Consider the following 57,671-nt stretch of genomic DNA (forward strand, 5'->3'; position numbering starts at 1 on the left):
AACTGCTTTTTAGCTGAAGCTTTGCATTAGCAAATTCTGTTGTTTCTTTAAGGCGTGTTCTTGCTATTGCTCCAACTACTGCAATAATTGCTCCGATCCAAAAAGCAGTGCGCCAATTAAAGTTATTGGTAGTAGAAAAATTGGCAATCGCTAAGGCGGCAAATCCTCCTAAACTAGAAAAGATGGTAATTAATGCTACAGCTGGATATTGCAGAGGTGGCTTTGTTATTTCGGTAACGTAGAGTTCTGCTCCTATCACTTCTCCCATAGAAGACATGCCCTGAATAATACGACAGATAGTCATTATCCAAGCAGCTGTTATACCAATTTGCTGGTAAGTTGGAAGAGTAGCCATCACAATGCAAGAAATAGACATCATGGAAGTGGTAACAACTACTGTAGTCTTTCGTCCTATATTATCACCCATCCAGCCAAAAATTAAAGCACCAAATGGTCGGAGTAAGTAAGTTGAACAAAAAGCAGCAGCTGAATAAAGAGCGGTAACATGCGCATCAGCTTTTGGAAAAAATAGTTCATTTAATAGTACAGCCATGTGTACATAGAGCATGAGATCAAAATACTCTAAAAAAGTACCTATGGATAATAGTCCAATGGCTTCTTTCTGCTCTTTTTTTAATGATGTAAATGATTTTTGATCATTTTTTTGGTATCCTAGCATTAACTATCTTAATTGATTATTAGATTAGAAAGTAAATTAAAATTATTTGGTTTTTTAAAGGAAAATATTAAAGTCTCTATTGCCTAAAACATAAGCTAACATCTAATTAATATTATTATATTAAGGGTAATACACAAAGTAGTTTTAGTAAAGAGTTATATGATAATTGTCCTACTTTTAGTAGAATATTTAAAAGTATAGAGAGAAATATTGCGATAAAAATTAATAATTATGATAACATCAATTTTGTGCAATTGATAAAAGCTACTAGATGACAGATCCTCAAAGTAAATCAGATAAGATTAGTATCTTAAAAAAAGTTACTATTGGTATCCTCATTTTATTAACTATTATTACGTTAACCAATATAATGATTCGACATTACATTTGGCGTGAATATTATTATCAAAATTCACTAAAATTAGAAGAACATCACTATTTAGTAAAATCATTAATTATAGATAAATTGAATATTAATCATATATTAAATGACCAGCTCGTATCTGATAAAATATCACTACTCAAGAAACATATTAAAAATCATGTTTTTGTATCTAAAGACCATTTACCTGACAGTGATGGCCTGCCTTATATCACCATACAGGAATTGTTAGAGATATTATTAGGGCAAACATTTAAATATGTTATTACCATTAATAACCAACATGTTATTAGCAACGGATTAATTAATTCTAATAATAGTTTAATTAAAAAATATCCTATCACTAATGATTTATCTTATATTATTTTGATAAAAATTGACCCTAACTCAAATTATGAACAACAAGCAATAGTTAGAATTAATCATCAAATTTTATTAATAAATAGGGGTTCAGTATTTATATTTTTAGTCTTTAGTATAATAATATTTTACTTACTTAATAGAGATAGAAAAATCAAAATACATACTGAACAATTACAATTTAATCTAACTAATAGTATTTTACTTAGTGAAAATATTTCTTTATTTCACAAAATAAATGAAGAATTTATTCTAAAATGTTACCAATATTTCAAGAATTGTGCTCATAAGAATTTACTTGATACTACTAATATTGAAGAGCATGGATATAACAATGAATATTTTCCCCTGCCAATAATGACATCCGCAACAATGGACAATGTGAGCGACCATGAAATAGTATTAGATTCAATAATTCTAGATTTAAAAAATTATTTTAAAGGTTATACAGCTTATTATGGTTCCAATATTACGTTAGATATAACAAGTACTATAGATAAAATTACAGTTCCCTTTGAGTATGAAGTATTTAATCAAATTATTATTAGCTTATTGTCTAACATTTTATACTTTAATAAAAATACCGATAAGCAAAGATGTATCAAGTTAGTTTTTCAAAATAATCTAATTATTTGTTCAAGTGAAGGTTTTAGCTTAGACCAAAATTTAGCAATAAGATATTCTGAAAAAATATTTAATGATACTGCTAATTTATACATATTAAATTTAGGCCAAATATTTATTTTGTTGAAAAATTCTCAAATCAATTATTCAGTAATTAGGAATGGTCATTCTACAGCAATAGAAATAAAATTGGATAATATGAAATTAGAATCGAATAGTAAATCTGCTCAAACAGCTAAGGTAATTAAGTTAAACAAGTATAGAAAGGATATAAAATGAAAAAGCTTATAACCTTATTATTTATTATAGTAATGCATACTTTAGAAGCCTATGCAATTCTACTTATTAACAAAGAGGAACCAGTATACTATTTCGTGAATCATGAGGAGCAAATCCTAATTTCTACAATTTAATATATTACAGTAGAAAAATTTTTATGACAATGAACAAGTATTTAACATTAATACTATTACTCCTTATGCCGTATACTTTATTTGCTCAAGCACAAGTGTCTAACCTTATTACTCCAGTTAGTTATTTTGTTAACCATGTTAAACAACTGAAAGAACTTAAAGAGAATCTAAAAAAATATCGACAAGCTAGTATGGCGGGGTGTTAGGGAGCAAGCGATAAAATGCCACTTAGGTAAAAGATGGTAAAGAATACTGCAATTTATAAAGTGCCGAATATAATTTAGTGATAGAATAGTATAAGAAAGTGAATCAAGTATATTTTTTATTTAACTTTACTATAAGGCTTGCATAATTATAGTTATACTATATTTTGATTATTAAGTACCTACATGAACTGTTATAGGAACTTAATATAAATTAATAAAATATCACATATGACAGTAAAAATCTCTAATATTTATCAATTTAAAATTACCTTAAAATATACAAAACCCAAAATTTGGCGACGTATACAAGTGCCAGAAAAATACAATTTTGAAGATCTGCACTTTGCAATTCAAAATGCCATGGGTTGGGAGAATTATCATTTACATCAGTTTGAGATAATAAATCCTAAGACTGGAACAAAAGATTTGATTAGTAGCCCAGATGATGAAGGGTTTTGCGATGTAATCCCTGAAGATAAAGCAAAAATAGTGAAATATTTTCTATCCCCTAAAGATAAAGCGATTTATGAGTATGATTTTGGTGATGGATGGAAACATGAAGTTGTTTTAGAAAAGATCTTACCTACAGTTGCTGGTGCTACCTACCCTCAATACCTTGCTGGTGAGAGAGCATGCCCACCAGAAGATTGTGGAGGAGTAGGTGGTTACGAATATCTTTTAGAAATTATAGCAGATCCTGATCATGAAGAATACAAGGAACGTATTGAATGGCTAAGTGATGATTTTAATCCAAAAGATTTTGATCCTAAATTAGTTAAGTTTTAGTAATGATACAGATTAAAATATAGAGAATGCAAAACAATTTATGCCAATATAATAATATTCTTGATAATGAAGCTATTTTTACGTTAGATAGCGAAGAAATTACTTTGGTGCAAGGTAAAAATACTCAAGAAAATAAACTAGCTTTTGCTGTGATGCTTAAGTTTTTTCAACTGGAAAAACGATACCCTAGGGGGATTGATATAATACCACAACCTATGTTTAATAGTCTTGCTATCCAACTAGATTGCCAAGATGTCAGCCTTGATAATTATAATTGGGATAGCAGAAGTTCAAAGCGATTTCGTCAAGAAATTAGGTTATTATTAGGGTATAGAAAAGCTAGTGTAAATGATAGCAAGAAGTTAATTGCTTGGTTAATAGCAGATGTCTTACCACAAGCGCCAACATTATCTCAAATCACAGAACAAACCTATCAATTTTGTACTAAACATCAGTTTGAGTCATTTAAACCTGCACAATTAGATCGTTATATCGCATCAGCTTGTCATAGATTTGAGAGACAATTTTTCTTTAGTATTTCACAGCAATTATCTATTGATACTATGAGTTCTATAGATGCTTTATTAAAAATAGAGGATGATAATGAAATGCTAGAGAAAGAGTCAAATGATGCAACTAGCTGTAAAGTCAGTGATAAAGAAGAAGATATTATTAAAAGATTAAAGCAAATTCAATTAAGACACCTTAAAAAAGATATAGCAGGAGCTAAATTAAAAAATGTTAGTGATGAAATAGATAAGCTAAAGCGACTAAGAATGCTGGATTTGCCTAGTATGCTAAGCTTAGTTCCAAGAAAATTAAAGCAAAAATACTATACAAGAATTTGCGCTGAGTTACCAAGTGAGATAGAAGACCTTAAGACTGATACTCATTATGCAACTATGGCAATATTTTGTCATTTTCGCCAGGAATTAATAACAGATAATTTAGTAACAACATTAATTCAGTTAATTCATAAAATAAGAACATCTGCTGAAATATCAGTTAATAAAGATATATTATCTGAAGTTAAATGTGTTAATGGTAAATTTGATATTTTGTATACTCTAGCCGACACATCTATAGCAAAACCACATGGTATAATTCATGATACAATTTATCCAAAAGTCAGTAAAGAGACCCTTAGTGATTTAGCTAAAGAACTAATATCTAATAAAAATACCTGGTATCAATCTGAAGTGCAGAAGAAAATGCATTCAAGTTACTCACATGCCCATCGCCACATATTACTAATGTTATTAGAAATATTTACTTTTCGGTCAAATAATCAAGATTGTAAAGCAATATTGCAAGCTATTGAATTTATTAAGGCTAACAAGAATACTAAGGATAAATATTATCCTAACTCCAAGCTTGTACCAGCTAAAGAGGAGCTTCCAAGTAAGTGGAAATCTACGGTAATAGAGGAACAAGAAGTAGTGGTAGATAGTCAAAAAAATAATAAAACTAAAATTATAAATGTTAAAATCAACCGAATTAGCTATGAAGTAGCGATTTTAGAAACATTGCATAATTTATTAGATACTAAGCAAATATGGATTGAAGGGGCATATCGTTACCGTAATCCAGAAGAGGATTTACCAAAGGATTTTGATTCCAATGCGCAATATTATTATCAAAAATTAGGATTACCAATGAATGGCAATGAATTCATTCAATCATTGCAAGATAGCTTAGATCAGCATTTACAGGAATTTAATAAAAACATCTGTGATAATAAAAAGGTAAAAATTGCTATTGCTAAGAATAGTACTAATGGACATATTAAATTAACTCCATATGATGCTCAAATTGAACCAACTAATTTGTTAGCATTTCAACAATCAATTAACAAACGTTGGGGAACCATAAATTTAATAGATGTATTAAAAGAAGCAGACTTACGGATTGGTTTTACTAGACATTTTCATACAGTAGCAAGTAGGAAGAATATTAAGGAATCTAAACTTCTTAAACGTATACTACTATCATTATATGCTATCGGCAGTAATACAGGATTAAAACGTATTAGTGCTGCTAATGATGAAATAAATTACTCAGATTTGCGTTATATTAAGAGACGATATCTCAATACCGCTAATGTACGAGAGGCGACAGCTAAAGTTATAAATGCTATTTTAGAAACGAGGGATCCTAAGATTTGGGGTACTGCGACTACCGGATGCGCTTGCGATTCAACTAAGGTAAGTAGCTGGGATCAAAATCTAATGACAGAGTGGCATACACGTTACAAAGGACGTGGAGTAATGATTTATTGGCATGTAGATAAAAAGGCTGCATGTATATACTCTCAACTTAAAACATGTTCTTCCTCAGAAGTTGGGTCTATGATCAAAGGAGTACTTGACCATTCCACTAAAATGGATATGAAGAAAACCTATGTAGATACTCACGGACAAAGTATTATTGGTTTTTCTTTCAGTTACTTATTAACTTTTGATTTATTACCACGTCTTAAAAATATAAAGAAACAAAAACTTTTTTACTCGCATGCAAAAGATCGAGGAAATTATAAAAATTTAACTAGTATTTTAGAATCATCGATAAATTGGAGCTTGATTAAGAAATACTACCATGAGGTAGTAAGATACATAGCAGCATTAAGGATTGGTCATGTCGAACCAGAGGTTATGTTTAAAATTCTAAGTAGCAGCAATAATGATCACCCTGTTTATAAAGCGTTAATTGAGATTGGTAGAGCGGTAAAAACTATATTTCTATGCCGTTATCTAATGTCCGAGGAATTACGTATAGAGATCCATGAAGCATTAAATGTTGTTGAGAGATTAAATAGTATAATGGGTTTCATATTTTATGGTAAGTTGGGCGAAATCTCTACCAATAACCGAGATGATCAAGAATTAGCCATAGTTTGCCTGCATTTATTACAAGTATGTATGGTATATATTAATACATTGATTATCCAGGAAGTTTTATCAGATCCAATTTGGCAAAATAAGTTAACTATTGAGGACAAAAGAGCTTTAAGCCCATTAATTCATAGTCATATTAATCCATATGGCTTATTTCCTTTAGACATGAATAAACGTCTAATCATAGAGCAACCAAAACAAAAGGTTGCAGCATGATTAATGACATTGAATTGACCCGTACCCCTGTTCGTCAAAAGGCTAAGATACTTGCTAAATCATTAAGACCAGAATATCCAAATTATGATTATTTGCGTGAACTTTTTCGGCATTTGCGGAAAGAATTAAACGTAGAAGTCAATCATAAAGCTAAGAAACTACCTTATGTACCAACAGAAGAAGAAATCCATAAATATTATGCAGTAGTTTGGCAATCTCGTAATATGAAACATGTAGTAATAATTAAGACCTTATTATATACTGGGGTTAGAGTAAGTGAATTAGTAAAAATTAAACTATCTGATGTTGATTCCGACAGATGCCAAATTCGAATCATTGAAGGAAAAGGTAAAAAAGACAGAATAGTTCCGTTTCCTAATAACTTTAAGGAAATATTAGCATTGCATATAGAGACTATGAAAAAAATAGGAGCAAGATATCTATTTGAATCATCTTGGAAAAAACCATATACCGATCGTGGGGTCAGAAAAATTCTTGCTCATTATACTAAAGAAGCTGGGATAGAAGAATCAATTTCCCCACATAAATTAAGACATTTTTTATTTACTTGGCTAAAGAAGCAAGGAGTTGAAGATGCTTTAATTCAGCCATATTCAGGGCATGAGTCTAGACAATCTTTAGAGATATATTCAAAATTATCTATAGGGGATGCCCAGAAAGAGTATGATGATGTAATTAAGAAATTTCCTGTCTAAAATAGAAGTGGCACTTTATCGCTTGTTCCCTAACACCCCGGCTAGAAAGGCTACAAGCTATCCTGAACTATTTAGCAAAGAAAAAATAGATGAATCTTTAATATGTGAACAATGGGATGACATAGTAAGATTGGTATGTTCGTTAAAGAAGGGATTAATTAAACCACATATAATTATAAAAAAACTACACGCACAAGAAACTTTTACAAAATTAGCCAAAGCATTGGTACATCTTGGTAGAATAGTTAAGAGTACATACATACTCAGGTATCTGCATGATGAAAAATTACGCTATGCGGTAAGACGCCAATTAAACCGTGGTGAGTCACGACATACACTTGCAAGATACGTATTTTTTGCAGATCAAGGATCGTTTAAAACAAATGACTATGAAGAAATGATGAATAAAGCCAGTTGCCTTAGTTTTGTATCAAATGCAATGGTATTATGGAATACAGAGCAGATGCAAAAAGTATATGAAACGTTAAATCAGAAAGGTTTAAAAGTAGAGGAAGAAGATATGGCAAGGGTTTTACCCTTATCAACAAAAAATATATTAGTTCATGGTCAATATTCTTTTTAGAAACGGTGGTCCTTTCTAAACTTCAATAGGTAACCTGTATAGCAGGTTACCTCAAAAAGAAGAAAATGTCAAAAACATTAACAGGCTATTGTTCGTATAATATGCTAATAGGAATTTTAGCAGCTATGTTGTCGATAGGCCTATATTGACCTTGATCAATTAGAAGGCTCTACTGATCTTATGGGTCTTGCCGAAATCATCTTTCCAACTGACTTAGTTACAGGTGTCGAAAGACATTTTAATAATGCTGCTCAAAGTTTGTTTATAGCGCTCAGCAAAACACTTTGGATTAGCCTGAAAGCTAATACTATGTTTCTCAAAGAAAATAGTATCAACAGTATCTTTTCTATTGGCAATATCTTTACTTTGTATAGTACTGTACTCTTGCAAGATATATCAGAAATGCTACAAGAAAATTTACAGCTAGGCAAAGTAACTGGAGTGCAAAAAGAACTTACTGAAGATGCACTAGCTAAAATACAAAGCTTTATCTTGATGGGTGATGAAAGTAAAGCTAGTGTGATGAGTACTTTTGAAAAACAACTAAAACTCTTTGCACTACCAGTAATAAAAAATGCTACAGATAATAATAGCTTTGACTTTAGAAATATGCGACGCAAAAAAATGACCGTGTACCTGTCTATCCAACCCAAAGATATTAAAATAGCATCTCTGATCCTAAATCTATTTTTTAACTGTGCTATCAAGATTAATCTAAGTGAAAATCCTGACTTTAATCCTCAATTAAAACATAATCTTTTAATCATTCTCGATGAGTTCCCATCTATCGGCAATATTTCATATGTCAAAGAATCAGCAGGATATATCGCTGGTTACAAAATACAGCTGCTTACTATCTTCCAAAATATATCACAGCTTAATGAAATTTACGGAAATCAAGGAAGAAAAACACTACTTGCCAACCACTCATGCAAAATTATCTTTGCCCCTAATGAACAAGATGATGCTGAATACTTCTCTCGAGAAATTGCTTTTACTACCACACTATCCACTTCAAAAAGTAAAAATAATAACAAACTATCCGTTTCAAATAGCATGTCTCAAAGCGAAACTAAACGTCCTTTAATGCTACCACAAGAATTAAAACAAATGCCTTTCAAAAAAGAAATTATACTTCTGAATGGCGAAAATCCTATTAAATGTGAAAAGGCTTTGTACTTTAACGATCCTTACTTTATGAAGAAGTTGATCGCTTTGTCTCCTACTCTTCAACTATATACACAGGGTAATAAGCTCCCAACTAAAGAAGAACTCGGTATCGCATTGAGTAAAAATGAACTTGCTATTAATATTACACATTAAATTACTCTACCACCTCTCATGTACATTATAATACTATTCGCTCCCACAGATCCATCTTAATAAAAAGAAAATCAGGATTTTAACAACTCATTGATCTGATCAATAGAAAGACCTGTAACTTTAGAAATATCAGCAATAGGATAACCATTCGCAAACATATTTCTTGCTATCTCTATATTTCTTTCAGCTTTACCTCTAGCTTCAGCATCTTCAATTTTTTGTTGTTCTACAGCTAAGTTGTCGAGCTCAGTTTTTACTAGTTTCTCATAAGTGCGTAATTCTTCTTCTGACCAACTAGCTTGATCTATTGCTTGAAATGCTTTCTTGATAATGACATCATCACCAATTAAATGATCCATCTCCTCTAATGTACTTTGATGCGCATGTTTGAAAAAGTACATCCATTTGTGTTCAAGATTTTCTAGCTCATCTATGTTTTTATTAAACTTGTCTAATTCCATAAAGATAAAATAAAAGTCTTTTAAATCATTTTCATAGGTTTTAGTATCTAATACTCTATGAGTTGATTTCCATCCTGGTTTATCAGGAAACATAGTAAAGTCAGCAATAGCAAGGAATATTACTTCTCTGAGCTTAGCATAAACTGCCATCTTTTTATGGTTTTCATCTTCCTTAATTACTTGTTGTGAATATGCTTTTGCTGCGTAAAACTGCGCTCTTTTTTCAAATCCTCTGTGTTTACTTACTTGCATCTCTACTATAAATTGTACCCCGTGTTTATCTTTACAAAGCACATCAACAATAGATTGCTTATAAGCTGCAATATCAGGATCTTGTATAGTTTTTAAAAAAGTAACTTCGGTAATTTCCTCTTCTCCTGTGTAGCCCAAAATATCATTGAGAAAATGAATAAGTATACTTTTATTCTTTTCAGTACCAAATATTTGCAAAAACGCAAAGTTGTTTTTTGGATCTAGAAAACGTGAAACTGGCATAATAAATAATCTAAATATATCTGGTTTATTATAACATAAAAGTATATTTTATGCCAACATATGTTATGTAAAAATCTCAATATCGGATTTGGCCTCTTCTGGTCATATCACCCATAAATATACGAAAAAAATTCTAAAATTTCTTGTTTGTTTTAAAAATGCGATATAAATAGTTTTTTAAGGGCAATTAATCATTTACATATACTCTTAAGTTAACACATGAATCTAGTGTGTAAAAATTGTACTAGTCACGACTTAATCTGACAGAGTTAAGAAATCAGGCAGCTTGATAAGTTATCATCAAGTTGTCTGATATTTTCTCTATATTATCAATATTTTTATTAATTGCAATATAGAGAGAATCTTTAAAAGTCTGCATTGGGGTTTTGGGGTTAATTGCCCATCCCCGCTAGAAGGTACATTAAGGATTTCTAACACCTAAGATTTTGAGTTTTCGATGTAACGATAAAAAGTTTTTCTACTAATTTTGAATTGCTCACATATTTCAATAATTGGTGCTGATCGAGCATTATAAATTTCTAACATCATTTGAATTTGCTTATTGTTTAAAGATGCTTTCCTTCCGCCTGTTCTGCCTCTGGTTCTAGCGGCATCAAGTCCTGCTTTTGTTCTCTCTTTAATAAGGTTTCGTTCTAATTCTCCAAATGCTCCTGTAATATGAAAAAAAAATTGTCCAATTGAGTTTGATGTATCAATGCCATCTTGGATACTACGGAACATAATATCTTTTTCCTGTAACTCATTGATTAGTTCAATAAGATTACGGAGGGATCTGCCTAATCTATCCAGTTTCCAAACTACAAGTGTGTCACCTCTTCTAAGATCTCCTAATGCTTTGCTTAAACCAGGACGATTTAATGTTGAGCCAGTAATCTTATCCTCAAATAATTTTTCACAACCTACCTTTTTTAAAGCATCAAGCTGTAAATCTAAATTTTGATCTACTGTTGAAACACGAGCATAACCTATTAACATTTTTAACCCATTTGTTTAATAATGGACTATTTAGCATAAAAGTGTATCATAACTCAACTAAATAAAACTATTGGTATATTTTGATATTGACTATATTTTATGATACATTAGTACTCGAGTTCAAGTCATGAAAAATATATTTTTAATTATCTAGACATAAACGGCCGTTTTTGACACAATACAGTGATTAAAATTTCTCCTATTTTAATATGTCATTGCTACAGAAAAAGCAAAAATTATTCTAGAACATTTAAAATGTATAAATGTATTTAAAATTTAAATGTGTGTTTCTGTTTAATGCTTAACTTTTGTTCTTCTTCAAATCTTTGCTTATATTCCCAATTAATCAACATATTTTTCTCGTGATTAAACTCTTCGCGTGATTTCATATGCATTTGTTGTCTTTCCGTGCCATCTAGCCTAATTGCATCAAACTTATTTTCGTCAGTTTCTGGCCTTATCGCTATGTCATGGCTTAAATTCTTAATTTCCCAAATATTCCGCTTTGCATTTTTCCAGGAAACAATCTCACCACCATCTTTAGAATATACAGGTACTTTAATATCCCTCGCGCCTACCTTCTTTAATTTTATCTTATCACCTACTCTTACATCATTTTTCTTGATCTCTTCAATTATCTCTTTGCCCCATACGGTAACTTCTTTACCGTTATGCGTCTTATAGACAAGATAGTTATTTCTATCCTTTGTTTTATCAAGCTGGTAGCTGCTGCTTCCAAATTCTACTACTTCATATTCGTTTCTATTGGTTTTAGATGTTAGCTCCTTCCATTCTTGGCTTATCTCGCGCGGCTTAATAGTTGCCTTAACATCATACCCGTAAACTATTAAATTCTCGGCAAATTTAATACGCATTTCTTTAAAATCTCTGCCCTTAATTTGTAACCGCTTTCCATCATTGGAATCCATATTCATCACAACATGTACATGATCGTTCTTTGTATTCTTATGATATGCTAATACAAAATAGTTGTTTGGATACATAGATGTTAATGTTTTACCTACCGACTCTATTGCATATTCTTGTGAAATACCTGCAATCCTAGGAGGCGAAAATACTAAACTCTTTGTAAGTTCAATGCCATATTCTTCTGGTAAATCAGCGTTCAATTGCATACGCAATATAGTATCCTCTATATCCTCCTTACTCCTATGATAAATACCATCTGAATCGTATAATTCTAGTGCATACTTACCGCTAATATATTTTATAGCCTCTCTAATCCCAGCTCGTGATTTAGCCCCTTCTGTGAATTTTATTATTACCTCTCTACTACCCTTTTTTCCACTGCTTGTGTTACCTTTCCTTTTCTGATTTATCTTATGTACAAAAGCAGATTTTCTAGATTTAAATGATTTTTTTTGGACGATACTATCTCTCCTTTTATATCGCCATTCTTCCTCTACATATACTCCCATACTATTAACCTATTAAGTATCTTATTTCACTTTTTTTAATGAAAATCTTGCTTTACTTTTCTCGTAAATTTGCATTATTAAACTTCTTACTTTTACAATATTATTCGATAATATTGTGCATGCTTCAACGCCTATTTGATCCATTACTCTATCTTCTCTAATAATACGGTTAATATTATTTCCAACCGCATTGATTGATACTTTTATACCTCTAAGTAGCACTAATTCTTCTGGACTTATTTTGCCTGTATCTTGCATTGTACCAATCACTCTATAACGTATTTCTTTTGGCACGCTCCAGCTGTTCTCTTGTGCATACTGCTTTATTCTATCTCCCTCTGATTCTGTAAATCTTATTCTGTATTCTACTACTTTTTTCTCTTTACTGTGGTTACCATATTCTTCTTTAATTTCATGTTCCTCTTGTAATTTTGTAGATAATTTCTCTGTTACTAAATCTATAATATACCTATTTACTGATTTATTTCCTTGTTGTGCAGCATGTTTAATTAACTCGTATATTTCCCTATTTACCTGCATTTCTATTCGTTGTCTTTTTCTTCTCTTCTCGCTCATACACTATTTTCTTATGCCATGTTATTTAGTTTTTTACTATTATAATTCTTTATGAGAGCTTGCTGCAGGCGGTTTCTTTTTTATCATTCCATGAAAAAAATTGGACTATATATCCTAAAAGTGCCGGCACTTTTAGGATATTTGTCGTATCCTGCTACTCTCTCTTCTTTGCTTGTTTTTTAATATACTCTAATGCTGTCTCAAATGCAATAAGTTTTGGTCTTTAAGTCACTGGAAAAGTGGAATGTAGCACACAGACCTAAAAAACCCCGTACGGGTATTGCGTATCTTCTGAGAAAAACTATTTCCTTGCTGCCGCAAACTCTCATTCATGATTATAGTTTATAAGATGCCCTTTAAATGTTTTTCAAATCCTTCGTACTAAACATTATTAATTTATATTGGAATCTCTTGAAAAGATTTGATACAATTACTGCTATGTAGTGATATAGCTATAATATTATTTCTATAATTATCTAATATCTTCTAGAGAGTTTCTTTAGATTATATCTATTTTCCTAAATTATTTTATAACGATAATTATAGTATACATATTATACTTAATATCATTATGCATTTCTTGTTTTAGAATTTTAAAAACTTCTCAGTAAACGCTCCACAGGGCAAACCATGTGGTTTTTATGTGCGTATAAACCTTGCCTATTACCCATAATTTTGACATTCTAAAGTTTAGTATATGAGGGGGATTGATCCCCCCCCTCAAACTCCCCCACAATATCTGTAAAAACAGTATAACTTATTTGATGCTTTTATTATAAATAATTAACGTGTATTACTCTTTTTGCTAGAGTTGTTTTTTAATTTTGATATACTATATATATTAATAATACAAAACTATTTAATATGGCTACAAAACCACTCGCAACTAGTACTAAGATTGCTAACTTAGCAAAAGCTAAACAACAACGTATTCAAAAGATTGAAGCAGAGTTAAATGTACAATTAACCTCCCTTCTTACTAAAAGAAAAGAAGAGCTATTTGATATCTTTAATAGATTTTCTGCAGTAGACATTGACGACAAACTACTAATAGGATTTCTAAAGTTTATTACAAATAAAAATAATAAAGATCATCCTATTATTAAGAAGTTTTTAACTATTGCTAATAAAACTAGATCACCTAAGAAAAAAAACAATTATTAAGATAATGTTATATTAATGCAAGAGGTATATCATGAGTAATGTTATTCATTTTCCAAATGGGAAAGAACGTGTTGCATTTAAGAGAAATATTGCAGAAGCAAAATGCTATAATATCTTTAAATCAATACTGAAATTGGTTGGCAAAGCTATCTCTCGCATCTTCTTCACTATTAGACTCACCATAGCAACAACTTTGCATTATTCCTTTTGTTTCTCTCTGAGTATTTTAAATAGCATGAATGTTTTTCTTTTCTTCTTTCTAGGACTTTGTTATATCATTAATTACTTCCATCTAGATAGGCATTTCACCTCTCCTACTAACTATGCTACACCCGTCTTCGTTGGATTCTGGATACTCTCATGTGCTGCTCAATATATAGTTAGCTTGATACAAGAACATATGCCATTTTATAGAATCATGAAGGTCATTAGAAATACTATGACTATGCACAATGAATACAACTTTCAATCTATTGATACTTAAAATATGACTACTATCAAAGACGATAATACATTCTCCAATGAATCTCATGAAAGACCAAGACATGACGCACTCATTCGCAAAGCTTTCGAAAATCCTATTGTTGCTAAAGAGTTCTTTGACATGCATCTGCCAACAGAAATCAAAGCTTTATTCTCACCTCATACTCTTAAAATGGAAAAAGAAAGCTTTGTTGAAGCAGATCTTAAACACTCCATATCTGATATTCTATTCTCCGCAAAATTTAATGATGATACTTGCCTATTTATGGATTCTTTTAGAGCATCAAAGTACTCCTGATCACTTCATGGCTTTCAGGCTCTTTAAATACATGATAGATATTGTACAACGACATCTTACTCTAAACCCCAATGCTAAACACTTGCCTTTTGTCTATCCACTCGTATTTTACAATGGTATCAAAAAGTACAATTCTCCGAGAAACTTCTGGGATCTATTTAAAAACAAACAGTTAGTTCAAGATATATGGACTAATGATTATCAGTTTATTAATGTTCATGACCTTCCAGACGAAGAACTCAAGAAAAAAACTTGGGCTGGAGTTTTGCAATTCTTCATGAAGCATATTCATGAGAGAGACTTACTAAAAAGATGGTATGAAATAGCTGATTTATTGCCTCAAATTGCACAAATGAATATCGGCATTGATTATCTAGAACTTATCCTATCCTATACATTGATTAAAATAGAAAAATCTGATAAAATAGAACTTGAGAAAATGCTCAAAAGCCGCTTAAATACTGAACTTGGAGAAAAACTTATGACTAGTCTTGCTCACCACTGGGAACAACAAGGAATAGAAAAAGGTATGCAGCTCGGTAAAGCTGAGGGTAAATATGAAGCTATAACATTAGTAGCGCAAAACTTATTAGCACAAAATATAAATATTAATACTATATCTGTTGCGACTGGACTTACTATTGATGAAATAAATAAACTAAAAAACAGCTAGTCAAAATATTATGCAAACTGTTAAATCCACATTAAAGCTTAAAATGCCTGTACATTCTGTTCTACCGGTACTACCACAAAAACAAGTAGTAATCATAGATAAAAATGCACTGCCTCAACAAAACAATAATTCAAAGCATATTAAAGCTGTTAAACCTAATTCTCAAAATACAAAACATCCGAAAGCACCAACTTTCACCCCTGAACAACAAGAAACTTTAAAAGCTAAACTTGCTAAATGGAAAGCAGAATCGAAACAAATTTTAAAATTACTACAAACAAAATATCCTCTATGTTTCTCTATTCCAGCTAAACCTCTTGCTATAGGTATTTACCAAGAAGTTAAAGCCAATATAAACACAGAAAAAGATCATTTCTCCAACCAACAAATCCGTAGATTCTTTAAAAGATATTGCTCTGATAAAAGATACAAAAAACTTCTCGTTGAAGGTAAACAACGCTTTAACCTTGATGGATCACCTGCTACTTTAGTTACTAAACAAGAAGTACCTCCAAAATCTAACAAATTCTTTAAACCTAATAAATCTTAATTATCTCATATTTTACAAAGATTCTTATAAAAAGAAGAATACTCGTTTTATCTATATTTTATAATAACTATTAGGAACTAAAACATGCAATACAACCGTTTATACAACACCACTGACATAAAAAAACAAAATACAGATATAAAAACGACTAACTATATTACCAGTAATTATAAAATAAGACGTGAAGAGTTAAATCAGATTGTCAAACGACACGTAGCAAAACAAAAGCAAAAAACAATACACAATAACAATGCCATATTAAACAATTAGATTTTCCATAAAGAATTATTTGTTAAATCCAAACTTGATTAATATATTTTTAGTAATTTGCTTAAAGCTTCTTTTAAGTGTATAATTTACAAATGGAAATATTATTATAATCAATATTAAAGCTATGCAAGATAATCAATTCCCTAAAATGAGAACTGGTACTGATGACTTTAAGACTTTACTCTTAAATAGTGATGTATTTGTCGATAAAAGTCTGATGATCAAAGAGTTACTAGAAGATAGTGGAGATGTTATTCTTATTACCAGACCAAGACATTGGGGTAAAAGCTTAAATATGAATATGCTCCAAAAGTTCTTTGAAATAGAAACTGATCATAATGGTACTTCCTTACCAAAAGAACAAAAAGTAAATCATAAGCTCTTCATTGGTGGAGAAATAGATCTAGGACTAGCAACTGGTAGGAAAAAGTTACTACAAAAACTTAAAATAGCTGAATATCAAAACATTATATCCGAGTATCAAGGCCAATTCCCTGTCATTTTATTGAATCTAAAAGATGTTAAAGGTACTAGCTATCAAGAAATTGAAAATGGAATAGTTCAACAGATCATAATGCTATTTACAAATCATCGTTATTTAGAGCGCTATACAGCACATGAGATAAAACTCTTAAATGATGCTCAAAAAAAACAGTTAGAGAGGTATTTTACTGGAAAAATAAATATCAATGATTTAAAAAATAGCTTGCGTTTTTTAAGTGAGTTACTATTCAAACATTTTAATCAGAAAGTATATATTCTCATTGATGAATATGATACTCCCATTAATAGTGCTTATTTAAAATTTGGTGGTGGATCCAAAGAGTTTGAGCAAGTATTAGAATTATTTCGTGGAATGTTCGGCAGTAGCTTAAAAAGTAATTCTTACTTAGAGAAAGGAGTAATAACCGGCATACTTAGAGTTGCTAAAGCTAATTTATTTTCAGATTTGAATAATGTTCGTGAGTATACCTTACTCGATGAAGGATTCTCTAAATTTTATGGCTTTACTCAGGAAGAAGTAGATGAATTACTAACTAAAGTACCTACTAAAGCTGATCCAGAAAAAATCAAAGATTGGTATAATGGTTATAACTTTGGTGGAGAAATTATCTATAATCCTTGGTCTATAATGCTATGCCTAGCAAGTGAAGGACAGCTGGATCACTATTGGCTTGATAGTGGGGGAACAGGACTTATTGATAAAGTATTATTGTCAGATGAAATACAACAAGATTTACAGAAACTATTAGAGGGTAAGGGACTTATTAAAGAACTATATAAACAAGTTGCTTTAGAGGAAATAGAAGATAATAAAACTATATTTTATAGTTTATTAGTGTTTGCTGGTTATTTAAATCCAATACTTGCAAATAATGATGAAGAAACACCGGTATATCATTTGACCATTCCTAATAAAGAGATAAGACATATTTATATTGCAAGGGTCATAAAGTGGGTTGCTAGAAAGCTTAGCATTGATGCTAGTGATTATAATAGTTTTATCAATTTGTTAGTAGAAGGTAAAATAGAGAATTTTAAAATCAAACTTCAGCAATATTTCTTAAATTCAACTAGTTATCATGATCTAATCAGTGAAAAAGATTACCACAATCTAATTGGTGGTATTATATCCCCTCTTGCTTCTAGATATATGATTGAGTCAAATAAAGAATCAGGTTATGGTAGATGTGATCATCTATTGGTATCATTACCTAATAAAGGCAACAATGCAATTATTATAGAATATAAGATAGCAAAAAAAGAAGAAGACTTAGCCCATATAGCTAAGGCAGGTTTAGAGCAAATCAATAACCAACAATATGATGCTAAAATCAAAGAATATAAGCATGTTAAAAATATCATCAAACTCTCTTTAGCATTCTGTGGTAAACAACTAGCTATAGACTATCAGCTCAACGATAGGCATCGTCAAGTTAAGTAAATGAGTGTCAAAAAGAGCTATATTGTTAGATTTTAGGCAGTAAGAAGTCTTTGAGTAGCTTCATCCCAAATGGATTTAGCGGATGCAAATGCAATTCTTTGCTCAGGCGCTGTTTTAGTATATCTTCCAACATTTACGGCAAATATATTTCTGACTTTTCCCATCAGTGATAATGTACATTGTGCTGAATTAGGATGCTTAAATTTAATCGATATTTTTTCTTTCCGTCGAGTTGGCTGATGGGCATTCTCAACGCGATTATTTAATCTCTTATGAGTTCGATGTTTAGTCTTAGGACACATAAGCTTAACAGGTTTAATGTAACTCCTGAGCTTATCAGTAACAATTACTCTTGGAGCCAGATAATTGCCCAATAATCTTGATAAAAAGCGAATAGCTGATTTCTTGTTGCGACGCTTCTGTAATAATACTTCTAATTCATGTCCTTCAGAATCAACAGCTCTCCATAATATAAATACTTCACCTTTAATCTTAATATTCATCTTGAACTGCGCCCCTATGTTTAGACCAAAAAAGCTTTAAATAGAGAGACTATTATTTTCATAAACTATCTACAAAAATATTATTTTTATAATTTTGTAGCTGTTGTGGTAATAGTGGAATTGTGGGTAAGTCGCAAGACTTATCCATAAATCCACTATATATCTCAAACGGCGTTTTGTACTCCAAAGCCTGATGGGGCCTTTGATTGTTATACCAATTCAACCATTTCGGGATATTATTTTTCAACTCTAAAACTGAAGTACACCGGTATAAATACGACCCCTCATACTTAAACGATCGCCATAAACGCTCAATATGGGCATTATCGTTACACCTGCCTTTGCCCGTCATGCTGATGCTTATGACGCATCTCCTCAATTCATTAATCCAATCCTCGCTGGTAAACTGGCTACCTTGATCACTATTAATTATCGACGGCTTCCCATATTTAGCTATAGCATCTTCTAACGCTAGCAAACAGCTCTCTGTATTTAAACTATTTGATAAACGATATCCTACTACTAATCTAGTATAAACATCGATTAATGCAACCAAATACATAAAACCACTTTGTACCCTTAAATAAGTGATATCCACCTGCCATACCTGATTTGGCTTTATAACCTCTAACCCTGATAGCAAATATGGATAAATAGCTTCTTTTAGGTTTCTTTTACTTGTATTAATCGAAGGGTAAATTGCTTGCAAATTCATTAGTTTCATCAACCTCCTGACTTTTTTGCTGTTAACAATTACCACTTCTCTCCTAAGTATCGCCGTTATTCGCCGGTAACCATATATCGGATAATTACTATAGATCTCAACTATTCTATTACTTAAATAATTATCTTGATCCTTCTCCGAATCCTTGTAATATAGGCTGGAGCGGTTCAGATTCAATAGCTGACTTTGCCGACGAACACTTAAATCTTTATAATCCTTATCTACCATCACTTTCCTCTTTATAGTTTCAACTTGGCAGATACGAGCTGCAAAAAATCGTTTTCTACCTTCAATTTGCCAATAGTTGCATGCAGTTTCTCTATTTCGCTTGTAGAACTAGAGGAATTACCGTTTTCATAGCTAAACTTAAAAATATCAGCACCATTTTCCAAAAATTGTTTCTTCCACCTTGTCATTACCGACCTTGGAACTTGATATTTTGAGATTATTTCAGCAATACTCAAATCTCCTCGGATCATCTCTAGCGATACTTTAAACTTAAATTCTTTACTGTAACTTTTTGGCTTACTCATTTTCGACTGCTCCTATTTTATATTTATTTTAACATAAAATAGTCTCTCTATCACTGCTCTAGTTTTCGGGGCGCATTACGAACATTGTCATTATCAAAAAATCTGTAAGCGGCCTTTACTTCCGGCCAGCCCTTAAAACTACTATTAATGCTAGCACTATGCTTACCAAAAAATGCTCCCAGTATCTCCTTAGAACGCTCATTTAACCTCGCATCTCCTAAATCAATAGAATCTAATCCCTCTTCTACCCACCGCTCCATTTGGTTAAACCTCTCTACTTATTATGAACCTCTTGTTAGCAGATTCTTTACCTCTTTGCAATCTTCTCCTTACTTGTGGGTAAAGATATGACAACTAAGTACGTGAGCAGCCTCGATTTTTAGGGCACGACGACCCAATTCTTGAAGTTCAGCGAGTATACTAGTTACTAGCCTCTTCTGCTATTTCTATCGCGCCTAATAGATTCATAAAATCGTGACGCTGTGGGGTATCATAAGCTGCAGTTGTTTCCGCTGCTTCCTGTTGCTGTGGGGAACATTTTGTTCTATCAGCATTATTGGATAATATATTCGCATCCGTAATTAATTTTACAAAATTTTTAGCTTGTGTATCGCCAATCGCAGGATTTTGTTTCCGTATTTCTTTAACTAATTTCTTTTCTTGTAAGTTATCTTTATTATACCCTGAGAAAGTAATAAGATTGTTATGAGTGACGAACTCATCGCCATTTTTCAAAAAATTTTCTTGTTGCTGACGGCTTTGAGTAGAAATTTTTTTAATAAAATATGTTACTAGGTCAGTATAATATTCTATTTCCTCCGGGGGTTCCTGCATCACCACAGCTTTTACTCTTTTGTGGCACAATATATTCTCTACCTCCTGCGGTAAGACTTTTTTTAGAAAATCTTTTTCCAAATCTGTTAGGGTTACGTCAGGGGCTAGATATTCCCATTTAGTGTAGACAAAATCAGTTATTTTTTCATTATTAACTAATTGTTTAAATGCATCAGAATTTTGTTTAAAAAAATTATCAATAAGATATTGATCTTTATGAAATAAGTCATACCAAAAGCCGCCAGAAGAATGCAGATGTATCAAGTGAACAAAAAAATTTAATTTGCTGATATTTGTTTCCTGTAAAATAGTAAAGAGTTTTTCTACATCATTAATTTCTATTGATGGAACGCTAAAGGTTAAATTAGTAACCATCTCCCATGTTCTAGTAATAAGAGGCTTCATTATTATGAAATTAACTTTTAAGCTATGCTTATTGCTGGCAATATAATTTTTAATACTCACTTTAGCTCTGCTAGCAAAAGGGTATTCCCTTACCATATCATCATGTTGTTTTGACATTTTGCCCTCGAATATGATCGGTGTTGAATAAAATTTTGAATATTCTCTATTTTTAATATAGCAGTATTTTGTTAATTAAGCAACTTTAAGTTTATTTTTATCTGTAAAATTCTATTTTAACAGTTCATTAGATATACTATTTTGTATTAAAGAATTCTGTGGAACAAAAGAGTAGGCTAGGGCTTATTCTTGCGACTATTTAAATTACTCCGATAACTTTCCACATGTTTATTGTGCTGGCTAATATTGCTAGAAAAGTTATGCCCCCCCTCACTATTCACCACGAAATATAAAAAATCTACGTTAGCGGGGTTGACAACAGAGTCAATTGATTTTGCTCCTGGGCAAGAAATAGCCCCTGGAGGTAAATTAAAACATAATATGTATTGTACGGGGAAGGTAAAGTTAAGTCTCTCTTAGTCAGTGGCCTGCCCAGCTTCCCTTGCCCCAGAGTTAGCGCGTAAATAGTAGTTGGGTCTGCTTGTAATTTCATTTGTTTCTTGAGGCGATTTAAAAATACCGCAGCTACTAAAGGCTTTTCTGAGTCTAAACTGGTTTCCTTTTCTACAATTGAGGCTAAAATCAATACATCAAGTCGTGTTTTTAAGGGAGAATCAGGGGATAATTGCTGAATCGCTTTATCGATTGTTAAAGACATGAATCTGCGCATTTTGTTAATAATTTGTTCTTTTTGATCCCCATAGGAGTAATAATAGGTAGAAGGCATTAAAAATCCTTCAGGTATCACTCCTGAAATCTCGCCTATTTAAACGTCCTTCAGCGTTAATTTTTTTTATTATCTCACTTACGATTATTCCTTCAGGTATAATTAACTTGTGAATTACTGATTTCCCACTCGCTAATATTCTTAATGTCTGGATAGGAGAAATATTTTGAGTAAAAGTATATTCTCCGCTTTTTAATACGTGTTTTACAGAATATAGCTTGGCAAGTAGAGTAAATAAAGTAGGATATTTTATAATTTTATTTTCCTGTAATATACTGGTAATTTGCTCAACTGAGAGCTTAGATTTGATTATCACAGTTTTATCTTCTTTTAACCCTCCTGGCACAAATAAATAAAGTATAGTAAAATTAATTCCGCTGATTAATAAAACTAATATGGTAATTATCAAAGCAAATTTTATCCTTAATATCTTTTTAAACAATTTAATACCTGAAATATAAATGAAAATTATGAGTGATTCTATAACTATACTGTTCATAAATGAAGGGGTAGTAAAGGCCAATTTCAAAGAAGACGCTAGGGAAGATAACAAGGGCCCTGGGAACTGAGCATATGTGGCTTGTGGGAAGTGTTTGCTTAGTATATACTCTTCGCCTTTCAAGAGTTGTTTTTTCATTAGACCTCCTGCATAAGCAGATCTAGTTGGTGATTTTGTCGTCAAAACTTGCTTCCGCTCTGTAACAATCGTCTATGTGCGCAGCTCGGCTCAGCTTCGTTTTTTCTAAAAATCCCTTAACTATTTTCGGCTTATGCAGGAAGTCTAGTATAGTATAGTACCAGGCAAGATATTCTCTCCCGCAGAAACTCATCAACATATAATATTTTTCTTCCTTGCTGTTGTAATTTAGTGATTTTCAATATCCCTTCACCACACGCCACAAACAACTTATCATTTAATACCGTACCAGGCACCGCCTGACTTTCTATGTTATCGTACTCCGCCTCCAAAATTTTTATGATTTTACCATTATATTCAAAATACACTCCAGGCCAGGGATTCATCCCGCGAATTTTACAATCTATCTTATAGGCACTATCGCACCAATCAATTTTTCCTTCTTCTTTCTTAAGTTTAGGCGCATAAGTAACGTTTTCTGTGCTTTGAACTATTCTCGGTAAAGCAGCAACATTATCTAGAACATTTAGTAATAAATGCGCTCCTATTGTTGCACATTTAGCTTGTAAAAGCGGCAAGGTTACACGAGTAGGTAACATAAAAGAATGCTGTAATATAATATCGCCTGTATCAAAACCTTCATCCATCTGTATTATACAAACTGCTGTAGTCTGATCGCCGGCTATAATAGTATGTTGTAGTGGGGCTGCCCCTCGATGCCTTGGTAAGCTTGAGGGATGGATATTAAGGCATCCATATTTCTTGGATTCAAGGATTACTTTGGGAATTAAAAAGCCATAAGCTACTACTATGATTACTTCAGCCTCAATTGAGGTAATTAACTCTACTACTTCCTTACTTCTTAAGGTGACAGGGTTGTAAACTGGAATATCATATTGTAATGCTATCTTATGCACAGGAGAGGCTGCCTCTTTTAATCCTCTTCCTTGGGATTTAGGCGGTTGAGTAAATACCGCAACCACTTTATGCTGGGGGGCCTCGATTAATTGTTGTAGGGTAGGTACCGCAAATTCTGGGGTACCCATAAAGATTACTTTCACACAATATTATTTTTAAGTTTTTTTAATTTACGTAAGGCTACATCTTTTTTTAGTACACTTAAATAATCAACTAATAACCTACCATCCAAATGCTCCATTTCATGCTGTATCACTCTAGCTAGCCAACCACTAGCATTTAATACTTGCCTATTATTATTATAATCTAAGTACTGGATACTGATCGACTCCGCTCTAGCCACCTCCACCAGTTGGCCTGGTAAAGAGAGACACCCTTCAGCAGCTACAACTAATTCTTTTGACTTAGCAATTATTTCTGGATCTGCAATAAATAATGGATAAAAGCCCAGTTCTCTGATCAGATCATCATTATCCTGTAAGTCAATTGTTAAGACACATTTATGGACACCAACTTGTACCGCAGCTAGCCCTACCCCTCGATCATGATACATAGTCTCTAGCATATCATCCATTAATTTTCTTATATTATCCGTTACTTCTCCTACTAAAATGGATTTGTGTTTCAACCTTGGATCGGGAGCAGTAACAATAGGTAATACAGCCATAACTTTCCTACATCATCAACTTGATTATAATAATAAACCTCTTTCGCAACCCTATTCCTGCTGGTAATTTACGCTCCGATTCGGGTGATTTATCCAATGACGACTATAGGCATAGAAAGAAGGGTTTTTGTAATCGTCTTTTTTATAAGTTAGTTCCTTACCATCTAAATCTACAATATTACCGCCATTTGCTCTAATTAGAGCATGTCCAGCAGCAATATCCCACTCCATAGTTGGGCCAAATTTAGGATAAATATCACATTCTCCTGCAGCTACTAAACATAACTTAATCGAGCTAGGAATACTTACTACTTCTGTAATAAGATGTTTCGCAAGAAAATTCTTGGTATCTATATTGGACGAATGAGAACTTAATACTGCGTTACAATAATTTTTCGGTAAAGTATCAAGTTTTTCTTCTATACCGTTTTGTTCAATCCTTAAAGAATTATTATGATCGGTATAATATAGTCTATGCATTGATGGTTGATAAATTAAGCCAATTGTAGGTGTGCCATTTTCTATCAGCCCAATGTTTATAGTATATATATCATCTCCTTTTATATAGCTTTTAGTGCCATCAATTGGGTCAATTAACCAAAAACTATTTTCAGTTAAGGTAATTATCTCTCGCTCCTCGCAAATTATTGCTATATCGGGAGTTAGCCTTACTAAATTTTTATATATAAACTCACTAACTTCTATATCCCCATTTGTTACCGGAGAGTTATCCTCCTTATAAGAAACCCTTAGCCCTAGTTCCCTTTTAAGCAAGGCAATTTCCCCAGCTTCAATAATTAAATTTTTTAAAGATTCAACTAATTTCTCCATTGATTATTATATACTCCTGTAGGCTACAAAGTTGAGGACATATTTTATTCTAGCACTTATTATTTCTGGTTCTGTAAAGGTTTTTAGGTAATGGTCGATTTCGTCGTTATTGTCGTTCTCGAATCCTCACATACATTTAGTACGCTGGGATTCTGTGAGCAAAATACCTATAAATCTACTCATTACATAGAAACCTTCACAGAACCTATTGGCTGGCAGTTAATCAGTATAAAAATCGAACTTATTTTGTATATTCACTGTAATTTGGCCTATTATACTCATTTCTTTGATTTCAGGTGGTATATGCTCTATTTCTGGATATGGAATACGCGTTTGAAATGATAGTTTCTCACTATCATATTTATTAGGCGCCGTGACTAAGTTACTCTGCTGTTTATATAGCTCTGCGATGTAAGCGGCCATTTCAGAATGTATAGTAGGGATATCTTGTTTATTGCTAAAACCTACCCCCACCACCTTAAGGTTATACCCTTTTATGTGATGCTCCTCTAATACGGCATTTACTGTGGTAGCTATACCTAATTCTTGCCGTTTAATATAAGGTTGATTACTTATCAATAAAATACCAAAATCTTTTTGCTCGCCAAATTCTCCCTTAAGAATTTTTTCAATAAAAAGCTTTGCAGCATCACGGGCAGTACTTATAGTGTTAGGTCGTTGATTATTTATAGATAAAGTATCTATTATAGTAGCTTTACTGTTAAGAAAATTATTGATTAAATCAATGCTCATTAAGCTTTCAGTCAGCTTTTTGCTTTGAGAATTTGCATAATTGGGATAAACCCTTCCAGGAAAAAGCCCTTTTGGACATTCTTGAAGCTGTTGATATTCAATAAATGGTTTATCTTGGTCCAGTTTAATATTATTGTTATCAGCTAATGAGCTTATATATTCCTTGCCTTCTTTAGTGCGGTCATTATTTTCGCCTATTGCTAACGCAATGTCTAAATTATTAATATCAAGCTTTTTATTATAAGCATTTAATAGCTGCTGGTATACTTTAGGATCAATCCCATCAAGATTAGCCCATAATGGCCTTTCTCCTGCTAGAACTATAGTGTCTCCTTTTATTTTCATCTGCTCGTATAATTTATTATAATAAAATATACGTGCTAATAAGCCTATTCGTGAGGCACCTGCAATCCATGCTTCGTCATATTCTTGGGCGTTAGGGAAGATTTCATCAATAAGGCCTAATTCTTTAGCCGCTTTAATATATTGTTCTTTATATTTATCCATCCAATCTTCTTGCGTCAGCTCATTACGTTCTTGCCCTGCTTTACGATTAAAAGCATTTTGTGCGACATATAACATCCAGGCTTTCACATCTTCTACTTCTATTTTAGTATTATCTTTAAATAAGTTTTTCCGTAATAATTTAAGATTTAATTGGCTTATATCCCCTTGTTGGGGAGTAGCATTCTTTAAGCTGTGCATAATAGAATGAAATATTTCTTCAGGATTATCTGTTTTATAAAACAATAATAAATCATTCCATAGTTTAGTTGGCTTAAAATAGCCCGCTAAATGGAAAATTTTTAATAAAGCTTCTTGCTGGCTTTTATTTAATGATAATTCTTGAGCTGCTAATTCAAATTTAGATGGTGTGACTGAATGTTTATACACCCCGAAGGTAAACCCTAGAGGGATTCCGATAAGAGAGATAGTTAAGAATGCTTTAGTAATAGGTCTAGTCATAAAATAGCATCTTTTAATTAATAATATTAAACTTCAAATTAATTGAGTTCATAAGCCCAAAGCTTTGGGATTCCTATACCTCACCCAAATATCCACTAATAATTTAGTAATGATTATTGCAGAGAACATAGAAGAAATTATCCCGATAGTTAAAGTAACTGCAAAACCTTTTATAGCTCCGCTACCAAATATGTACAACAGAAGAGCTGCTATTAAAGTAGTGATATTAGAATCCAGAATTGTTGAAAAAGCCGACTTAAAACCTATATTGATGGCAAATAAATTAGAAGTACCTTTAACTACTTCTTCTCTTATTCGTTCGTATATAAGTACATTAGCATCCACTGCCATACCAATTGTTAATATTATACCTGCAATACCTGGTAAAGTTAAAGTGGCTTGAAAAAGGGATAATAACGCTACCATGTAAAGTAAAGCTAATATTAGGGCTATATTAGCAAAAACACCTAAAATCCCATATGACCATACCATAAATATTACTACACTAGCAAAACCAATTATTCCGGCTTTCATCCCTGCTGCTATAGAATCTACCCCAAGATTTGGCCCAATAGTTCTTTCCTCTATTATCTTTAATGAGGTAGGTAAGCATCCTGCTCGCAGTAGTAATGCTAATTCATTAGCTGATTCAACAGTGAAATTTCCTGAGATTATCCCGTTTCCTCCAAGAATTGGCTCATTAATTACGGGGGCGCTTAATAATTTATTATCAAGCACAATAGCTAGTCTTTTACCAGCGTTATTTTTAGTGATTTCTGCAAATAATTTACTACCTATATTGTGGAAAGAAAAAGCTACCACGGCTTGAGAATTTTGATTAAAAGAAGCGTAAGCATTAGTTAATTGATTGCCAGTAATAACAGCTTTTTTCTTGATCGCAAGATAATATTCTTCTTTATTATTCTCTCCCTTTACTAAAATTGTGCCTGTAGGAATGAAGGCCTTGCTTATTTGAGTTGGATTGACAGTTTCATCCACTAAATGAAATGTTAATTTTCCAGTTTTACCCAGAATATTCTTAAGGTGCTGCGGGTTTTCTTCACCTGGCACTTGTAATAATATGTGATTATCTCCTTGCCTTTGAATACTTGGTTCTTTAGTACCGGTAGGGTCAACTCTCATTCTTATTATCTCAATTGATTGGGCAATGACTTTATCACGTAATTCTTTCAGTTTTGAGTCAGGATAAGTAAGTTCTATATTACCATTATTCTCTTGGATGATAATTTCATAGTCTAGGCTATTAATGATTTTTATTACCGTGTTTAAGTTTTCTTGATCTCGTAATACAAATTGGATAGCCTGACCTTTTAGGGTAAGATTTTTGTACCCTATTTTTTCTTCTCGCAAACTTTTGCGCAGTTGATCACTCAAATTTTCCATTACTTCATTTAGAAAAATATCAAAATCTACATCTAATAATAGATGAGCTCCACCTTTTAAATCAAGACCCAAATTTACTTTATGGTTTGGTAATAATTTTGAGTTGATAGTAGTAAAGTTAGGTAAAGCGTAAATAAAAGCTATTATTGTAAACATAATAGAAAGAAATATTTTCCATTTATGAATGTTTTTCACCGTTTATTATCCTTTACTTTTTTATTTCTAATAACCTCTTGTTTATTATTACGGCTAGTAATATCTAGGATCGCAGATTTCAGAATTTTTACCTGAACATTTTCAGCTATTTCTAACTCTACGGTATCATTAGCGTCATTAACCTTATTCACTACCCCAAAGATCCCGCTATTGGTTATTACTTCTTCTCCCTTCTTTATAGTTGAAATTAAGGAGGCTTTTTCACGCTTTCGCTTTTCTTGTGGTCTGATTAAGAAAAAATAAAATACTATAAAAATTAATACCATAGGTACCATACTTGACAAGGCAGAATATGGGGAGGTTTCGGCTACTTGTGGTGTGGTTTGTTCTTCTTGTAGTGATATTATACCATTATCGGCATAAGCCCTGGCTAAAAACATATAACTCTCCTATATTGTACTTATATCTATTCTTTTGCTTGGAAGAATTGTTTTTTCGTATTGATTAACATCTATTTGTAGTATTAGGTCCTGTGAAGGAAATTTTACACTAGAATTTAGCTTTGCAGTATAAGTTGGTTATTACTCCATTTCAATAAATATTTTTTCTTAATAGACCTATATTTTTAAGGTGCTCACAAACCTTAGTAAATACTGGGCGAGGTAAAATTTCAACTGTAGAAATTTCAATATATTTATTATCTTGTAATTTGAGCAAAAACGAGGGAGAATAAAATCCTGGACCATCTACTTCCCTAGCAATACGAACAAAATTACCTATTATGTAACTATTACAATAATCGTATTTACAGATCATTCTTTTTGCTAACCTATTAATATAAGTATCATTTTTTGAAGTATAGGTAAGAGTAAGGGCAATGCTAAGCATTAACCTTTGACGATGACTGAAAGGAATATCTGAAGCTAAGATGAACTCAACAATAAAGTTAGATCGTAAGGTTTTATCAATATTTTTATTATGCCCTGCCAACATTATTACTAAAGTAATAATATCAATAGTAATGAAATCAGGCTTAATTAGGATAGGTTTAATAATATCGATGTAATCTTGAACTTTACAGCCATTTTCATCAAAATTTACCAAAGTTTTAATTCTTTCATAAATAATATTTTTTTGTTGTTCTTCAAGAGGAAGGTGATAAAATCTAACTCCTTCTTTTAGCCCATAATTTGAAATTATTATTTTTTTAGGAAAAAAAATATTTAACATAGCTTTAGCAACTATAACCGCATTAGGGTGTATTCTTGGCTCGTAGTAAAGTTTATCCTTATTACCATTAGTAGATAAGTTATCTAGATATAATTTAAAATCCTCGTAATTTATCTCCAGATTATGCAAGCTTTTAAGAGGATAACGTATGAACTTCATATACGAGCGTCCAATTAATCTTAACGCTCCTCCTATCAAATACAAATTAGGAAAGTACAACCCCTCAAATTCTTTTTTTATAATTTGGCTAATTAAATTAATATCATTTAAATGATTTTGAGTAATTAAGCTGGTGCCAAGAGGAAGTGATTTAAGAATACCTATTTTTCTGTCTTGGATGATTGCCAGCTCTAAGCTGCCCCCACCAAGGTCAGCAGCTAGGCCATTAGCTTCACTCACACCTGAAATTAATCCTAACGCCGTAAGATAAGCTTCTTGGTTACCCGAGATAATCTCAATATCAATATTAAATTTTCTTTTAATAATTTTTTGGAATTCCTCCGCTTTGGGATGGTCTCTTAAAACTGCAGTAGCAACGCACTTGATATCGGTTACCGCTAATCTATTAAAAATATGGGTTAAGTATTGTAGTACAAGATATGATTGATGTTTTATGTCTAAGTTGCTAAGATTAAGCAAATTAATGATATCGCTTTTAAATTTATCATTAAAAATTTCTGGCGCTCCAAGCTCATCGCATTCATAAACTACAGCTCTTATAGCATTGTAACCAATATCAATAGTGGCGGAGCGCATAAAATTTTGTTTTATACTCGAATGATCCCTCGAATATACCCCTTAGAGGTTACTTATTAGACTTCCTGCATAAATCAATCAAATCCTTAAGAGCCGTGATTTACTAAAATTATTATTATTCATTGTTAACATCAGAATCCTGTTGTTTTTCTTTGATATTATTATTTGGGTCATACGGTTTTTGAGTAGGTACAAAGGTAGGAGGCAATAACCTATGAGTAAAAAATCTATCTTCATAATATTTAATTTTCAAAGATTTAATAGGAGGGAAAGATTCAATTAACACAATCTGTTCCTCTCGTGGTAATTGTATCACTTCTTGGGGAAGAAGCAAAGCTCTTTGAACTTGAGATATATTCTGGGTTCTAGTTGAAATATTAAGATCAAAAAATATTGGTTTACTGTAAGATCGCTGTTCAACCGTTTTGTTACCTACTAATTGAGATATTAAATTAGCTGTTTCATAGTTATTAGCGGCAAAGGTAATACGATAGGTAGAATTTGACAAAAAAGAGTTCATACCCGCTTCCTCATAAGTACCTTTTAGCTGCTGAGTATCTTGAATAATTAAGAATAATCGTACTCTATATCCGCGGAAAAACGCAATACCTGCTTTAAATGTGTCCATTTTCCCTAATGTAGGAAATTCATCCAATACGAACATAACCCCATAAGGTTCTTCTTTTAAATTCGGCATTTTACGGCTTAAAAATTCTGTAGCTTGTTGGTAAAATACTTGCATTAATTTTTGCAAACGCTGAATATTATCCGGGGTTAAGCCAACATATACTGTGGTTTTCTTTTTCTTAAATTCAAGAATATTAAAATCAGAAGTAGCAGTAGCTGCGTCAATTAACGGATTGGCCCATAATTCTAGCGAAGAGTTCAGGGTCGAGATAACGCCTGAGCGTTCTTTATCTGCTTTTTGTAAGAACGCTGCTATATTCATATAGGCAACTGGATGTATTAATTTTCCTAAAGTATCTAATACTACTGCTAGATTATACACCACGTCATCACTACGCATTGTTCTTACTACTTCCCCAAATGATTTAATTTTTGTTGGATCAGCAATTAAATATAATACTACTCCTAAAAATAAACTCCTCGCTTCATTGTTCCAAAAATCTTTTTCTGGCATAATTAGATTTGAAATTTTTTGAACATCATCAACCATTTGCCCTGGTTTATTGCTAACCCAATCTATAGGATTATAGCAATGGGTTATCCCATCAGGATTTGAAGGTTCCCATACATATACTCTTTGTCCTTGCTTGGCGCGCCAACCGCTCGTTAATCCATGGTTTTCTAGTTTAATATCATGTACTATAACTGAATGTTGCCAGAATAATAAATTGGGAATTACAAAACCTACCCCTTTCCCTGAACCAGTTGGAGCAAATAGTAACGCATGTTGAAATCCATCAGCAACAAAATATCCCCCACTATCCTTACCAAGTAACATCCCATGTTTAGCTCTTAACCCAGCTCTTTCTACATCTTCTATACTGGCCCAGTGCGCATTACCATAGACCTTTTCTGGTTGTATAAAAAATTCTAATGATTTGATTCTTTTAAAATTTTTACAATAAAATATCACTATTACAAGCGGGGGAAGGAAAAAGCACAGTAGTAATTTAATCTTTAAATAATCATAAGCAGAAAAAGGAAGCTGGAACCACACATTTACTAACCATTTTGCCCATTTATAAGCTATATTTATTGCATTTAGGTCAATGTTTATAGCATAAAGGGTATTAGTAACGAAAGCTACTAACGCTCCACAAAGCCAGATAGTACTGAATATTACTAAAGGGTGGATTATAGAATGACCAAAGATATTACGGGTAATTTTTAGTATTTTATTCCAATCCATCTAATTTTCCTTATTTTTACTATAATATATTTCTGAAATATATCTTTTCCCACCACTTCCACGTTTTAATTGAATTACAATATCTACAACCGCTAATATATATTTTTTTATCTCTTCTGGGGGCATTCCAAGGCTAGCTTGCATGACCATAAGCTTAAGTTGCTCTAAAGCCATGGCAGGGGTATCAGCATGTAAAGTTGATATAGAACCAGGATGACCTGTATTAATTGCTCGTAAAAAACTAAAAGCTTCAGCCCCTCTAAGTTCTCCTACAATAATCCTATCTGGCCTTAGCCGCAAACAGGCTTCAATTAAGTCTTGAGTAGTAACTTTTGCCCGCCCCTGACCACCTTTAGATACGAGTAAATGCAATTTATTAGGATGATTTGTTAATATAACTTCCCGTGCATCTTCAACGGTAATTAACCTTTCACTTCGGGGTATTTCGCCCAGCGCAGCATTGGTAAAGGTCGTTTTACCGGTAGAAGTACCCCCACTAATGATAATGTTTTTTTTAGTTAATACTGCATATCTGATAAACTCTTTTATATTTTTTTCTTTTAAGTAGCTATTTAAAGTGATTGCATTTTCATCATTTATCTCTCCAATAGCAGTAGAATCAAAGGCCCCAAGCTTAGCATATTCTTCTAAAGTGAGATTCATTGTACTACCTTTTCTAATAGAATAACCTACTGAACCCGGTTCACAGGCAGGAGGAAATATTATTTGAATACGGTAGCCATTAGGAAGAGAAGCAGAAAGTAAAGGTTTCTCTTCCGAAATTATTTGATCAGTTGACTGTGCAACAAGTCTACCAAGAGATAATAGATGGTCAAAATCAAGTTCAGGCACAGATTTAGAAAATATATCTCCTTTCTTTTCAACCCATACTTCCCCAGGTTTATTAACCATGATTTCATTAATTCCTTCTTCTGCAAATAATTCTTTAAATGGCAATAAAAATGTCTCTAGGGCCGCAAAATAAGAAGTCATCTGATTAATCGTGATTTTTTTAGTAATTTTTGAGGAAAATTATAATCTTTATTCACGTAGATTTTTATTATGGTTCCCTGTTCGATAGTAGTCGAAGGTTTAAAATCTTGTTGCCCAATTATGTCTTTCATAGTATTAGTGATATCAGTAAAGGCTTGCTTAGAAGCAGTTTGCGCTTGGGTCGGGGTGCTAGTAACTGCGGTAGCAGTTAATAAAGTATTAGCTGCATTCGTTGCAGCAGTTATTAAAGCAGTAAGCCTTTGGCCAGAGGCAGTTCCTGTAGGATTTCTAGCAATAGCACAAGCTTGCATTATTGAGGTATAAGCCACAGAAGTCTTGTCGGTGATAGCGTTCATAACTTGAATACAGATCATATTAATTTTATTATCTTCATCACCTATGCCGCTATTAGCTTGCAATATGCTTTGTATATTATTAGCAGCAGCAATGTTTGTAGCTGCAGCTTGGGAATTAACAGGGGGAGCTACTACTTTGTCTAAAGCATTTGCTATACCAATATTAAAGGCAGATAGTAAGATAGCATTTGTCAGTCTTTCTTTAATTTTATTATCTACACGTCCCTGTTCCCCTTTTCTTCCTAAATTATCTACAGCTAAGGCATCTAGGTTAATGCTATAGCCATGGGATAAGTCAATACGATTCCATATTATCGCTATTCTACCATAAGCTCCACTATCGCCTAGGGCATATTGGCCAAAGATTTTGGAACCTTTGGGGATCAAAATATTTTTGTCTTGCTCAGAAAATACATCTCTACTAATTATTGCCCTTACTTCGCCACCAAAATTACTGTTGATTGCTGTTTCCAGCACTGCCTCAATTATTTTGCCACGAGCAAGCAATAACGACATATTTCCTCGTGTTTGAAAAGCTGCTTCTGCAGCAATTTGTTCGGCCGTTTTAGTAGGCACCTCCCCTTTGATCAACATTACTGGAGCTTTCCTTTTTATCTCTGTACGGTTTTTTTCTTCTTCACCTCGCACTAATTTTCCACTATTAGGCACAGGGATAGAGGAAAGCGGGATAGGGACTTCCCCCTGTTCTTTAGCAGGAGTAATAGGGAAAGGTTCAGTTTTAATTAATGGAGGGGGAGGAGGGAGCTCTATAGGCATCTCTAATTTAGGGGCGGCAGGTAATTTAGGAACTTCTCGCAGATTACTAGCAGAATCCTCTGCTGGTTTAGTCACATCCGTAGGAACAGGAGCAGGGGTAGAGCTGGAAATATGATCATTAAAAAAGAATTTAAAAAATATTACTAGACATCCAATGAAAATAAATACGAGAATTACTAAGCTTTGTTTAGGATTAGTCGCTACTTTGGATAATTCATTCTGAACTTCAGGAATTTCTTCATCCTCTAGCTGCTGGGAAGGAGCTTGAGGGCCCAACTTATTTTGTTCTGCCATAAATTATTGTTGTCAATTTAATAAAAAATATTTTACTTTTTTAAAATTTCATATTTCACTAAACCTGCTTCGAAGCTCGTATCGAACTGGAAATTTGAAAGAGAACCTCTCCCCAAGGCGCAGCGTACTCAGGCATGGGTGAACGCCTCCTAGATTCATCAGGCACAGTAAAGATTAGGCCTCTTGCGCAGCTCGCATCGCACAGGGAATTTGAAGAAGACCCTTCGCTCCAAACCCCAGCGTACGGTAGTAGTACGTAAGGATTTGATCCTAGATTCATTGTCCCAATTACGGTAGAAGTAGAGTTGCGAAAGAGGCCTAATCTTTTTATTCGTGCTCTGAAGCACTAAATCTTTGGTAAGAATTAGATTTCTTTTTGGGGTAGTAAAATCTCACTACATATACTAAATCTTTTTCTTGCCCTTCTTCTAACTCTTTTGAGACAATATCAAACTGGTAGGTTCTTTTATTAGTCATTATAGTCATGTTAGTTCTAATATTTTTCTCTAGCGGCTTAATAAATAATCTATTTCCTAAAGGAGTCATTTTCCAAGCATACGCTTCTCCTAAAATAATATTTTCAACTTCTTCGTTTTTGGCAAATTCTATACTTGATTGAAATCCATAATGCAATACTAACAAATACACTTCATTAGGGTTATGTATATAGGTCTTTATCCTATTATCAGTAGTAATAGAGAGGTCATCAGCATAGTTATTAAATGCATAAATGGTATTGATCTTAGTTATAAATAGACTTAATAAAATTATATTAAGAAAAAAAGATTTAACTGTTATCATCATCTACTCTATAGCCATTAATTTGAAATCCTACAGGATTAATATCCCGCTCTTTATCTGTTAATACCATGGGAATATACGCAAAGCTTACTACCGATATTTTATTAAACACATTTTTAGAACCCACGGTTTCATTAACAGAAAATCTGACTATATATTTATTTTCCTCTAATTTTGACCACGATTTAATTTTTAAATATGTCGTATTACCTTGAGTGCTATACTTAGCTACTGGATCTACATCTTTATCCTTTATGTAACCTAGATAATTATAATATATTGCAGTTGATGAAAGTAATCTAATAGTATTTCGTGCTTCCACATCAAAAGTAAGAGGATCATATGTTTCTCTGGCACTTATATATTTTTTAATAAAATATTTAGCCAGGCTTTCATTACCTTCTAACATGCTAGAGGATATAGGGTTTACAATTACCGCCCTGCCTGTATCATTGTCAACCTGAATGACAAAAGGACTAAATTCTCTAGAATTTACTATAAACACTACCGCCCCTATAGATATAATTATAAGAATTATTAATAATACAGATAATACCAATAAAATATTGCGTTGAACGATTAATTTGTCCGACCTTTCTTCATACCAATTTTTAGTAGCTCTCACCAGATTGCTATCTTGTTTAACTTCGTGCCCTGGCTGTAATTGAGCAGACGATTTTATTGTTTTAAGAATAGTACTTAACTTAAACATTTTATACTTAAATAATATATTTTTAGTGTTGAACAATATTATGGAACAATTTATAAAAAAAGGTAAATAAAAAAAATGTTTTTATATCACTTTTTTTAACATGGGCAGCGCAGGTCTTTAGAGCACAACGACGCCAATTCTTGAAGTTCCGGATACTCTATCTTACACAACAACAGCGTATATACTGTTCGTACTTCAAGAATTGGATTTTATTTTAAATGGCGAGCGCGCGCAGCGTACATGCTAGTACGTGAGCACGTGAGTCCATGATAAAATAAAAAAACAATTTTTGAAAGACGAGTAGTATACCGTATCTCCGCCAATTCCAGTAATACCATTTCCCCAAACTAATCATCACGGCTTCGTACTTCCTGATATCCGCTCCTTGCGTACTAATGTACGCTCCGGTGCAGGGCACCCATACTCCTAATACTAATTTAGTTTTGGGCAATGGTATTACTTACTGCTCCCTCCAAAAGAGTAAATCAATTTACCAATTATGGCTTCAATACTAACAGAGGATTGGGTATATTTTATTTGCTCGTTAGAAGCTAAAGTTTCATCAGACAATCCAGGAGTTACTGCGATATATTTACCTCCTAACAACCCACTTGTTACTATCGCTAAGCTAGTATCTTTAGGTAATTTTATTTCATTTTTGATATTAATAGTTAATAAAGCAAAAAAGCTTATCTTATCTAGGGTAATATTAGTTACAGAGCCGATTTTTACGCCCGCTAACATTACATCACTACCAGTAATGATTCCTTCAGCGTTTTGAAAAGAAGCAGTAAGGTTATACCCTTTTTCTGCTTTCGAGAAGCTTCCTATTCTATAAGCAAAGCTAAAAAACATTAACGCTATAATTATTACTGTAAATCCAACTACAGTTTCTATGAAGTGTTGTTTCATTGTTTTATTTACCTAACGGTTTCCATTTATTGTATTTACCTTTAACTTCATGCTTTTCTGTTAAAACATTTGCTAATTTTGTACCAGAGATATTAGGGGTGTACTCAAGTTGCCATGAGAACGGGTTATTATTATTTGGTAGCTCATCAATCATATAATGCAGCCAGCCATGCCAAAGCGGCGGTACTTTTGTCGCTTCTACTTTTCCGTTATAAATTACTTGCCTTTTAAAGCGTCCTAAATAATCCTGTTTTCTGCTTACATAATATTTATTACCAAATTTATCTTTTCCTACTTCTTTAGAAAAAATATAGATAAATAAATTATTTATAAATGACATTTGAGTATTTTTATAGCAGTTTCTTTTCCCTTCACAGCTAATTTATCCGCTGTTTCATTTCCTTTATTATTAGCATGTCCTTTCACCCAATTCCAAATAATATTATGTTTATTTACTTCAGTATATAGTTCTTGCCATAAATCAGCATTTTTAATAGGATGTTTATTGTCTTTATACCACTTGTTTTTTATCCATTTATTAATCCATTTTGTGATGCCAAGTTGTAAATATTGACTATCCGTATACAGCTCAACATGGCATGATTTTTTTAGTGCTTGTAGAGCTTTAATAGCTGCGGTCATTTCCATACGATTATTAGTAGTATTAATTTCATAGCCAAATATTTCTTTATAAATTTTATCAAATTGCAATAAAGCCCCCCACCCTCCTGGCCCTGGATTACCTGAACAGGCTCCGTCTGTATATATTATAACCTGGGGTAAAGCCCTTTGATTAGAGCTATTTGTTAAAATATTATGAGCTTGTAAATTCATTAACTACTAACCAATTATTAATTAAACTGGTTTAGTAGGTTTACGAAACTTATCTAAAATTATTATGTTATCGGTGGTACTAAAATTATTTTCGTGGCTAGAAGCCGTAACGATATTTGTTTTTTTCCCAGTATAATTTAAAGCGGTAGATTTAATAATTTCCGGGACAAATTTTAGGTTATACCCACTATTAGGATCAGCAAAATTGGTAATAGCGTCAAAAGGTATATAGATATTTTCTTTAATATTATCAAAACTAACAGTTAGAGAAATTCCACTAGACATTACAGTTAAATCTTCAAATTGATATTGAATTACTATAGTTATTTCTTTAGGATAACATTTTTTTACTTTAGAGGATAAGACTACGGCCGGGTGATCGGTCCTATAAGAAATATATAAGACTTGGTTTTGTTGCAGCTTATTACTACAAATCCTTGATAAAACTTTTTTGGCAAATTCTAACATGCATTCATTAAGAAATTTCCAATATGAGATACTCATCTTATAAACTTAATATAAAATATAGTGAGGTTAGTGAAGGAGGTAATCTATATATACTGCATAGGAGTGTACTCACAGTTAATACATCCTGGAGACTTGCTAACAAAAATACCTAATAAAAATAACAGGGACTTTTCTGTTGCCCGGTAAGTCCCCAACCGCGCAGAATTATGCAGCAGCGAGTGCTACATTACCTGCGAAACGATCATTATTGTTTGCGTTTCTTTTTTGCAACCCATATGACTATGAAAGTCCGGCGGAATTATACCGAGTAAAGATAATCTTTTTATTAAGCACGTCGATCCTATTTCGCTCCCGCAACTTATGATACTTAAAAAATTCATTTTTAAAACTAAATGATTTAAGGAATTTATCATTCCGTACCGTACATGATGGTGGAAGCGCCGGGTACCGCCCCCGGGTCCGCAACCTCTATTCTAAATTACGTTTATTACTATAGTTGCATAGCAACAAGGTTAATGGTATCTCAATTGCACAAAAATGTAAAGGGCTATTTTAAGCAGGGCTGCCTCATATAAAAAATTATATAAGTAATATTGAATAAAAATTATTATAGTAGTGGTTACAAATAAGTGAGTGGTAACCATGAGAGAAGAAGAATTACGAGAAAGTTTTGAAGACTTTATTAATGGAATAAATGATCATAGAGTTGATAGGAATAAGCTTCATAGTGTGGAGGAGATTTTATTTTTGACTTTAACTGCAATTATTTGTGGAGCAGAAGGTTGGCGAGATATTGAACGATTTGGCAGGTTAAAATTAGAATTTTTACGTACGGTGTTTCCATATGCTAATGGAATTCCTTCTGACGATACGTTACGACGTTTTTTTCGAGTACTTGATCCTAAAACATTCAGCACATGCTTTACCGTTTGGGCAAGTAGCTTAAAACTTCCAAGTAGCACACATATAGCTATAGATGGGAAAGTGTCTCGTCATACATTCGATGGTGATAAGAATCCATTACATATGGTATCAGCTTTTGCTAGTGAATGTCGAACAGTGTTAGCACAAGAGAAAGTATCTGATAAAAGTAATGAAATTACAGCAATACCTAAATTACTTGGTATTCTAGACATAAAAGGAGCTATTGTTACCATTGATGCTATGGGCTGTCAAAGAGAGATTGCCCAAGCAATTATCGATAAAGAAGCAGATTACATATTATCATTAAAAGGTAATCAAGGAAATTTACACCAAGATATTAAGTTAGTATTTGCAGATAAAGAGTTGCTGAATGAATTGTCAGTTGATATCAATCAAACAACTGACGGAAGTGAGCATGGACGTATTGAAGAACGGATTTATCGAGCTGTTACTATGCCACAAGAATTACAGGAGCAACATAATTGGCCGGAGCTTAAGACAATTATAGAGGTTATAAGTAAACGAGAAATAAAAGGAGTTTTATCTGAAGAAACAAGATATTACATTAGCTCTTTAGAGCAAGAAGCAGTAAAAATCGGTATGGCAATCCGATCTCATTGGGCTATTGAGAATAGTGTGCACTGGATTTTGGATGTTAGTTTTAGAGATGATGATTCACGTATTAGAAAAGGTAATGCTCCTCAAAATATAGCTATTATTAAACACATGGCATTGAATGTATTACAGAAGGCTAAGCAAAAAAGGGATTCTATCAAGCAGCTTAGAAAAGCAGCTGGTTGGGATAATAATCAACTACTCACTATCTTACAGTATATTTAAGTGCGGCAGCCCTGCAGTTTATTACTGAATCTGTTGACTCGCTGGTAACTAATTTTCGTTCCTCTCAGCTTTGGTCAGATAGTCTTCAAAGCCAGTTTATGACTGCGCAAAGTAAAATGGGGTCATTAACTAATAGATCGAGTGAACTTAATTCTCAAGAACAAAGACAATCCGAGAGTCTGACCTTAAAATGGGCCCAAAGTGATTCAATGATTAAAGGTTTTTCATTTAGTGAAAATCAAGCGATCAAAGAATCTATTTTACAAGGGCAATCTCTTAACGAAAATTACGGTAGTAGTGAAAGAAAAGAAACCTCTACTAGTACTAATGCAAGTTTAGGGTTAAATTTAGGAGTTGTTAATGCAGGTGGAGGAGTAGGTGCTAATAATAGTAAAACTGAAGCCTATGATACATCAGCAAGCAAACAAAAAGCCTATAATGATGCTTTAGAAAAAGTAAAATCAGCTCAAAGAGATAATCGGATTAGTACTAGCAATGATGAAGTTAGATCATTAGGCCAAGATTTAATTAGTACCTGGAATGAACAACAATCAGTTAGTAGAGAAATAGCTAAAACAACGCAAACAATGCAACAATTATCCAACCAAAGAAACTATGTTGAGAGTAACTCCGCTACTATTGACCGCAACATGAATGAACCAGTTTTACAAGCAATTATTGCTCGAAATATCCCAGGAGTAACCAGCAAGGAACAAGCAGCTAGATGGGCAAGCCACCACAGTCATGAAGCTATGAACATAGCACAAGAAGTAGTTGGTATAAATAAACCATTACCCCAAAGTAATTGGAACGATAGTCACCCTCAAGTTAAAGATCTACAGTCAATTGATTCTATCATTAACAATACACCAATGACAACACAAGAGGACCTGAAAACCAACTATCTAGAATCAAATAATAGATTACAAGAGCAAGCTACTGTGACAGATAGCACAGGTGCATCAAAAGCATTAGCCGAATCAGTAAAATCTGATTTAAATAAAGGCAAAAAATTGTATAGTCAAAATGTAGATGAAATACTTGACAATCAATTGTCCAGCTCAGAAAGAGAGAAAGCAGTAGATCTTGAAATTACGACTGTTGATATCAAGGATGATAGTAACAAATTAAAAGAGCAATTTGATCAAACCAGCAATTCAACAATTGTTAGAACTGCGGGACGAGTAGTGGATAATATGAGGTTAAATACAGATGCTATCAAAAAGCAAAATATTACTTTGCCTTTAAGCAATAACAAGGATAATAAAAATTAATATTTTAAAAATAAAAAGTAATTTATGAGTATGATAAAAAAGTTAGTTGTAACTATCCTGTCATTGCTATTATTTAATATAACAATTGTAACCGCCAAAGAATCTTTAAACCAAGAGGTTACTAACAAACATAGACTGCAACAAAATATCCAAGATCAGGATTTAACTAACGATTCTGATCTCACTGCTGCAAAATCCTATTATGATAAAGGAATAGCTTTTAAAAGATTTAAAAAATATCAAGATGCCATAGAAAATTTTGACCTAGCCATTAAACATAAACATGATTATGCAGAAAGCTACTTGGAAAGAGGATGTTGTTTATTACACTTAGAAAAATATCAAAAAGCTATAGAGAATTTTGATCTCGCTATTAAATATCAACCTAATTATGTGGAAAGCTATTTAGAAAAAGGACATGCTTTATCAGAATTAGGAAAACAACATGCAGCTATAGAAAATTATAACATAGCTATAAAATACCAACCTGATTATTCAAATGCCTATCACAACAAGGGAGTAGCTTTTGAAAGGTTAGGGCAATATCAAGAAGCTATAGAAAATTATAATTTAGCAATTAAATACCAACCTAATGATGCACCGACATATTATAACAAGGGTATATCTTTAATAAAGTTAGGAAGATACCAAGAAGCTATAGAAAATTTTGACCTGGCTATACAATACAAACCTGAACTTACTGAAAGTTATCAAGAAAAAGGTCAAGTATTACAAAAACTTGGAAAATCTAAGGACGCTACAGAATTATTTAATAAAGCTAAATCGTTGTCAAAGTAAATTTTTTATCTACTAATAGATTAACCGCGCGTGTAGCCTTAAGAAAATGGCTAAAATCGCTATAATAACGCCATGTTCGACTTTTTTTTAAGATTGACAAAAGAATAGGATAGCCTAATAAGGTCATAGTTCAATTATCGAGAAAGAAGCTATGACCCTAGAAACGTTAATTCTGGATAAGAGAGTTATGAATATATAGATTAAAGTCAAGTTTTGTGGAAGGTTTAGTTTTTTTTAGAGAATAAGCAACTAGGGTAGAAAGAATATGAACAAAAGCATTAATAGGAGATCTATGTCTTGTATGTTCAAGATTCATTTTATTTTTTAAAAAATCAAAAACTGTTTCAATTAAGTTTCGTTTTCGAAGCAAGATTTTTTCCTTTAAATCCATTAATTTATTCGCCATATTTTTCTTAATTCCATGAATCATTTTTAAGCCTCTTTCATATAAATTTAAAAACAAATTTTGCTTGATATATCCCTTGTCAGCGGCCATAATGCCAGTTAATCCTTTAGTTAATTGCGCTACCGGAACTCTATCATCTACATTACCATTAGTCACTTTTAATGCCATAATTTCTCCTTGGTTATTAATTATTAAATGTAATTTAAAGCCATAAAAATATCCCATAGAGGATTTACTATGTTTGGCTAATCCTTTAAAAACTTTATTACTATAGCGTCGTTTATTGTGACAAGCTTTAATTGTTGTAGAGTCAATAAAATAAATACCTGTTTCTTGCCCAAATAATAAATGAATCAACATATTTAAGGGCATGAATAATCGCGGCATTAAAGCAACAAATCTGTTATAGCTTAGGGCGCTAGGGAAGTCGTTCTTATGTAAATATTCGACGTAAGTTTTATAGAAAAATTTAAAGTTCTTAGCATGCGATGTATGAAACATAATTATTATTGTTAACATTTCGCTTAAACTCATATTACAAGCGCGATCTCTCTGCTTATTGGATGGTAATAATTTGCTCTTTTCATATTCAAGATAAATTTTACAAAAATCATCTATAAAACTATATAATTCTGTGATATCTTTCTTCATGCCTACAGTTTGTTTTTTTGTTCAAAAACTTCAATACTGTAGGTTGCCTCCCTTGGCAATCCTTATTATACGCCATGTTCGACTTTTTTTTAAGATTGACAAAAGAATAGGATAGACTAATAAGGTCATAGTTCAATTATCGAGAAAGAAGCTATGACCCTAGAAGAGTTTATCATTACTGTGTATTGTTTCATAGAAGAAAAAATGACTATAATAACCAAAAATATCAAAGTAAGGAAAGCAGGATTTCCACCTTGCTTAAGTGACGTGGAAGCATTAACAATGGAAGTGGTGGGAGAATTTATCGGTTTGCACCAAGACAAGCAGATATGGGAATATTTTAAACGTCATTTTCAAGAATGGTTTCCCAATCTAAAGAGTAGACCGTCTTATGTGAAGCAATGTAGCGGTCTTTTATCTATTAAGAACATGCTGCTTGCCGACTTGTTTAAGAGTGCAAGCAAATCAGATCTGCATATGATAGATGGGGTACCGATTCCTGTAATAAATTTGGCCCGAGCAACGAGAGGGCGATGTTTTAAGGAATACGCTGACTATGGGTACTGCGCTTCGAAAGATAGCTATTATTACGGTTTTCTAGGACACGTATTAATTAATGAAGAAGGTCGAATAGCTGGATTCATGATAACTCCTGCTAATGGGTCTGAACGTGAAGCTCTGCAAGTAATGTCTCCTAATATTAGTGGCATGGTACTGGGCGATAAAGGCTATCTTGGTCAGGATTTAAAAGATGAGTTGGCCACCAAAAACATTGATTTACAAACACCTTTAAAAAAGAATATGAAGGATAATAGATCCAAGAATTTCCTTAAATGGATTACTGCTACTCGTCGTTTAATTGAAACTGTTATTGGTCAGCTTACAGAACGTTTTGCTATTAATGCTATCAGAGTTAAGAGTTACTGGCATCTACAATCTCGCATCGCTAGAAAATTACTTGCTCATACTATTGCTACATTTTTGACAAAGTCTTTAAAACTTGTGCCAACACAACTCGAAAAATTAGTTACCTGCTAAAAAAAAGTCGAACATGGCGTTAAGATAGTGAGTAGTTGATTATTATCCCAACCAGCTGCTTTTCTAAGCTGCTTGATAGAATCCCTTTTTTGCTTAGCCTTCTGTAATACATTCAATGCCATGTGTTTAATAATAGCTATATTTTGAGGAGCATTACCTTTTCTAATACGTGAATCATCATCTCTAAAACTAACATCCAAAATCCAGTGCACACTATTCTCAATAGCCCAATGAGATCGGATTGCCATACCGATTTTTACTGCTTCTTGCTCTAAAGAGCTAATGTAATATCTTGTTTCTTCAGATAAAACTCCTTTTATTTCTCGTTTACTTATAACCTCTATAATTGTCTTAAGCTCCGGCCAATTATGTTGCTCCTGTAATTCTTGTGGCATAGTAACAGCTCGATAAATCCGTTCTTCAATACGTCCATGCTCACTTCCGTCAGTTGTTTGATTGATATCAACTGACAATTCATTCAGCAACTCTTTATCTGCAAATACTAACTTAATATCTTGGTGTAAATTTCCTTGATTACCTTTTAATGATAATATGTAATCTGCTTCTTTATCGATAATTGCTTGGGCAATCTCTCTTTGACAGCCCATAGCATCAATGGTAACAATAGCTCCTTTTATGTCTAGAATACCAAGTAATTTAGGTATTGCTGTAATTTCATTACTTTTATCAGATACTTTCTCTTGTGCTAACACTGTTCGACATTCACTAGCAAAAGCTGATACCATATGTAATGGATTCTTATCACCATCGAATGTATGACGAGACACTTTCCCATCTATAGCTATATGTGTGCTACTTGGAAGTTTTAAGCTACTTGCCCAAACGGTAAAGCATGTGCTGAATGTTTTAGGATCAAGTACTCGAAAAAAACGTCGTAACGTATCGTCAGAAGGAATTCCATTAGCATATGGAAACACCGTACGTAAAAATTCTAATTTTAACCTGCCAAATCGTTCAATATCTCGCCAACCTTCTGCTCCACAAATAATTGCAGTTAAAGTCAAAAATAAAATCTCCTCCACACTATGAAGCTTATTCCTATCAACTCTATGATCATTTATTCCATTAATAAAGTCTTCAAAACTTTCTCGTAATTCTTCTTCTCTCATGGTTACCACTCACTTATTTGTAACCACTACTATAATAATTTTTATTCAATATTACTTATATAATTTTTTATATGAGGCAGCCCTGCTATTTTAAGAAGGTAAATCCAAGCCAGATCTACTATAGTCACTTAGGTTGAATTAGATACTAGGCGCGAGGAGTGAAGCCTAGGAGATACTAGGTAAGCGACGAGCAACAACGTAGCTAGTTTAACCTAAGTGACTATATACTGTTCGTAAATAGACCTCTTGCATAACCTAATCTAATTGGTAATTTTGTCGTCAAAACTCCTCTCTGTTCCTCACGTACGTCTATGTACGCTGCGGTACTCGACTTCGTTTCTCCTAAAAATTCTTCAATTATCTTTAGGTTATGCAAGAGGTCTAATGAAGGAGTGTTAGATAAAGGCATTTAAAAAAAATCAAATTTTCAAGCAACAGAGAAAATAAACTTGCTTGCATAGTTATAATTTCTGCAAAGCCTATTGTTTAGCCTAATAAGAAATGCAATAATAAGGTTTTAATTTAAAGAGCGCTAAATTTTATGAAAATAATACAGTTAATTATATTGATTATATTGCCTTTCTGGATAATCAGCTGTAGTAGTAGAGAGGAAAATCAAGAAATAGTAGTTGCGACTGCCGCAGATAATCCTCCTTATGAGTTTATTCACGATGGGCAGATAATAGGACTAGACATTGATATTATTAATGCCATAGCGGAAAAATTAGAGAAAAAAATTGTTATTAAAAATTTTGATTTTAATGGTTTATTAGCAGCTCTAGCTAGTAAAAATAGTGATATGATTATAGCTGGATTAACCGTAACTGAGGAGCGCAAGCAACATGTTAGCTTTTCCATTCCTTACACCGAAACCAACGTATCGGTATTATATAGGCTAGCAGACCAGATAAAATCTATTAAAGATTTAGAAAATAAAGTAATAGGTGTACAGTTAGGCACCACTTGGGAAATAATCAGTAAGAATTTCGCTAAACAATTTAATATTAAGATAAATAGTTTATCAAATAATTTAATGTTAGTGGAAGAACTCAAGACGAAAGCTATAGATGCTGTATTACTAGAAGAATTACAAGCTAAACAGTTTATAGAAAATAATCATGAGCTTGCTAGCTTTAGCTTAACTGAGTTTTCCTCTAGCCTAGCTATTGCGATGGAAAAAGATTCAAAACTTATAATGCAAGTTAATAAAGCTATTAGGGAACTAGAGCAAGAGGGGATAATTAGTAAAATAAGGGAAAAATGGCTTCGACAGTAAATATTGAGCAATTTAAAAGAGCTTTAGGGAATTTTCCTAGCGGTATTACTATCATTACCACTTCATACGATAATAAGTTATTTGGTCTTACCGTTAGTTCTTTTACTTCAGTATCCTTGTTTCCCCCTTTAATATTGTTCTGTATTAATAAACAGGCTCCTAGCATTAAAGCTTTTACTAACAGTAAATATTTTGCAGTTAGTATTTTAGCAGATAATCAAGCTGCTCTTTCTAGGCACTTTGCGCATCATCACTTTGATAAATTTGCTAGCATTTTATATAATTTAGGAGTAAGCAGCAAATGCCCATTAATTGATGGAGCTGTATGTCATATTGAATGTAATAAATTTAATCAATATAGTGCCGGGGATCATATTATAGTAATTGGGGAAGTAATCAATACAGCAGTTAACAATGAATTAAAGCCCCTAATATATCACAGAGAGTCTAAATGGTAGCTATTGACAAGACAGAAAATCTAAAATCATCCCCTATTACTATAGGGCTTTGTGGGGCTACCGGCAAGATGGGGAAGGAGGTAATGCAGAGAATAGAAAAATTTAATGATTGCCGCATTGTGAAGACATTTTCTAGAAAAAATAATATAGCAGATCTTGAAGAATTTTGCCGTGACTGCGAAGTAATTATTGATTTTTCTAATAGCGAGATATTAGAAAAATTACTTAATTACTCCTTAATCCATCAAAATAAATTAGTTATTGGTACTACAGGACTTACCAAAAAGCAGGTTGTGGTTATTCAGGAAGCTTCTCAGAAGCTAACAATATTATATTCACCTAATATGAGTGTAGGGGCAAATTTGCTATCTATATTAGCCGCAAAAGCTTCTCAGATTCTAGATAACAGCTATGATATAGAGGTTTTAGATTATCATCATCGCCTAAAACTTGACGCTCCTTCGGGTACTGCTATAATGCTTGGAGAGGCGTTAGCTAAAAGTAGAAATTTAGATTTTTCTGAATGCGCGGTGTTTTCTCGTAATCAGAGAGGAAAGAGGGCTACAGACGAAATAGGTATTGCTTCTATTAGGGGGGGGCAAACTCATGGAGAACATGAAGTGTTATTTTTAGGAGATAATGAGGTTATTAGTATCAAACATACAGTATTGAGTAGAGAAATTTTTGCTGATGGTGCTATACGGGCAGCGCTTTGGATAGTAGATAAGGAACCTGGGCTTTATTCAATGCAGGACCTGAAGTCAATTAATAGGTAGTATACTCCTTTGCGCTTCTGGATTGTTTTTTCATTAGACCTATTGACATTGGGTCTAATTAATAGTATGATTTAAGGCGTTATTTATGATTAGTTGTGGGAGCCTGAATGTCTCGTAAATGTGAGCTTAGTGGAGTTGGTGTTTTATATGGTAATAAAGTGTCTCATTCACAAAGAAAAACTAGAAGGCGCTTTGAACCTAACTTAAGGGTTGTACGATATAAAAGTGAACTTACTGGCCAAGAATATAAGCTGATAGTGAATGCGAAGTGTATGCGTACAGTGGAAAAAGTAGGGGGTTTTGACGTCTATATAGTTAAAGCGTCAAACAGCATACTTTCTGATAAGGCGCAAATGATTAAGAGAGAAGTAATTGAGAAAAAAGTTGGTACTATATAAATATGAACTATGCAATTCACCCCCAATATAAAATATTAAAAATAATCATTGGTAGCGATGCTTTTGAGACTAATTCTGCAGGGGAAGCAGATGAAATTTTAATGGATGTTGATTATAGAAAACATCCTGCATGGACTAAAGAGACTGGCAATGTTATTAATCAATCTAATAAAAATATTAGTGACTTTAATAAGAAATTTGCTGGCCTTAATTTTGGTAAAAAATTAGAAAATTAATAAATCTTTGTTCAGAACAAAGCCCGTCGTAGGAAGAATTTTATCTTTACTAACAAATTAAATCTGTGCAAGAAAATTAATCGAATATAAGGTAAATTAAGTATATGTGAGATTCCTTATCTCGAGCCATATATAACAAGTTGATATATCACCTAGAAAAATATTAAGTTTATCACCGTGGGGTGGAGCAGTTTGGTAGCTCGTCAGGCTCATAACCTGAAGGTCGTTGGTTCAAATCCAACCCCCGCAACCAAATTAACTATTTTATCCAAAATCTCTTTAACAGAATTCCTCATTTAACTTCCCTTCTAAAAGTTAATATAGTACACTTTCCTTTACTTATATACTGCTCGTACTTACAAGAATTGGATTTTATTTTAAATGGCGAGCGCAGCGTATAGTATAGTCCATTAAGTTGCGTACAGGGTATTTATCTTCAAGTATACTGCTCGTACCTGAAGAGTTGGTAGACGATAGAATCAACTTCAAGAAGAGCTAGGAATGTGAAAGTCGCGCAGCGCAGCGTACTAAGGTACGTGAGCAGCCTCGATCTTTAGAGCACGACGACACCAATTCTTGAAGCTCCTAGAGTATATATACCATAATAACAGATAACAATAGGAGGAAGCAATGTCAACAACTTTAACATCTAGAAATTCAATCCCTATAGATCAAGCTTTTCCAGGGGCCTTTGAGGCCGGCACTGGCATTAATGTCTCACCTACTACTATTCATGGAATAGCAAATAGTTATCAAATAGACCCTTTCCCAAGCTCAGAACAAAACCGCAATCATTATGATAGCCGCGGGGGAGCAAAAATAAAATATTTAATTATGCATTACACTGTGGATGACTTTGCTTTATCGGTAAATAAATTTACTACTAACGTGAGCCAAGGGCGTACTAGTGCTCACTTTATTACCACTGAAAAAACAGAGAAAGTCGCTGGTGGTAAGTTACTTCAGGTGGTACCTGAGGATATGAGAGCTTGGCATGCAGGAGTAAGTGGCTGGCAACAAGATAAAAATCTTAATGCAGTATCCTTAGGCATTGAGCATGTGAATAAAGGATTTACTGAAGGGGAGGAACATGAAAACACTGTTAGCAATAGACAATATTATCCTTTTGATGAAGATCAAATTCGCACTTCTGGAATAATAAGTAAGGATATAATAAATCAATATAATATCTTACCTCGACATGTATTAGGACACGAAGATGTAACCCCAGGGCGTAAATCTGATCCAGGTCCTTTATTTCCTTGGGCTAAGTTTTACCGGGATTATGGGGTAGGGGCCTGGCTAGATGATAACGAAATGAATAAGGAGGTGATTATTCAGAAATATCATCCTACAAGACCTTATCCTACAAGCCCGGATCAGAATATTTTATTACAGATGTTAGTAGCATATGGATATTGTCTTACAGGTACCACCCTTTCGGACGTGATAAAAGCGTTTAAAGCCCATTTCTCAGCCAACCAACATCCTGAATTATACGACGATACTATTAGGCAAGAAGAAATGTTTTGGGCGTGGGCTCTAGAAGCAAAATATTGCTCGGTTCAATGCTAAAAAAGGTTCTGTGAAGGAAAACAACAATGAAGCCGGCTATTATAAAATGTTCATAGAACCTATAAACTAACGTGTGTTTTTCTCAAAGGAGCTAGCTTATTTTTATATTTTAGTATATTTTAAGAAAACTTTTTAGACTCTGCTTAGCTATACTGCTCGCATTGTAAGTATACTGCTCGTAACTGAAGAGTTGGTATACGAAGGTCAACTTCAAGAAGAGCTAGGAGTGTCAAAGTCGAGAAGCACAGCGTACTATAGTACGTGAGCATCGCAGATCTTTAGACATGACGACGCCAATTCTTGAAGTTCGCCAAGTATACCCTCATTTTATTTTGAGGAAGTAAGCACATGCAACTTATGCTTGAATGATTCCTAGAATGGTCACAAAACAGCTCTCGGAATCATTTGACTATACCAGCTCAAGTGCGAGCTTCAAAAATAACTTATGCAGGAAGTCTATTATTAGTAACTTAAAGAGATATATTAATGGATAATTATGATGTAGCAGTTATTGGAGGGGGACCCGGAGGGTATGTAGCTGCAATTAGGGCCGCACAATTAAATAGGAAAGTAGTGCTAATTGAGAGAGAGCATTTAGGGGGCATTTGTTTAAATTGGGGATGTATACCTACTAAAGCTTTACTAAAATCAGTAGAATTATTTCAAAAAATAAAACATGCGCATGAGTATGGCATAGAAGTAAGAGAACCAAAATTTGATTTAAAAAAAATAGTGAAGCGTTCAAGAGACATTTCTTTGCAATTGACTACTGGTATTAAATTTTTATTAAAGAAAAATAAAGTTACCGTGATTGAAGGATCTGCTACTTTAGAAACGAATAAAATATTAAACATTGATAATAATGGCCAAAAGAGCTCTATTAAAGCCACTAATATAATAATTGCCACCGGCGCACGAACTCGAATCTTAGAAGGTTTCAAACCAGACGGCAGGCAAATCATTACCTCGAAAGAGGCCTTGCTACTGGATAAATTACCTAAATCGTTGATTATAGTAGGATCAGGAGCGATAGGGGTGGAATTTGCCTCATTTTATAATGGTCTTGGGAGCCAGGTTATCTTGGTTGAAGCGCAAAATAGAATTTTACAAGCTGAAGATATAGAAATTTCTTTATTGGCCCAAAAAATTTTTGAAAAGAAGGGAATCAAGATTCATACTAGTACAAAATTATTGAGTTGTACCAAAAATACAGACCATATTTCCCTTGAAGTAGAAATAAATGGAGCTCCCCAAAAATTAGATGCAGAAATTTTACTTATGGCAGTTGGAATAGTAGGTAACACCGAAAATCTTAATTTAGAGCGAACCAAAGTCAAAATAGAGAAAGGTCATATTATTACTAATCAGTTCATGCAAACTGATGAAGCAGGAATTTATGCAATAGGAGACGTCACCAAGGCCCCATGGCTTGCCCATAAAGCTAGTCATGAAGGGATTATTGCTGCTGAAACTATTGCCGGTCTTAAAGCTCACCCTATCAACAAAAACAATATAGCAGGCTGTACTTATTCTTTTCCGCAGATTGCTAGTGTGGGCCTTACTGAAGAAGGCGCTAAAAAGGCAGGGTATCAGATACAGGTGGGCAGGTTTCCTACTAGCGCTAATGGTAAAGCATTAGTGGATGGTTATAATGAAGGAATGATTAAAACAATTTTTGATGAAAAAACGGGTGAATTACTTGGAGCACATTTAATCGGAGAAGAGGTGACAGAACTAATTCAAGGTTATGTAATTGCCAAAACTATGGAAGCTGTAGAAGTTGATTTAATGAATACTATCTTTCCTCATCCAACTTTATCGGAAATGATGGGCGAAGCGGTTATGCAAGCCTATGGAAGAGCTATTCATATATAAAGTAAGCCAGTTGGATTAGGTTCTTATATACTCGGTGAACTGCAAGAAGAGCGAGGAGTGTCAAAGTCGAGAAGCGCAGCGTTATAGTACGTGAGCATCGCAGATCTTTAGACATGACGACGCCAATTCTTGCAGTTCACCGAGTATATATCAACATGGCTTAAGATTCATCTTTAAGACTCATATGTTAAAAAGCACGTAAGAGACAATATTACCACAGTCCTAAATATAAGAAGCCTTCTCTATAAAACTCCCTAAAACCCCAGACAGAAGCTAAATAAATATTAACTATTACTCTGCCCTAGTGTTACTACCGATTTCAACAATAATCTCATAACTCAAAAAATCTTTGTAATAATTATTCCTAAAGATGTTGACTATTATAGTTAACCTATGCTCTAATTTAACTAAATCTACACAAAATAAAAATAATTATAGTTAATAAAAAAAATTAAGTTAGAAAATGGCAGAGAAAGATTCCAAAAGAGAAGCGTTAAAAGTAACGTTTAAAGCCCTCAAAAATAGAATGAGCTCTAATATTTCAAGGGAAATGTTAATAACTATATTGGAAACTAATAAAGGCTTATTTGCTGAAGCGAGCGCATTAGAGCTTACTGGTTTAATAGATGAATTATTATTGGATGCAGAAGTTAAGGTTAAAAATTATGAATTGAAAAGAGCGGAAGAACGAATAAAAGAAGACCGAGACCAAGCAGAAGCACAACAACGTCTAGAAGAATCTTTAGAGAAAGCGAAGTTAGAAGCTTTACGCTTAGAAAGTGACAAATTGCAGGCACAACATACTATTTTTAAGCAGGATACAATCGGTTTTATAGCAGTTAAGAGACAGAAGAGACAACAATTAGTAGATGAACTTCAAGAGATGAAAAATAGCGGTCAGTTAAATCATATCAGGCTAAATGTTATTGGAACAGAATTGAGAGACATAGATAAAAAACTTGAAGAACAAGAAGAGCTAGGAAAGCAACATAAGAATAATATTGATAAACATTATCATCAATTAGCTTCTTATCATCAAGAATTAACTGCTGATACATCAGTGAAGAAGCAAGATAGCAAAACAAAAGAGGCTGAATCTACAGCAAGGCGCAAACAAAAAGAAATACGTAAGCAGGAAGTGTCTACTAAGATTGAAACTTCTAATACCTACTCTAAGGAAGCTGAGGATATAATACGTGAAATTGGAGAGGAACGTAAAAGAGTACAAGAAGCCGCTACTTTGTTCTGGGAAGTAGCACAAGGATTTAAGCAAATAAATGGGAATAAATCGCAAAAACAATTCGACTTTGTTACTTTATTAGAAAACCCAGAGCAAGCTATTAAAGTTAACAAAGAAGCCGGAAACGCAAGTCCTTCTCTTGGGAAGCCAGCAGAGCAATTAAAATCTCCCTCTCGTAAGGATGCTACCCCTTCATATATTGCCGATACTATGAGAAATACATTAGATTTGGGTAAGGATTCAATCAAACCTGGACAACTACCGAGGTCAGATAGAGTAGCTAGCAATACTCCTAACAATAAGACAAAGAGCTATCCCGAAGAAAGAAGAAGATAAATATAAGGAAACTTACTTATGATAAAAGGCAAGGATGTTCCTGCAAATACCGCTAATGGTTTGTATGAAGATTTTATAAAGATGAAAGAAACAGCTCTCCAAGTCCCTGAAGCCCGTGCTGCACTTCAACTTGACGCAATTTCTAAGGCGATGGTTTATAATTTGCGATTATCCTTACTATTCGGAAAAATAGAGGCGGCTTCTGAACTGATGTGGCTTTATGAAGGTAATTTAGGAATTAAACCTAATGAATATAATCACAAACTTTTTACTGCTATAGGTAGCGAACTAGGCGATACAAAATACCAGGGTTCTATAGCTAGAAAAGAGGATAGTGAGGTAGGAAAGGAAGCAGGGCTGTGGTTAGAAATTATTAAAAAGAATAAGCAAAAATATCCAAATAAGGATACTCAGATAAGTGATGCTATGATATTTGAAGCTCATACATTAATCTCCGCTCCTTCAAAGGAGGAAGTGTCTGTAGCAAAGGTAAAAACACTTCTTCTACAAAAAAAGGATAAAAGTCATAAGCGTAATAGGAGGGATAGTGGAGCCTTCCGAGGGTAATATTTTATAAATAAGAGGAAATAACTCACATGACAAAGCAAAAAAAACATCATGATATAGATGCAGGGTCGTCCTTATTCAGAAGTGCTAATAGTTTGTATCAAAGTTCTTTAGAAATGATTCAGTTAGCTCGAAGTAATCCTCAAGCTTATAATAAATTTAAAATAGAAGTATTTTATCAGGTGATAGGTTATAATTTACAGGAATCTTTACTATTTGGCAAAGCAGAATCGGCTGCTGGTCTTGCTTTTCTTTATCAGCATGGTTTAGGAGTTACACAAGATGAATACGCCTACAAACTTTTTATTGCTATAGGTAGTAAACTAGGCGATACAGAAACCCAGCGCTTATTTCTAGCTGGAAAAGATTATAGTATGGTAGAAAAGGAAGCAAATGTGTGGGTAAAAATTATTAAAGAGATAGGAAAAAAATATCCAAATAAAGATAATGAAATCACTGATGTGATGGTAGTAGAAGCACAAGAAAAATTCAACGCAGTACTACCCGGAAGATTAATATCGGCTCCTTCACAAGCGGAGATTACACAAATAAATGATAACAATGATCAGCCCGGCACCGCCAGTGCTAGTACCAACCAAGTTGTGGTTAATAAGAAAGTAAGCACCTTAACAACAATACAAAAACATACAGCTAAAAAATATCAAGATCAAGGACAAAGCTACTTAGAAGATATTGTGCAAGAGCAGGATACTATTATTATTCCTGCCGAAGAAGTAGATAACAGGTTAGAGCGTATTCATAAGTCATTTTGGTTTGCATTAGCGTTAGGGAGTGAAAAAGCCCCTTTTTGCTTGTTTCAATGTCTGCTGACAGCGGTGGGAGGCAAAAAGGACGAAGATCTGGCTACTTTAATGTACGGGGTAGCACTCAAATTAACTCCTAAAGATTGCAGTAACATTGAGCCTAATGAAAGACCAATAATTCCTCAACATATGACATCTAAAATAACTACTTTAGCAAAATTAATAAAGGAGACTAAAGCTAACATGCCACAGGAGGGAGTTGATGATGCGGCATTTAATAGTTTATTACTCAAATGTAACGATGAGATAGTAGGTATTACCGGCAAAAGGATACCAGATTGCTTCGACGAAAACACTCATGCCGCATCTATAACTCATGCCTCTTCAATTCTCCCTAGCGGTAGTGGAACAAGCTCAAGCTATATGATCACGGATAGGGAGATAACACAAAAACTCTGGACGAAGTTGGGAAGTGTTCCGCCCCACAAACTTGCTTATAGTGCTACGATACTTGCTGAAGCCGAGGAGGCGTTTGCAGAAGCTCGCTCTCTGTTGAAGGTCCAAAAAGCATCCGAAAGCCCTCTAGCTCGTATTAAATTGAAGGAGACAATAGACAAGTTAATAAGCGCTTTAGCGTTAGGAGAACAAGATGCAGCTGAATATCTCGCAGGTATATGTTATCATTACCCTGATTATGAGATAGAAAAGAACGAAAAATTAACTCAACTATTTATAGCAATAGGAGAGATATTAGAAAGCACAGTACAATTACCTTTAATTAATTCAGAAAATTATATTACTATTGATAAAGTAGATGAGCTAAAAACCCATCCTAATTACCCGGAGGCTGTTAAGTTAGCTAAAAAATATACTGCCGTTATTATAAAAAATCAGAAAAAATATATTAATAAACAAGAGATACCTGTTGAAAAACTCCAAGAAGCTGTCACTCGTTTTAAAGAAGCTGAACCCTCACAAATAATTAAAAATTTTAATCTTCAAATTTCTGCGAGAGCGGCTTCTAATACTGTTGAAAATGATTTAGAGGAACATATAGAAGTACCTGTAGACCCAGCGGCGCTAAATCACTTATTACTCGCAGCAGATCAACAGCAAGAGGTAACGTCGCTAGGAGTAGAAAGTTCTAGTTGGTGTAGTTGCTGTAGTGGTTGTGCGATTATGTAACCCACTTAATGTTAATTGCTATATTCAAATGGATTTCAAGAGTTGCACTTCATTGGGTATATTGATATAGTGTACATTTTTGCCTCCCAGAATTGTTTTTTGAAAATAGCAAGGATGTAGGTGCTTAAGTATACTGCTCGTACTTCCTATTCTATTTTCAAGCCCAGATCAAGGAAGCATTTGAATATAACACTATTTTCCTTTACTAATTCAAATTCAGTGTATAAATAAGATATGTCCAAATTGGTACCTCTCGAGAAAAAAAACACAGACATTAGATATCCTCTTACTAGAGAACAAAAAGAAGCCATAGGGCTACTTTCAATAGGAACATTCTTAGAGTATTTTGACTTAATGTTATATATTCATATGGCTGTGTTACTAAATGATTTATTTTTCCCTGAATCTGACCCTCATATGAAAAAGTTACTTTCAGCTTTTACATTTTGTATTACTTATTTATTAAGGCCTATTGGTGCATTAATATTGGGCTGGATAGGGGATACTGTTGGGCGTAAAACCACAGTTGTGATCACAACTTTTATGATGGCGGTTTCTTGTATCACTGTTGCTAGCTTACCAACTTACGCTGAAATAGGGATTACTGCTTCTTGTATTATGATAGCTTGCCGCATAATTCAAGGGATGACTTCAATGGGAGAAATAATAGGGGCCGAATTATATTTAACTGAAACTATAAAACGTCCGCAACAATATTCCGTAGTATCTTTACTGAGTTTACTTGCCGCCTTAGTAGGTACTTTTGCTTTGGGCATCGCCTCCCTTGCCACTACTTATCAATTCAACTGGCGCACTGCTTTTTGGATTGGGGCTTTGGTTGCATTAATAGGCTCGGTAGCTAGGACAGCATTACGAGAAACCCCGGAATTTATTGATTCTAAGCTACGAATGAAACAAATTTCTAGCACTTCAACTGCCAAGCAAAACGCACTGAATCAGAATCCTACTAGCGCTGAACAAGTTAACAATACTACTGCTTTAGCCTTATTTCTTATAAGATGTGCATGGCCTGCTTGCTTTTATTTAGCGTTTTTTCATTGCAAGGATATCCTAATAGATAATTTTGGTTATACGGCTGAGCAAGTTATTCATCAAAATTTCTTTGTAGCAGTGGTAGAAATGCTAGGAGTTTTGCCCTTAGTATATTTAGGTTATTATATTTATCCTATATTAATTTTAAAAGTCAG

Annotated in this window: 54 protein-coding genes, 1 tRNA gene, 1 other RNA gene and 3 pseudogenes (2 of these 59 cut by a window edge); 27 read left to right on the forward strand and 32 right to left on the reverse strand. The window is 33.3% G+C overall.

The genetic code is table 11. The annotated features are described in order from the left end of the window. On the reverse strand, positions 1-679 hold the 5' portion of the coding sequence (locus AAGD44_RS04445) for an MFS transporter (protein WP_341763564.1). It extends 653 nt beyond the left edge of the window; the window shows 679 of its 1,332 coding nt (coding positions 1-679); its start codon is at positions 677-679; its stop codon lies beyond the left edge, outside the window. 271 nt (positions 680-950) lie between these two features. Here AAGD44_RS04445 and AAGD44_RS04450 point away from each other — a divergent pair, with 271 nt between their 5' ends. The 7 genes from AAGD44_RS04450 to AAGD44_RS04480 all read left to right on the forward strand — a co-directional run bounded on the left by AAGD44_RS04450 (position 951) and on the right by AAGD44_RS04480 (position 9,182). Then, entirely contained in the window at positions 951-2,324 is a 1,374-nt protein-coding gene (locus AAGD44_RS04450; RefSeq protein WP_341763565.1) for a hypothetical protein, read from the forward strand. Positions 2,325-2,481: 157 nt separating this feature from the next. Beyond that, entirely contained in the window at positions 2,482-2,664 is a 183-nt protein-coding gene (locus AAGD44_RS04455; RefSeq protein WP_341763566.1) for a hypothetical protein, read from the forward strand. Between the two features lie 228 nt (positions 2,665-2,892). Next, positions 2,893-3,450: a plasmid pRiA4b ORF-3 family protein gene (locus AAGD44_RS04460; protein ID WP_341763567.1), complete on the forward strand. Its 558-nt coding sequence runs from the start codon at positions 2,893-2,895 to the stop codon at positions 3,448-3,450. A gap of 26 nt (positions 3,451-3,476) precedes the next feature. Beyond that, positions 3,477-6,560, forward strand: coding sequence for a Tn3 family transposase (locus AAGD44_RS04465; protein WP_341763568.1), 3,084 nt, complete (start codon positions 3,477-3,479; stop codon positions 6,558-6,560). Further along, positions 6,557-7,276, forward strand: coding sequence for a tyrosine-type recombinase/integrase (locus AAGD44_RS04470; RefSeq protein WP_341763569.1), 720 nt, complete (start codon positions 6,557-6,559; stop codon positions 7,274-7,276). Before AAGD44_RS04465 ends, AAGD44_RS04470 begins: the two co-directional genes overlap by 4 nt. Positions 7,277-7,283: 7 nt before the next feature. Next, positions 7,284-7,859 carry a Tn3 family transposase gene (locus tag AAGD44_RS04475; protein WP_341763570.1) on the forward strand — a complete coding sequence of 192 codons (576 nt, stop codon included), beginning with the start codon at positions 7,284-7,286 and terminating at the stop codon, positions 7,857-7,859. 144 nt (positions 7,860-8,003) lie between these two features. After that, positions 8,004-9,182: a type IV secretory system conjugative DNA transfer family protein gene (locus tag AAGD44_RS04480; protein ID WP_341764680.1), complete on the forward strand. Its 1,179-nt coding sequence runs from the start codon at positions 8,004-8,006 to the stop codon at positions 9,180-9,182. A gap of 71 nt (positions 9,183-9,253) precedes the next feature. On the opposite strand, the gene AAGD44_RS04485 is transcribed toward AAGD44_RS04480, so the two are convergent. The 4 genes from AAGD44_RS04485 to AAGD44_RS04500 all read right to left on the reverse strand — a co-directional run bounded on the left by AAGD44_RS04485 (position 9,254) and on the right by AAGD44_RS04500 (position 13,149). Beyond that, on the reverse strand, positions 9,254-10,138 hold the full coding sequence (locus tag AAGD44_RS04485) for an Rpn family recombination-promoting nuclease/putative transposase (protein WP_341763571.1): 885 nt from the start codon (positions 10,136-10,138) through the stop codon (positions 9,254-9,256). A gap of 438 nt (positions 10,139-10,576) precedes the next feature. Then, positions 10,577-11,134, reverse strand: coding sequence for a recombinase family protein (locus AAGD44_RS04490; protein ID WP_341763572.1), 558 nt, complete (start codon positions 11,132-11,134; stop codon positions 10,577-10,579). 269 nt (positions 11,135-11,403) lie between these two features. Continuing rightward, positions 11,404-12,573 (reverse strand): MobP1 family relaxase, encoded by a 1,170-nt coding sequence (gene mobP1 / locus AAGD44_RS04495; RefSeq protein WP_341763573.1) that lies wholly within the window; start codon positions 12,571-12,573, stop codon positions 11,404-11,406. 21 nt (positions 12,574-12,594) lie between these two features. Then, complete coding sequence (locus AAGD44_RS04500) at positions 12,595-13,149, reverse strand: hypothetical protein (protein WP_341763574.1); 555 nt, start codon at positions 13,147-13,149, stop codon at positions 12,595-12,597. An 864-nt stretch (positions 13,150-14,013) separates the two neighbouring features. Between AAGD44_RS04500 and AAGD44_RS04505 the strand changes: the two genes are divergently transcribed. The 4 genes and pseudogenes from AAGD44_RS04505 (at position 14,014) to AAGD44_RS04520 (ending at position 18,532) form a co-directional block, all read left to right on the forward strand. Further along, positions 14,014-14,313, forward strand: coding sequence for a hypothetical protein (locus tag AAGD44_RS04505; protein ID WP_341763575.1), 300 nt, complete (start codon positions 14,014-14,016; stop codon positions 14,311-14,313). 487 nt (positions 14,314-14,800) lie between these two features. Then, positions 14,801-15,767: pseudogene (locus AAGD44_RS04510) on the forward strand (Rpn family recombination-promoting nuclease/putative transposase). A 10-nt stretch (positions 15,768-15,777) separates the two neighbouring features. Next, positions 15,778-16,317 carry a ProQ/FinO family protein gene (locus AAGD44_RS04515; protein WP_341763576.1) on the forward strand — a complete coding sequence of 180 codons (540 nt, stop codon included), beginning with the start codon at positions 15,778-15,780 and terminating at the stop codon, positions 16,315-16,317. Between the two features lie 394 nt (positions 16,318-16,711). Continuing rightward, positions 16,712-18,532 (forward strand): AAA family ATPase, encoded by a 1,821-nt coding sequence (locus AAGD44_RS04520; RefSeq protein WP_341763577.1) that lies wholly within the window; start codon positions 16,712-16,714, stop codon positions 18,530-18,532. 32 nt (positions 18,533-18,564) lie between these two features. On the opposite strand, the gene AAGD44_RS04525 is transcribed toward AAGD44_RS04520, so the two are convergent. From AAGD44_RS04525 to ssrA, 23 genes and pseudogenes are all read right to left on the reverse strand, one after another. Continuing rightward, positions 18,565-19,035 carry a DDE-type integrase/transposase/recombinase gene (locus AAGD44_RS04525; RefSeq protein WP_341763578.1) on the reverse strand — a complete coding sequence of 157 codons (471 nt, stop codon included), beginning with the start codon at positions 19,033-19,035 and terminating at the stop codon, positions 18,565-18,567. Between the two features lie 58 nt (positions 19,036-19,093). Beyond that, entirely contained in the window at positions 19,094-19,987 is an 894-nt protein-coding gene (locus AAGD44_RS04530; protein ID WP_341763476.1) for an IS3 family transposase, read from the reverse strand. Positions 19,988-19,998: 11 nt separating this feature from the next. Further along, entirely contained in the window at positions 19,999-20,292 is a 294-nt protein-coding gene (locus tag AAGD44_RS04535) for a hypothetical protein (protein ID WP_341763459.1), read from the reverse strand. Between the two features lie 50 nt (positions 20,293-20,342). After that, positions 20,343-20,552, reverse strand: a complete 210-nt coding sequence (locus tag AAGD44_RS04540) for a transposase DNA-binding-containing protein (protein WP_341763579.1) — start codon at positions 20,550-20,552, stop codon at positions 20,343-20,345. 160 nt (positions 20,553-20,712) lie between these two features. Beyond that, on the reverse strand, positions 20,713-21,648 hold the full coding sequence (locus AAGD44_RS04545; RefSeq protein ID WP_341763580.1) for a hypothetical protein: 936 nt from the start codon (positions 21,646-21,648) through the stop codon (positions 20,713-20,715). A gap of 176 nt (positions 21,649-21,824) precedes the next feature. Next, positions 21,825-22,817 (reverse strand): annotated as a pseudogene (gene mltG / locus AAGD44_RS04550) (endolytic transglycosylase MltG). Positions 22,818-23,156: 339 nt separating this feature from the next. Beyond that, positions 23,157-24,073, reverse strand: a pseudogene (gene fmt / locus AAGD44_RS04555) (methionyl-tRNA formyltransferase). Beyond that, complete coding sequence (gene def / locus AAGD44_RS04560) at positions 24,070-24,597, reverse strand: peptide deformylase (RefSeq protein WP_341763581.1); 528 nt, start codon at positions 24,595-24,597, stop codon at positions 24,070-24,072. Before def ends, fmt begins: the two are co-directional and overlap by 4 nt. 51 nt (positions 24,598-24,648) lie before the next feature. Then, positions 24,649-25,428, reverse strand: a complete 780-nt coding sequence (locus tag AAGD44_RS04565; protein ID WP_341763582.1) for a 3'(2'),5'-bisphosphate nucleotidase CysQ — start codon at positions 25,426-25,428, stop codon at positions 24,649-24,651. A gap of 219 nt (positions 25,429-25,647) precedes the next feature. Continuing rightward, entirely contained in the window at positions 25,648-27,147 is a 1,500-nt protein-coding gene (locus AAGD44_RS04570) for a hypothetical protein (RefSeq protein WP_341763583.1), read from the reverse strand. 48 nt (positions 27,148-27,195) lie between these two features. After that, positions 27,196-28,746 carry a protein translocase subunit SecD gene (gene secD, locus AAGD44_RS04575; RefSeq protein WP_341763584.1) on the reverse strand — a complete coding sequence of 517 codons (1,551 nt, stop codon included), beginning with the start codon at positions 28,744-28,746 and terminating at the stop codon, positions 27,196-27,198. Further along, entirely contained in the window at positions 28,743-29,147 is a 405-nt protein-coding gene (gene yajC, locus AAGD44_RS04580) for a preprotein translocase subunit YajC (RefSeq protein ID WP_341763585.1), read from the reverse strand. Before yajC ends, secD begins: the two co-directional genes overlap by 4 nt. 151 nt (positions 29,148-29,298) lie before the next feature. Next, entirely contained in the window at positions 29,299-30,693 is a 1,395-nt protein-coding gene (locus tag AAGD44_RS04585; protein WP_341763586.1) for a Ppx/GppA family phosphatase, read from the reverse strand. Between the two features lie 115 nt (positions 30,694-30,808). After that, positions 30,809-32,569 carry a type IV secretory system conjugative DNA transfer family protein gene (locus AAGD44_RS04590; protein WP_341763587.1) on the reverse strand — a complete coding sequence of 587 codons (1,761 nt, stop codon included), beginning with the start codon at positions 32,567-32,569 and terminating at the stop codon, positions 30,809-30,811. After that, positions 32,570-33,562, reverse strand: a complete 993-nt coding sequence (gene virB11, locus AAGD44_RS04595; RefSeq protein WP_341763588.1) for a P-type DNA transfer ATPase VirB11 — start codon at positions 33,560-33,562, stop codon at positions 32,570-32,572. It lies immediately after the preceding gene. Further along, complete coding sequence (locus AAGD44_RS04600) at positions 33,559-34,989, reverse strand: TrbI/VirB10 family protein (RefSeq protein WP_341763589.1); 1,431 nt, start codon at positions 34,987-34,989, stop codon at positions 33,559-33,561. The genes virB11 and AAGD44_RS04600 overlap by 4 nt, the downstream gene beginning before the upstream one ends. 327 nt (positions 34,990-35,316) lie before the next feature. Further along, positions 35,317-35,790 (reverse strand): TrbG/VirB9 family P-type conjugative transfer protein, encoded by a 474-nt coding sequence (locus AAGD44_RS04605; RefSeq protein WP_341763590.1) that lies wholly within the window; start codon positions 35,788-35,790, stop codon positions 35,317-35,319. Then, positions 35,777-36,502: a virB8 family protein gene (locus AAGD44_RS04610; RefSeq protein WP_341763591.1), complete on the reverse strand. Its 726-nt coding sequence runs from the start codon at positions 36,500-36,502 to the stop codon at positions 35,777-35,779. The genes AAGD44_RS04605 and AAGD44_RS04610 overlap by 14 nt, the downstream gene beginning before the upstream one ends. A gap of 456 nt (positions 36,503-36,958) precedes the next feature. Beyond that, positions 36,959-37,414 (reverse strand): outer membrane lipid asymmetry maintenance protein MlaD, encoded by a 456-nt coding sequence (gene mlaD, locus AAGD44_RS04615; protein ID WP_341763592.1) that lies wholly within the window; start codon positions 37,412-37,414, stop codon positions 36,959-36,961. Between the two features lie 4 nt (positions 37,415-37,418). Continuing rightward, positions 37,419-37,754, reverse strand: a complete 336-nt coding sequence (locus AAGD44_RS04620; protein ID WP_341763593.1) for an NADH-ubiquinone oxidoreductase subunit NDUFA12 family protein — start codon at positions 37,752-37,754, stop codon at positions 37,419-37,421. Next, the gene (gene rnhA, locus AAGD44_RS04625) at positions 37,742-38,248 is read right to left on the reverse strand and encodes a ribonuclease HI (protein WP_341763594.1); all 507 of its coding nucleotides are present in this window, start codon (positions 38,246-38,248) and stop codon (positions 37,742-37,744) included. The genes AAGD44_RS04620 and rnhA overlap by 13 nt, the downstream gene beginning before the upstream one ends. A gap of 21 nt (positions 38,249-38,269) precedes the next feature. Next, positions 38,270-38,752, reverse strand: a complete 483-nt coding sequence (locus AAGD44_RS04630; RefSeq protein WP_341763595.1) for a ClpXP protease specificity-enhancing factor SspB — start codon at positions 38,750-38,752, stop codon at positions 38,270-38,272. A 124-nt stretch (positions 38,753-38,876) separates the two neighbouring features. Continuing rightward, positions 38,877-39,264: a transfer-messenger RNA gene (gene ssrA / locus AAGD44_RS04635) on the reverse strand. A 94-nt stretch (positions 39,265-39,358) separates the two neighbouring features. Between ssrA and AAGD44_RS04640 the strand changes: the two genes are divergently transcribed. From AAGD44_RS04640 to AAGD44_RS04650, 3 genes are all read left to right on the forward strand, one after another. Next, a complete protein-coding gene (locus AAGD44_RS04640; protein WP_341763535.1) occupies positions 39,359-40,480 on the forward strand; it encodes an ISAs1 family transposase in 1,122 nt (373 codons plus the stop codon). A 98-nt stretch (positions 40,481-40,578) separates the two neighbouring features. Beyond that, on the forward strand, positions 40,579-41,754 hold the full coding sequence (locus tag AAGD44_RS04645; RefSeq protein WP_341763536.1) for a hypothetical protein: 1,176 nt from the start codon (positions 40,579-40,581) through the stop codon (positions 41,752-41,754). A 30-nt stretch (positions 41,755-41,784) separates the two neighbouring features. Beyond that, positions 41,785-42,552: a tetratricopeptide repeat protein gene (locus tag AAGD44_RS04650; protein WP_341763537.1), complete on the forward strand. Its 768-nt coding sequence runs from the start codon at positions 41,785-41,787 to the stop codon at positions 42,550-42,552. On the opposite strand, the gene AAGD44_RS04655 is transcribed toward AAGD44_RS04650, so the two are convergent. Both AAGD44_RS04655 and AAGD44_RS04660 read right to left on the reverse strand, forming a co-directional pair. Beyond that, on the reverse strand, positions 42,533-42,679 hold the full coding sequence (locus tag AAGD44_RS04655; RefSeq protein ID WP_341763538.1) for a hypothetical protein: 147 nt from the start codon (positions 42,677-42,679) through the stop codon (positions 42,533-42,535). The two genes, AAGD44_RS04650 and AAGD44_RS04655, sit on opposite strands and share 20 nt — an antisense overlap. A gap of 39 nt (positions 42,680-42,718) precedes the next feature. Then, positions 42,719-43,609, reverse strand: a complete 891-nt coding sequence (locus AAGD44_RS04660) for an IS982 family transposase (protein ID WP_341763461.1) — start codon at positions 43,607-43,609, stop codon at positions 42,719-42,721. 153 nt (positions 43,610-43,762) lie between these two features. On the opposite strand from AAGD44_RS04660, the gene AAGD44_RS04665 reads away from it, so the two are divergent. Next, positions 43,763-44,647 carry an IS982 family transposase gene (locus AAGD44_RS04665; RefSeq protein WP_341763539.1) on the forward strand — a complete coding sequence of 295 codons (885 nt, stop codon included), beginning with the start codon at positions 43,763-43,765 and terminating at the stop codon, positions 44,645-44,647. Here the strand turns inward: AAGD44_RS04665 and AAGD44_RS04670 are convergent. Both AAGD44_RS04670 and AAGD44_RS04675 read right to left on the reverse strand, forming a co-directional pair. Beyond that, positions 44,644-45,777 carry an ISAs1 family transposase gene (locus AAGD44_RS04670; protein ID WP_341763596.1) on the reverse strand — a complete coding sequence of 378 codons (1,134 nt, stop codon included), beginning with the start codon at positions 45,775-45,777 and terminating at the stop codon, positions 44,644-44,646. The two genes, AAGD44_RS04665 and AAGD44_RS04670, sit on opposite strands and share 4 nt — an antisense overlap. Positions 45,778-45,997: 220 nt before the next feature. After that, the gene (locus AAGD44_RS04675; protein ID WP_341763597.1) at positions 45,998-46,153 is read right to left on the reverse strand and encodes a palindromic element RPE1 domain-containing protein; all 156 of its coding nucleotides are present in this window, start codon (positions 46,151-46,153) and stop codon (positions 45,998-46,000) included. Positions 46,154-46,318: 165 nt separating this feature from the next. Between AAGD44_RS04675 and AAGD44_RS04680 the strand changes: the two genes are divergently transcribed. The 12 genes from AAGD44_RS04680 to AAGD44_RS04735 form a co-directional block, all read left to right on the forward strand. After that, the gene (locus AAGD44_RS04680; protein ID WP_341763598.1) at positions 46,319-47,053 is read left to right on the forward strand and encodes a transporter substrate-binding domain-containing protein; all 735 of its coding nucleotides are present in this window, start codon (positions 46,319-46,321) and stop codon (positions 47,051-47,053) included. Next, positions 47,038-47,511 carry a flavin reductase family protein gene (locus AAGD44_RS04685; protein ID WP_341763599.1) on the forward strand — a complete coding sequence of 158 codons (474 nt, stop codon included), beginning with the start codon at positions 47,038-47,040 and terminating at the stop codon, positions 47,509-47,511. Before AAGD44_RS04680 ends, AAGD44_RS04685 begins: the two co-directional genes overlap by 16 nt. Continuing rightward, entirely contained in the window at positions 47,505-48,287 is a 783-nt protein-coding gene (gene dapB / locus AAGD44_RS04690; RefSeq protein WP_341763600.1) for a 4-hydroxy-tetrahydrodipicolinate reductase, read from the forward strand. The genes AAGD44_RS04685 and dapB overlap by 7 nt, the downstream gene beginning before the upstream one ends. Before the next feature lie 107 nt (positions 48,288-48,394). After that, complete coding sequence (gene rpmB / locus AAGD44_RS04695) at positions 48,395-48,685, forward strand: 50S ribosomal protein L28 (RefSeq protein ID WP_341763601.1); 291 nt, start codon at positions 48,395-48,397, stop codon at positions 48,683-48,685. Positions 48,686-48,687: 2 nt separating this feature from the next. Beyond that, entirely contained in the window at positions 48,688-48,921 is a 234-nt protein-coding gene (locus AAGD44_RS04700) for a 50S ribosomal protein L31 (RefSeq protein WP_341763602.1), read from the forward strand. Positions 48,922-49,097: 176 nt separating this feature from the next. Then, positions 49,098-49,174: transfer RNA gene (locus AAGD44_RS04705), tRNA-Met, on the forward strand. Between the two features lie 377 nt (positions 49,175-49,551). Continuing rightward, on the forward strand, positions 49,552-50,496 hold the full coding sequence (locus AAGD44_RS04710) for an N-acetylmuramoyl-L-alanine amidase (protein WP_341763603.1): 945 nt from the start codon (positions 49,552-49,554) through the stop codon (positions 50,494-50,496). A gap of 486 nt (positions 50,497-50,982) precedes the next feature. Next, positions 50,983-52,371: a dihydrolipoyl dehydrogenase gene (gene lpdA / locus AAGD44_RS04715; RefSeq protein WP_341763604.1), complete on the forward strand. Its 1,389-nt coding sequence runs from the start codon at positions 50,983-50,985 to the stop codon at positions 52,369-52,371. A gap of 463 nt (positions 52,372-52,834) precedes the next feature. Beyond that, complete coding sequence (locus AAGD44_RS04720) at positions 52,835-53,947, forward strand: hypothetical protein (RefSeq protein WP_341763605.1); 1,113 nt, start codon at positions 52,835-52,837, stop codon at positions 53,945-53,947. 18 nt (positions 53,948-53,965) lie between these two features. Beyond that, complete coding sequence (locus AAGD44_RS04725; protein WP_341763606.1) at positions 53,966-54,514, forward strand: hypothetical protein; 549 nt, start codon at positions 53,966-53,968, stop codon at positions 54,512-54,514. A 29-nt stretch (positions 54,515-54,543) separates the two neighbouring features. Continuing rightward, complete coding sequence (locus tag AAGD44_RS04730) at positions 54,544-56,463, forward strand: hypothetical protein (protein ID WP_341763607.1); 1,920 nt, start codon at positions 54,544-54,546, stop codon at positions 56,461-56,463. Positions 56,464-56,706: 243 nt separating this feature from the next. After that, positions 56,707-57,671, forward strand: partial view of an MFS transporter gene (locus AAGD44_RS04735; protein WP_341763608.1) — the 5' portion only. The gene runs 388 nt beyond the window's last position; only the first 965 of its 1,353 coding nucleotides appear in the window; its start codon is at positions 56,707-56,709; its stop codon lies off the right edge, out of view.

Source organism: Candidatus Tisiphia endosymbiont of Beris chalybata, from assembly GCF_964026555.1.
Lineage (GTDB): Bacteria > Pseudomonadota > Alphaproteobacteria > Rickettsiales > Rickettsiaceae > Tisiphia.

Bases quoted from the DNA above. Each gene is read 5' to 3' on its own strand.
- AAGD44_RS04640 (WP_341763535.1), top strand. From the start codon at position 39,359: ATGAGAGAAGAAGAATTACGAGAAAGTTTTGAAGACTTTATTAATGGA.
- AAGD44_RS04520 (WP_341763577.1), top strand. From the start codon at position 16,712: ATGCAAGATAATCAATTCCCTAAAATGAGAACTGGTACTGATGACTTT.
- AAGD44_RS04545 (WP_341763580.1), bottom strand. From the start codon at position 21,648: ATGTCAAAACAACATGATGATATGGTAAGGGAATACCCTTTTGCTAGC.
- AAGD44_RS04685 (WP_341763599.1), top strand. From the start codon at position 47,038: ATGGCTTCGACAGTAAATATTGAGCAATTTAAAAGAGCTTTAGGGAAT.
- AAGD44_RS04655 (WP_341763538.1), bottom strand. From the start codon at position 42,679: ATGACCTTATTAGGCTATCCTATTCTTTTGTCAATCTTAAAAAAAAGT.
- AAGD44_RS04660 (WP_341763461.1), bottom strand. From the start codon at position 43,609: ATGAAGAAAGATATCACAGAATTATATAGTTTTATAGATGATTTTTGT.
- dapB (WP_341763600.1), top strand. From the start codon at position 47,505: ATGGTAGCTATTGACAAGACAGAAAATCTAAAATCATCCCCTATTACT.
- virB11 (WP_341763588.1), bottom strand. From the start codon at position 33,562: ATGACTTCTTATTTTGCGGCCCTAGAGACATTTTTATTGCCATTTAAA.
- AAGD44_RS04525 (WP_341763578.1), bottom strand. From the start codon at position 19,035: ATGAATATTAAGATTAAAGGTGAAGTATTTATATTATGGAGAGCTGTT.
- mobP1 (WP_341763573.1), bottom strand. From the start codon at position 12,573: ATGGGAGTATATGTAGAGGAAGAATGGCGATATAAAAGGAGAGATAGT.
- AAGD44_RS04710 (WP_341763603.1), top strand. From the start codon at position 49,552: ATGTCAACAACTTTAACATCTAGAAATTCAATCCCTATAGATCAAGCT.
- def (WP_341763581.1), bottom strand. From the start codon at position 24,597: ATGGCTGTATTACCTATTGTTACTGCTCCCGATCCAAGGTTGAAACAC.
- AAGD44_RS04670 (WP_341763596.1), bottom strand. From the start codon at position 45,777: ATGAGAGAAGAAGAATTACGAGAAAGTTTTGAAGACTTTATTAATGGA.
- AAGD44_RS04585 (WP_341763586.1), bottom strand. From the start codon at position 30,693: ATGCGCTCCGCCACTATTGATATTGGTTACAATGCTATAAGAGCTGTA.
- AAGD44_RS04535 (WP_341763459.1), bottom strand. From the start codon at position 20,292: ATGAGTAAGCCAAAAAGTTACAGTAAAGAATTTAAGTTTAAAGTATCG.
- AAGD44_RS04565 (WP_341763582.1), bottom strand. From the start codon at position 25,428: ATGGAGAAATTAGTTGAATCTTTAAAAAATTTAATTATTGAAGCTGGG.
- AAGD44_RS04470 (WP_341763569.1), top strand. From the start codon at position 6,557: ATGATTAATGACATTGAATTGACCCGTACCCCTGTTCGTCAAAAGGCT.
- mlaD (WP_341763592.1), bottom strand. From the start codon at position 37,414: ATGAAACAACACTTCATAGAAACTGTAGTTGGATTTACAGTAATAATT.
- AAGD44_RS04590 (WP_341763587.1), bottom strand. From the start codon at position 32,569: ATGGATTGGAATAAAATACTAAAAATTACCCGTAATATCTTTGGTCAT.
- AAGD44_RS04515 (WP_341763576.1), top strand. From the start codon at position 15,778: ATGCAAACTGTTAAATCCACATTAAAGCTTAAAATGCCTGTACATTCT.
- AAGD44_RS04630 (WP_341763595.1), bottom strand. From the start codon at position 38,752: ATGAGTATCTCATATTGGAAATTTCTTAATGAATGCATGTTAGAATTT.
- AAGD44_RS04720 (WP_341763605.1), top strand. From the start codon at position 52,835: ATGGCAGAGAAAGATTCCAAAAGAGAAGCGTTAAAAGTAACGTTTAAA.
- AAGD44_RS04605 (WP_341763590.1), bottom strand. From the start codon at position 35,790: ATGATAACAGTTAAATCTTTTTTTCTTAATATAATTTTATTAAGTCTA.
- AAGD44_RS04730 (WP_341763607.1), top strand. From the start codon at position 54,544: ATGACAAAGCAAAAAAAACATCATGATATAGATGCAGGGTCGTCCTTA.
- AAGD44_RS04460 (WP_341763567.1), top strand. From the start codon at position 2,893: ATGACAGTAAAAATCTCTAATATTTATCAATTTAAAATTACCTTAAAA.
- AAGD44_RS04530 (WP_341763476.1), bottom strand. From the start codon at position 19,987: ATGGTAGATAAGGATTATAAAGATTTAAGTGTTCGTCGGCAAAGTCAG.
- AAGD44_RS04610 (WP_341763591.1), bottom strand. From the start codon at position 36,502: ATGTTTAAGTTAAGTACTATTCTTAAAACAATAAAATCGTCTGCTCAA.
- AAGD44_RS04490 (WP_341763572.1), bottom strand. From the start codon at position 11,134: ATGTTAATAGGTTATGCTCGTGTTTCAACAGTAGATCAAAATTTAGAT.
- AAGD44_RS04570 (WP_341763583.1), bottom strand. From the start codon at position 27,147: ATGACTAGACCTATTACTAAAGCATTCTTAACTATCTCTCTTATCGGA.
- AAGD44_RS04465 (WP_341763568.1), top strand. From the start codon at position 3,477: ATGCAAAACAATTTATGCCAATATAATAATATTCTTGATAATGAAGCT.
- AAGD44_RS04455 (WP_341763566.1), top strand. From the start codon at position 2,482: ATGACAATGAACAAGTATTTAACATTAATACTATTACTCCTTATGCCG.
- AAGD44_RS04450 (WP_341763565.1), top strand. From the start codon at position 951: ATGACAGATCCTCAAAGTAAATCAGATAAGATTAGTATCTTAAAAAAA.
- rnhA (WP_341763594.1), bottom strand. From the start codon at position 38,248: ATGAATTTACAAGCTCATAATATTTTAACAAATAGCTCTAATCAAAGG.
- AAGD44_RS04725 (WP_341763606.1), top strand. From the start codon at position 53,966: ATGATAAAAGGCAAGGATGTTCCTGCAAATACCGCTAATGGTTTGTAT.
- yajC (WP_341763585.1), bottom strand. From the start codon at position 29,147: ATGTTTTTAGCCAGGGCTTATGCCGATAATGGTATAATATCACTACAA.
- AAGD44_RS04650 (WP_341763537.1), top strand. From the start codon at position 41,785: ATGATAAAAAAGTTAGTTGTAACTATCCTGTCATTGCTATTATTTAAT.
- AAGD44_RS04680 (WP_341763598.1), top strand. From the start codon at position 46,319: ATGAAAATAATACAGTTAATTATATTGATTATATTGCCTTTCTGGATA.
- AAGD44_RS04620 (WP_341763593.1), bottom strand. From the start codon at position 37,754: ATGTCATTTATAAATAATTTATTTATCTATATTTTTTCTAAAGAAGTA.
- AAGD44_RS04665 (WP_341763539.1), top strand. From the start codon at position 43,763: ATGACCCTAGAAGAGTTTATCATTACTGTGTATTGTTTCATAGAAGAA.
- AAGD44_RS04600 (WP_341763589.1), bottom strand. From the start codon at position 34,989: ATGGCAGAACAAAATAAGTTGGGCCCTCAAGCTCCTTCCCAGCAGCTA.
- AAGD44_RS04540 (WP_341763579.1), bottom strand. From the start codon at position 20,552: ATGGAGCGGTGGGTAGAAGAGGGATTAGATTCTATTGATTTAGGAGAT.
- rpmB (WP_341763601.1), top strand. From the start codon at position 48,395: ATGTCTCGTAAATGTGAGCTTAGTGGAGTTGGTGTTTTATATGGTAAT.
- AAGD44_RS04500 (WP_341763574.1), bottom strand. From the start codon at position 13,149: ATGAGCGAGAAGAGAAGAAAAAGACAACGAATAGAAATGCAGGTAAAT.
- AAGD44_RS04485 (WP_341763571.1), bottom strand. From the start codon at position 10,138: ATGCCAGTTTCACGTTTTCTAGATCCAAAAAACAACTTTGCGTTTTTG.
- lpdA (WP_341763604.1), top strand. From the start codon at position 50,983: ATGGATAATTATGATGTAGCAGTTATTGGAGGGGGACCCGGAGGGTAT.
- AAGD44_RS04700 (WP_341763602.1), top strand. From the start codon at position 48,688: ATGAACTATGCAATTCACCCCCAATATAAAATATTAAAAATAATCATT.
- AAGD44_RS04505 (WP_341763575.1), top strand. From the start codon at position 14,014: ATGGCTACAAAACCACTCGCAACTAGTACTAAGATTGCTAACTTAGCA.
- AAGD44_RS04645 (WP_341763536.1), top strand. From the start codon at position 40,579: ATGACTGCGCAAAGTAAAATGGGGTCATTAACTAATAGATCGAGTGAA.